The sequence below is a fragment of the uncultured Paracoccus sp. genome (assembly GCF_945915435.1).
Taxonomy (GTDB): Bacteria; Pseudomonadota; Alphaproteobacteria; order Rhodobacterales; family Rhodobacteraceae; genus Paracoccus.
On the sequence record NZ_CAMEFG010000029.1, the window covers coordinates 1 to 44,281 of the forward strand.

Sequence of the window (44,281 nt, forward strand, 5' to 3'; positions counted from 1 at the left end):
GATCGCGGATCTGCTTGACCCCGGCCCGGATTGGCTGGCTAGCCGCGTTGCCCCCTGTCCGCCTTCGGCCTGACGTAGATCTCCAGCCGGTGGCCGACGATTTCGAATCCGTGGTCGCTGGCGATCTTTTCCTGCAAGCGCTCGATCTCGTCGCAGCGGAATTCGATCACCTCGTCGGTTTCGACATTGATGAAATGGTCGTGATGTTCGGAATCGCTGGCCTCGTAGCGGGCGCGGCCATCGGCAAAGCTGTGACGCTCGATCAGGCCGTGGTTTTCCAGCGTGTTGACCGTGCGGTAGACCGTGGCGATGGATATGCCCGGCGCGACCCGGCTGACCCGGCGATGCAACTCTTCGGCATCGGGGTGGTCGGGCGATTCGGACAGGACCTTCAGGATCACCCGGCGCTGGCCGGTCAGGCGCATCCCCTTCCGCTTGCAGAGTTCGGCCAGCTTTTCTTCCAGATTTACCGTCATGCGCGCGATCTTGCCCTTTGTCAGCAGGTGAACCGGCACGATAGCAGGTCGCGGCGCAAGGGTCATCACCCTGGCGGTGAAAGGCGGGCCGGTGACGGACCGGCCCGCCCGCCGCGCTCAGATCCTGCCGACCAGGTCCAGCGAAGGGGTCAGCGTCCGTTCGCCTTCGCGCCATTTGGCCGGGCAGACCTCGCCGGGATGGTCGCGGACATATTGCGCGGCCTCGACCTTGCGCAGAAGGTCGGCGGCGTTGCGTCCGATGCCTTCGGCGGTGATCTCGACCGCCTGAATGATGCCGTCGGGATCGACGATGAAGGTCGCGCGATGGGCCAGCCCTTCGTCCTCGCGCATGGCGTCGAAGTTTCGCGTCAAAAGGCCCACCGGATCGCCGATCATGGCATATCGGATCCTGCCGATGGTGTCCGAGGCGTCATGCCATGCCTTGTGCGTGAAGTGGGTATCGGTCGAGACCGAGAACACCTCGACCCCCAGGTTTTGAAAATCGCCGTGATGGTCGGCCAGATCGCCCAGTTCGGTCGGGCAGACGAAGGTGAAATCGGCGGGGTAGAAAAAGAACACCGCCCATTTCCCCAGCACGTCGGCTTCGGTCACCGTGATGAAACTGCCCTGTTTGAAGGCCTGTGCCCTGAAGGGGCGGATCTGCGTGTTGATGAGTGCCATTTCGCTCTCTTGCTGTTGGCGGGCAAGGCTGGCCGTGGCCCCGGGGCGCGAATGCCCCGGCCTTGCCCGGTTCGAGGGGAATGGGACGCCTTCAGCCCTTGGGGCCTTGGCGTTCCCGGATTTGCGTCACGCCCGCCTTTTCGGCAGGGCGGATCAGCCCGTCCCGCGCCCTGCGGCGCAGAAGATGCAGGGCGCCCTAGCGGCTCATGCCAAGCCGGTCGCGCAGTTCGGCCTGCGTTCTGGGGCGGTTGAGTTGCTCCAGGACGAATTGACGCCGGGCCAGTGCCGCTGGATTGCCCCCGCCTGTCCAGGCAGGGGCAAATCCGGCCGTGCCTGCCTTGGTCATGCGGTCAGTTCATCCATCCTCTTGCCCGCATCGGCGCCCGAGCGCAGGGAAAAGATTTCCTCGATATGGACAAGGACGGCGAATTTCGGCGTCTTCATGCCATTCGCCTCGGCAAAGGCCAGCGCATTGTCGAATGGCGCGCCGTCGCCCACCACCTCGGGCGCGCCCAGAAAGCGATAGCCGTCCAGCTTCTGGCGGTCGATCACGGCAACGGCGATTTTTGACCCGTCCTGCATGTTCCGCAGCGTCTGGCCGCCGGTGTTTTCGTTGAAGATCAGCGTGTTGTCGTCATAGACGCGCAGGCTGCGCTTGGGGCCGATATTGGGGATGCCGCCCTTGGTCACGGTCGCCTGGATCGGTAGCTGCGTGGCCAGCATGTCCTTCATCGCATCGGTCAGGGTCTTCATGTTCGGTCTTTCTCGCTTTCTTGCTGGTTGGTCCGCCCCGTTCCTGTCGCCGGGCGGTTGGCGAAATCAATGGGGCAGGCGGCAATGGCCGCAGGCGTCACCGTCCGCGCGCCGCGCATGTTCGGATGCGTGACGGACCGCCGAGGCGGCCTTGCGGGCGCGGTCGATGAAATGCTGCGGGGGCAGGGCGGGGTCGCCCAGCCGCGTCAGATGCGCGGCCAGTTCCAGCAGCGCATATTTCAGATGCTGCACGCAGGCCGTGCGCAGTTCCAGCCCCGCCGTGGGGCGGCGTGCGGTGGCCGCCAGCCGGTCGAAGGCATGGACCAGCAGGCGGGTGCATTCCGCCTGCTCGCCGTTCCGCGCGGCCAGTTCGGCAAGGTTGTGGCACGAGATGTTCAGGATCGCGGGCAGCGGGACCGAGATGTCATCCGCGTTTCCGGTATCGAACAGCCGGTCGGCCTCTTGCAGCGCACGGGTATACAGCTTGCGCGCAGCATCGGATGCGCCCTCGCCGAAGGCCCGGTTTCCCGCGCTGGTCAGTTCCAGCCACAGATAGTCACGCCGGACCGGGGTCGCGGCGTCGATGGCGAGGTCTTCGGGCGAGGTGCGGGCATTCATGGCTTTCTCCGGGTGGCTGGGGGCAGGGCCGGGTCGTGGCGGCCGTTATCTATTGAGATTGATTCGCAATAAATATGCGCCATCCCGCCTTTTGCGGTCAAGTGATAATGCGAATGAATTGCAGTTGCATCGGCTGGCATGGCTGCTATTCATAATGCGAATCGTTTGCAAGAAGGAGATGCACATGTTCGCGATGTTCAGGCGTTCGCTGCTGGCCGGTGCCGGTGCCGCCGCGCTGGTTTCCGGTCTGGGACTGGCCCCGGCCCTGGCGCAGGACGGCAAGCTGTCGGTCGTCGCCACCACCGGCATGATCGCCGACGCCGTGGCGCAGGTCGGCGGCGACCGGGTCGAGGTTCAGGCGCTGATGGGGCCGGGGGTCGATCCGCATACCTACCGCCAGACCCGTTCCGACATCGCGGCCATGACCGGGGCGGATGCGGTCTTCTGGCACGGGCTTTACCTCGAAGCCCAGCTCGAGGATTTCTTCCGCGACCTTGCCGGCGAAAAGACCGTGATCGCGCTGGCCGAGGGGCTGCCCGGGAACAGGCTGCTGGCGGATGAGGAATATGAGGGCCGCAACGATCCCCACGTCTGGATGGACCCCTCGCTGTGGTCCGGCGTGGTCGAGGCCGCCCGTGATGCGCTGACCGAGATCGACCCCGAGGGGGCCGACACCTTCGCCGCCAATGCCGAGGCGCATCTGGCCGAGATCGCGGCCCTGGGCGAATATTCCGGCGAAGTGCTGGCCACCGTGCCGCAGGACGCCCGCGTGCTGGTCACCGCCCATGACGCCTTCAACTATTTCGGCGCGGCCTATGATTACGAGGTGATGGGCATCCAGGGCATTTCCACCGAATCCGAGGCCGGTCTTGCCCAGATCGAGAATCTGGTCGGCGTGCTGGTGGATCGCGGGATCGGGGCGATCTTCGTCGAATCCTCGGTTTCCGACCGCAACGTCATGGCGCTGGTCGAGGGTGCCGGGGCGCAGGGCCATACCGTGACCATCGGGGGCGAGCTGTTTTCCGACGCGATGGGCGATCCGGGCACCTACGAGGGCACCTATATCGGCATGATCGACCACAACGTGACCACGATCACCCGCGCCCTTGGCGGCGAGGCGCCCGAAAAGGGCATGAACGACCGGCTGGGGGAATAGGCCTGCCATCGGGGCGCGTTTGCCCTTACGACATTCGCAGGTGGCCGCGTTTGCGCCCGGCCACCTGCAACCCGTTCGGGCTTTCGCCCATGACCTGAAGGTGCCGCAGATGTTTTCCGTCACGCCGCTTGCCGTTTCCGTCGCGCTGTGCATGAGCGCGATGATGGGATTCAACGCCGTCGCAGGCCCGCTGATCCGCGCCCTTGGGCTGGCGGACTGGCATGCCGGCGCGGTGGTCAGCGTGGCGGGGCTGCTGTGGATGCTCTCGGCCCGTGCCTGGGGCGGGGCAAGCGACCGGCTGGGGCGCAAGCCCGTGCTGCTGGTCGGCGTGGGCGGTTTCGCGGGCGGATACATGCTGCTGGCGCTGTTCGTGCTGATGGCGCTGCCCTCGCCGCCGCCGGTGCTGCTGTCGCTGTGCCTGCTGATCGTGGCGCGCGGGCTGCTGGGGCTGTTCTATGCGGCGGTGCCGCCGGTCTCGGGCGCGCTGGTGGCCGACAATATCCCGCCCCAAGCGCGGGCGTCCTACATGGCGCGGCTGGGGGCTGCGGCGGGTATCGGCATGGTCGCGGGGCCGTTTATCGCCAGCCTGCTGGCGGGCCGCGGGCTGGCGATGCCGCTTTACGCATTCGCTGCCCTGCCGCTGGTCGCGCTGTTCTTGCTGTGGCGCTTCCTGCCCGCGGGTCCGCCGGTGCAGGCGGGCGGGCCGAGGCGCGCCGTCCGGCTGGCCGATCCCCGGCTGAGGCTGCCGGTCGTGGCCGCCTATGTCTCGATGTTCACGATCAACGCGGCGCAGATCTGCGTCGGCTTCCTGATGATCGACCGGCTGGACCTGTCGCCCCAGGACGGCGCACGCATGGCGGGCTATGCGCTTGGCGGCATCGGCATCTGCCTGATCGCCGTCCAGATGGGGGTCGCGGCGGCCAAACAGGTCGCGCCGCTGACATGGATCCGCGGCGGTGTCGCCATCGCCGTGGCGGCCGCGCTTGGCGTCGCGCTGGCGGGCACGGCGCCGCTGCTGATCGGCGCCTTCTGCCTGCTGGCCGTCGGGCTGGGCGCGGTCGTGCCGTCCTTTCAGGCGCTGGCCGCCAATTCGGTCGGCCCGGATGAGCAAGGCTCGGCCGCGGGCACCGTTGCCGCCGCGCAGGGGTTGGCGATGGTCACCGGCCCGCTGATCGCGACCGGGCTTTACGGGCTTGCCCCGGCGGCCCCCTTCCTTCTGGCGGCGGTGGGGCTGGCCCTGCTGCTTGCCTTCAGCCTCAACACCGGCAAGTCCCCGTCCGGGGCCGAAGAGGTATCCCCATGAAACCCATGCCCGAACTGGTCGCGCAAGATGGCCGCACGCTGGCCGCCGATCACCCCGAAAGCCCGCTGGCCATCGCCGGAATGACCGTCAGCTATGGCGACAAGCCGGTGCTGTTCTCGGTCGATTTCGTGACGCCGCCGGGCGCGATGCTGGCGGTGATCGGGCCGAACGGGGCGGGAAAATCGACGCTGATCAAGGCGGCGCTGGGGATCGTGCCGCGCGTCTCGGGCAAGGTGACGGTGTTCGGCGCGCCGTGGCGGGACGCCCGCCACCGCATCGCCTATGTGCCGCAACGTGCCAGCGTGGACTGGGACTTTCCGGCGACCGTGCTGGATGTCGTGCTGATGGGGCAATATCGTGAGATCGGTTTCCTGCGCTTCGCCGGGGCACGGCACCGCAGCCGTGCGATGGAATGCCTTGAGCGCGTGGGCATGCAGGGTTTCGCCCATCGCCAGATCGGCCAGCTTTCCGGCGGCCAGCAGCAGCGTGTCTTTCTGGCCCGCGCGCTGGCGCAGCAGGCCGACCTCTATGTCATGGACGAGCCTTTCGCCGGCGTCGATGCCGCGACCGAGCGCGCCATCATCGCGGTGCTGAAGGACCTGAACGCGCAGGGCAAGACGATCATCTGCGTCCATCACGACCTGGCGACGGTGCAGGATTATTTCAGCCATGTGCTGATCCTGAACCTGCGCAAGATCGCCGACGGGCCGGTGTCGGCCACCTTCACGCCCGAAAACCTGCAATCGGCCTATGGCGGGCGGCTGGCTGTGGCGCAGATCGACCGCATCGCGGTGGGGTAGGGCGATGAACGGGTTTCTTCAGGCGCTGCTGCTGCAAGCGGGCTACAACACCGCGCTGGTGACGGTGGGCGCGGCGATCCTTGGCGCCAGCGCCGGGGCCATCGGCAGTTTCGTGCTGCTGCGCAAGCGCGCGCTGGTATCGGACGCGATCAGCCATGCCACCCTGCCGGGGCTGGCGCTGGCCTTCATCATCATGGCGGGGCTGAGCGGCGACGGGCGCTGGCTGCCGGGGCTGATGATCGGGGCGGGCATCTCGGCGGGGCTGGGGCTGTTGGTGGTGGACTGGCTGACCGCGCGCACCCGGCTGGCCGAGGATGCCGCCATCGGCGCGGTGCTGTCGGTCTTTTTCGGCGCGGGCGTGGTGCTGATGACGGTGATCCAGACCTTGCAGACCGGGCGGCAGGCGGGGCTTTCGGGCTATCTGCTGGGATCGACCGCGGGGATGCTGCGATCCGAGGCGCAGATCATCGCCATCGCCGCCGCCGTCACGGGGCTGGCGATCTTCCTGCTGCGCCGCCCCTTCACGCTGGTCTGCTTCGATGCCGAATATGCCGCCGTGCGCGGGATCAATGTCCGGGCGACCGACCTTGCGATGATGGGCCTGCTGATGGCGGTGACCGTGATCGGGCTGAAGGTCGCGGGGCTGGTGCTGATCGTGGCGCTGACCATCATCCCGCCGGTGGCCGCGCGGTTCTGGACCGACCGGCCGGGCCGCATGGTGGTCATCGCGGCCATGATCGGCGCGGTGGCGGCCTGGCTGGGGGCCGTGGTGTCCTCGCTGGACCGGGGCTTGCCGACGGGTTCGCTGATCGTGCTGTTTTCATTCGCGCTTTTCGTGGTCTCGATGCTGCTTTCGCCCCGGCGCGGGCTGCTGGCCGGGATCGCCCACCGGCTGCGTTTCCAGGGGCTGGTGCATGAAAGACAGGGCCTGATAGCACTGGCGCGGGCCGAGCCGATCTATGACAGCCAGACCCTGCGCCGCCTGAAGGCGCGCGGCTGGATCCGCCCCGACGGCGTTGCCACGCTGAAGGGCCGCGCCGCCGCCGCCGCCGCGCAACGCGACGAAGCGCGCTGGAGCCTCTATCGCAACCTGCACCCCGAAGCGGCCGCCGGTTCGCCCTCGCAAGGCATCCGCCCGCTGGCCGAGGTGCTGCCGCCCGATCTCATCGCCGATCTGGACCGCAGGCTGGGCGCGGGGTCGGATTTCCATGAGGTGCGGATATGACGAACACCTTCGTGCAGCTTTCGCTGACGCCGATCCTGATCGGGGTGCTGGCCTGCTGCGCCTGCGCGCTGCCGGGCAATTTCCTGGTCCTGCGCCGTCAGAGCCTGATCGGCGACGCCATCAGCCACGTCGCGCTGCCCGGCATCGTGGTGGCTTTCCTGTTGACCGGCACTCTGGCCGCCGGGCCGATGCTGATCGGCGCTGCGGGCGCGGCCATCGTCGCCGTGGGACTGATCGAGCTGATCCGCCGCCTTGGCAATATCGAGCCCGGCGCGGCGATGGGCGTCGTCTTTACCACGCTGTTCGCCGCCGGCGTGCTGTTGCTGGAACAGAGCGATACCAGCAAGGTCCACCTGGACGTGGAACATGCGCTTTACGGCAATCTGGAAAGCCTGATCTGGCTGCGTGGGACATCCTGGGCGGCGCTGACGGACCCGGTGGCGCTGGCCGCGCTGCCGCCGCAGCTTGGGCGGCTGGCGCTGGTGCTGCTGGCGATGGTGGCGTTCACGGTGGTGTTCTGGAAAGAACTGGTGATCGGCACCTTCGATGCCGGTTTCGCAGCCAGTATCGGCGCGCGGCCCGGCCCGACCGGCTTCGGGCTGGTGGTCATGGTCGCGGTGGCGGCGGTGGCGGCCTTCGACGCGGTGGGGTCCATCATCGTGATCGCCATGTTCATCTGCCCGCCCGCCAGCGCGCGGATGATGACTGACCGCATCGGCCCGCAAATCGGCTGGAGCCTTGGCTTCGCCACCCTTGCCGCCGTGCTGGGCTATGTGCTGGCGGGTTACGGGCCGCTGTGGCTGGGCGGGCGCAACTCGGTTTCCGCCGCGGGGATGATCGCGACGGTTTCCGGGGTGGTGCTGGGCCTTGCCGCGCTATGGGGACCCAGACGAAGGGGTGCGCACCGGCTGGCGGCCTGATTACCCCGGCAGGGCGCGCCTGCGCGCAACCGCCTGCCAGGCCAGGTCCAGCGCGATCATTGCCGCAAGCGAGATCCCCGTCAGTGGAAAGACCACCCCGCCGATCCCCAGCAGCACGAAAAGCCCGACGAACACCCGCCGGTCCAAGGGCATCGGCGGCACCCCCAGCCGACCCGCGGGGCGGCGCTTCCACCACATCACCGCGGCCGAGACCGACAGCAGGACCGTGGCAAGGCAGGCCGCCAGCAGCACGATCTGGTTGGCGGTCCCGAAGGTCTGGCCCATATGGGTGTTGATCCCCCATTCCAGCGCCCGCCCCATCGGCCCGTAATCGGCATAGGAGACGTCGATCAGCGGCTGGCCCGTATACTGGTCCAGATGGACGACTCGCTGCCGCGCGAGGTCGGCGGGATAGACCGAGCCGGAAAATACCCCCTCGGGTCCCGCCGGAAGGTTGACCGCATAGCCGCGATGCAGCCCCAGCCCGTCCAGGATCGCGACCACCTCGTCGATGCCGATGGGCCGGGCGTCGGGGATCGGTATCTGTTGGCCATGCGCTTCATGGCCTTGCGCCGGGCCATGCCCCTCGTGTCCCGGCATCGGCGAGCGGGGAATTTGCGCCTGTTCCAGCGTCCAGCTTGTCTTGGCGACATGGTCCAGATATGCGCCCGACATCGGCACGTCGATCCGCACGCCTGACGGATAGCCGAAATTGCTGCCATTGGCCCATTGGTTGACCTTGCCGCCCAGGACCGAGGACCAGGGCAGCCCCGTCACCGCCAGGAATACGATGAAGCCGCCGACGAAGATGCCGGTCACCGCGTGAAGGTCGCGCCAGAACACCCGCCGCGCCGGAGTGGCGCGGACCGAGACCACGCCGCCTCTCTGCCCGCGCGGCCACCACAGCCAGATCCCGGTGGCGACCAGCAGGACCGACCAGCCGGCGGCCATCTCGATGATCATGCGCGGGGACTGGCCCAGGATTTTCAGCGAATGCAGCCGCCGGATCGTCCAGGCCACGGTTCCCTGGTCGGGCAGGCTGCCCAGGACCCTGCCGCTGTATTGATCGACATGGACGGCGATATTGCTGCCGTCCCCGGTCCGCACGGTCACCTCGGCGGACAGGTCGTCCCTGGGCGGATCGGTGTATTTCACCGCCTCGCCCGGCTGTGCCCCAAGCGCGGCGGCAAGGATGGCCGAGGGGGCCAGCGCGCCGTCCCCCACGGTCTCGACCCGCTTCAGGTCGGCATGGATCCAGTTGTCGATTTCATCGTGAAACAGATAGGCCGCGCCGGTCAGCGATAGCGCGATCAGGAAAGGCAGCACCAGCAGCCCGGCATAGAAATGCCAGCGCCACACCGCCCGATAGAGGTCGGATGCCGGGGCGGGCCGCGCCACCCCGTTGGTCGTATCGGTCATTGGATATTTTCCCGTGTCTGATGGTTTCTAGGAAGGAAACGTCAGACGAGGGGTGGTCCCGTTGCGGGTGGCAGGCCCGTGGCGCGGGCCACGATCAGGGCGGTGGCGGCAGGCGGGAAGTCCAGCGCCAGCCTTCGCATCGCGACCGGCAGCGGTTCGACGGGGGCGACAAGATCGACCGGGCTGTGGCCCAGGCCCCAGAAGCATGGACCGGAATCGTGGTCGGGCGATGTCTCGACCGGCTGGAGGGTCCGGGGATCGACGGCGATCTCGGTCATGCCCGCGCCGTCGCAGATCACCAGCATCAGCACGCCGCCTTGCGCGCGGGCGGGCATCACGCCGGGGGCGATCAGGGACAACAGGACAAAGGGCGACAACATCGCCCATAGCGCGAAGGCGCGCAGAAGTCTTGTGGATGTCCGTCCCATGACCGGAACCGTTACCCGGCCCGCCCACCTCGCGTCAACGGTCTTGAACAGGCTGCGGTCCCCGATCCGCGCGGCCCGTATCGGGCGGATGCGAAGGGCCTCCGCCGCTTTCGTCCATGCCCGCCGCATGGCTACTCGGACAGGAAGGATTCCAGCGTGGGGCCGACGGTCTCGGGCACTTCCCAGAACATGTTATGGCCGTGTCCGGCAAAGGTTTCATGCCGCGCGCCGGGCAGGATCGTTTTCAGGTGGTCCTGGGTGGCCGCGTCGAACAACCCGTCCTGATCGCCCCACAGGATCAGCACGGGGGCCTTGATCCGTGCGGCATAGGGCGTCCAGTCGGTCATGGTCAGCCCCTCGAGCACGCCGGTCCAGACCCGTTTGGGGGTTGCCGCGCTTTCCATGCGTTCCCGGTCGATGAAATCGGGCGAAACGGGGGTCGGGTTCCAATACCAGTCCCGCATGAAGGCACCGTCGGGGTCCAGGTCCTGGGGCAGTTGCGGAACATTTTCCCATAGCCAGCCGCCCGATTCCGGCGGCATGCTGGTGGCCGTGCTGATCAGGACAAGCTTGCCGACCTTTTCGGGGTGGCGCGCGGCAAAGACCGCCGCGGTCATCGAGCCAAGCGAATGACCGGCGATATCCGCCCTTGCGATCCCTTTTTCCGCCATGAACCCGGCCAGATCATGGCTGAAATCCATCAGCGTATAGCAGCATTCGGGCGCCGAGGAACTGCCATGCCCGCGCAGGTCCACGGCGTAGATGTGACGATCCGCCAGTTCCGGCGCCAGAAGCGACCAGCTTCGGCTGTTGTCGGTATAGCCGTGGATCAGGATCAGCGGCTCGCCCCCGGTGTTTCCCATTTCTACATAGCCGATGGTCTGGCCCGAAGGCAGCGCGACGGTCCGGCGCGCGCCGTCCCAATCGGCTTGCGACGGCACGGAAATATCGCCGGCACAGGCCGCGCCCGCCATCAGAACCGCGAAAACGCCTGCCCATCCGTTCATTTCCTGGGGAACCTGACCTGAGAGGACATCAGATAGCTTTCCGGTCCGTTCTCCATGTTGCCCGTGGCCAGCTTTCGTTGCTCGCCGCTGGCGCTTATGCCGCAGAATTCGGTCATCCGGTCCACGAAGGCGACCCGGTCCGCCATCGCCTTTTCATAGCTGACGCACAGGACGGGGACCGTCTGTCTGCCGACGAAATCGAACAGGTCGTTCATCTCTTTCAACGCATTCTTCAGACAGGCGGGAAACTCGTGCCCCATCGAGACATTGTTCCTGATCGCCACCGCCACCGGATCGCGGGACATGACGACCAGGCGGGGGTTCCTGAACAGGTGCAGGCAGCGGTCAAGCTGGCGGAACACGCGCGGGCGCTTGAAGGCCCAGATGTCGTGGCTGTCATAGTCCCGGATCACCGTCTCCAGGGGTTCGGCATCCTTTTCGATGGACATGGCGATGCGCTGGTCCTCGAACACGCCGCGCCCGAACCTGTCGCCCAGGAACACGCCAAGACCGTCAAGGACCTTCGCGGGCATCGAGGTGCCCGATCGCGGCGTTCCCAGGATGATGATCGTCGCTTTCCCGGTTGCCGGGGCGGGGTTGAGCGTCGCAACGCCTGTATTGGCAAGTTCTTCAAGCATGGGGCCGGTCTCCGTCAGGATGCCGCGGCAGGTTAGGCAAGTTGCGCGCCAAGGTCCATATGTCTGCCCCGCCGCGCTTCCTTTTCGGGCCGGGGCCGGTCAGGCCGCCGGAACGGTCGCCTGCATCGAGGCGCGCCCGGACACCTCGGCGAACCATTCGGCAAGGCGGGGATGGGCGCTGCGCCAGTCCTTGTCGGGGAAGCGGAAATCGAGATAGCCAAGCGTGCAGGCCGCCGCGATGGACCCGGCATGGAAGCTGGCCGAGATATCGTCGAACCAGCGCCCTTCAAGATCGTCGAGGCCGGAATCGACCTTTTCCATCTGGCCGCGCGACCAGTCGTCCCACCGCTTGTCCTCGGGGCGCAGCACGTTTTCGTAGCGATGCAGCAGGGCGGCCTCCAGGATCGCGTCGCCCAGGGCCTCGATGGTCAGCACGGTAAAGCGGCGCGCGTCCTGCGGGTAAAGCGGTGCGCCCGTCACCCCCTGCGCGTCGATCCAGGCCGAGATCACGCGGCTGTCGAAAACCGGCGTGTCGTCGTCCAGCAGCAGGCACGGCACCTTGCCGGTCGAGTTGTGCCGCACGATATCGGGGTCGCGCTTGACCGGCCATGCGGCCGAGGGCAGCTTTTCGATCCCGACCCCGCGTTCATGCGCGGCCACCATCGCCTTGCGCACGAAGGGCGAGGCAGGAGAGAAGAAGATGCGGATCGTCATGGATTTGTCCTTTTGCTACGGCCGCCCATGCGGCGCTTGACGGGTTTGTTCAGGTTGGGAACGCGCAGGAAATCCTGCGGATAAAGCTGAAGCTGCTGGTGCAGGTGTTCCAGCGCAAAGGTGATATGTTCGCGCATCAGGGCCGCCGCCCGTTCGCCCTGGCCCTGCGACAGGGCGCGGGCGATGCGCCGGTGGTCGTCATGGGACCGCTCGATCACCTTGAAGTCGCGCCACATGATCACCCGGTCGGATGCGGCGGGCACGTTGTGCAGGCTCTGGATGAAGGTGCGGATCCAGGGGTTGCCGGACAGGCGCATCACCGCCGTGTGGAACTCGACGTTCATCCGCCGGTAGTCCCCCAGGTTTTCGGGCTTCAGCTCGCCGGTTTCCAGCAGCCGGTCGCCGTCGTTGACCAGACCGGCCAGATGGCGGGCGTCCTCTTCGGTCATGTTGGCGGCGGCAAGGCGGCAGGCCATCGCCTCCAGTTCCGCGCGCACGGCAAAGGCCCCCGCGACCTCGTCCAGGGAAAACTCGCGCACCGCAAAGCCGCGGTTGCTTTCATAGGTCACAAGCCCCGCCTGCGTCAGCGAGGTCAGAGCGGCCCGCAGGGGCGTGCGCGAGATGCCCAGCATCTCGGCCAGCCGGTCCTGATGCAGCTTGTCGCCGGGCAGAAGCGTTCCGCTCAGAATCGCCTCGCGCAGCTTTTCGACGGCCAGTTCCATGCTGGTATGTGTTTCGGTCAAAAAGCGGCTCCCTCGCAATATTTCCAAGAATGTATCCATATATGCAAGTTTCTGCAAAAACATTTTGCATGTGTCTAAGAAATGTGTTCATTACATTGGTAACGAAATGGAAGGGATGCTCGATATGGGTGAAGTCGTGCTGGTTACAGGCGCCGCCGGAGGGATCGGGAAAGCCGTATGCCAACGTCTGGCGCAGGACGGTTTCAGCGTTCTGGCCGCCGATCTGTCGGCTGATTCGGCGCAGCGGGTGGTGGATGCCCTGCCGGGGCAGGGACATCGGGCGATCGCGCTGGACGTGGCCAGCGAGGAAGGCGTCGCGGCTGCCTTTTCCGAGGCCCAATCGCTGGGCGCACCTGTCGATCACGTGGTGGCCGCGGCGGGCATCCTGCTTTTCGCCGCCAATGGCGAGCGCCCGCCGATCACCGAGATCGCGCTGAAGGACTGGCAGCTTACGCAGGACGTGAACTCGACCGGCACCTTTCTGCTGCTGCGCGAATACCTGCGGCTGGCCACGCGCCGGAAAACGGGCGGGGGGCGCTTCGTGGGCTTTTCCTCGGTCGCGGCGCAACTGGGCGGCTATCGGTCAAGCTCGGCCTATATCGCCTCGAAGGGGGCGGTCATGGCGCTGATCAAGGCGGGCGCGCGCGAGGCGGCGCCACTGGGCGTCACCGTCAACGCGGTCGCGCCGGGGCTGATCGACGCGCCGATGCTGCGCCAGTCGCTGGCGCCTGAAAACGACGCGCGGATCGCGGAGAACATTCCGCTGAACCGCATCGGCACGCCCGAGGATGTCGCCGGCGCCGTCGCGTTCCTGATGGGGCGGGACGCGGGCTATGTCACCGGCGCGGTGATCGACGTCAACGGCGGCTATCGGATGCAATAGCGCCCGGCGCCATTCGACAACTGAAGAAGGGGGGAGGAGATGCGCGCAACGAGATACCTGATCCACGCGCTTGGCATGGTGGCCGGGTTGGCGGTCTGCCTGATGATGCTGCATGTCGTGGCCGACGTGGCGGGCAAGTATCTGCTGCACAGGCCCGTGCCCAGCACCGCCGAGGTCGTGGCGAATTATTACATGATCGCTTGCGTCTTTCTTTCGCTGGCCTATGTCGAGGCGCGGGGAACGGCGATCTCGGTCGATCTGGTCTATGAAAAGGTCGGCCCCGCCGCGCAATGGTGGATGCGCAAGGCCGGACAGGTCGTCAGCCTGCTCTTTTACACGGGTCTGGGCTGGATTTCCTGGGGCGTGGCCGTGCGGGCCTGGCGGATCAACGAAACCATGGACGGGCTGTGGCGCGTCACGGTCTGGCCCGCGAAGTTTCTTCTGCCGCTGGGCATGGCGATCGCCTGCCTGATCCTGCTGGTCAAGATCTTCGGCGGCGATACCGGCGACGCCGAACAAGGCGCCGAACACGACCAGCCGCACGGCCTCTGAGGGATGGACATGGAACGTATCGAGATCGGATTCATCGGCATCGCCGTCATGCTGGGGTTGATCGGCATTCGCGTGCCCATCGGCGCGGCGATGGGCGGCACCGCCTTCGTGGGTATCTGGGCGATGATGGGCTGGAACCCGGCCGTCGGCATCGCAAGGGCCATCCCCTTCAACCTGATCGGGGACTGGAACCTGTCGGCCATCCCCATGTTCCTGCTGATGGGTTTCTTCGCCGTCGAGGCGGGGCTGACCAAGGGCCTGTTCGGCGCCGCGCGCGTGCTGCTGACGTGGCTGCCGGGCGGGCTTGCCTCGTCCACGGTGGTGGCCTCGGGGCTGTTCGCCTCGGCCTCGGGGTCGTCGGTGGCGACGGCGGCGGCCTTCGCCCGCATCGCATCGCCCGAGATGCTGCGCGCCGGATATGACAAGGGGCTTGCGACCGGAAGCGTCGCCGCCGCGGGAACGCTGGGCGCGCTGATCCCGCCTTCGGTGCTGATGATCGTCTTTGGCATCATCCTAAACACCCCCATCAACACGCTTTTCATCGCCGGAATCCTGCCGGGCATCCTGACGGCGGTGATGTTCATCGGGCTGATCACGGTGCGCTGCATGCTCAATCCCGGTCTTGCGCCGCGCGTGAAGGTCGAGGTCACACCCGAGGAAAAGCGCGCCCTGATCGCCGATGCCTGGCCCCTGCCGGTGCTGATCGCGGGCGTCATGGGCGGCATCTTCGCCGGGGTCGTGACCGCGACCGAGGCCGGGGCCGCAGGGGCGTTCCTCGCGCTGTGTCTGGCCCTGCTGCGCGGACGGATGAGCTTCGCAATCTTCAGGAACTCGCTTTTCGCGACTGCCGCCGCGACCGCCGAGATCTTCGTGGTGATCCTTGGCGCGGCGCTCTTCTCGCGCTTCGTGGGGCTGGCCACGATCCCGACCTGGATCATCGGCGCCTTCGACGGTTTCGAGACATGGCAGATCCTGCTGTTCATCTGCATCCTGTTCATCGTAATGGGGGCGTTCCTGGAATCGATCTCGATCATGCTGCTGACGTTGCCGGTCCTGGGTCCGCTGCTGGCCGCCCATGACGTGAACCTGATCTGGTTCGGCATCATCGTCGTGAAGCTGCTTGAAATCGGGCTGGTCACGCCGCCGATGGGCATGAACGTCTTCGTCATCAAATCCGCGCTGGGCAGCCGGGTCCGCCTGGGCGAGATCTTCCGCGGCGCGACATGGTTCATCGTGATCGACCTGGTCACGCTGGCCCTGCTGCTGTTCTTCCCGATCATCACGCTGTGGCTGCCGGGACTGATGCAGAACTAGACCGGCCGCGCATCGCGGCCGCCCCCCGATTCATCTGGTCAAAAAGGGAGAACGACCATGAGGAAATACCTTCTGTCCGCCGTTTCGCTGCTTGCTTTCGCAACGGCGCCGCAGGCCGCGGATTACCTGGCATCGACATGGCTGGAGCCTGGCCATATCCTGACCAAGGACGCCTATGTGCCCTACCTCGAAGACATCGCCGAGGCGACCGGCGGAGAGGTGAGTTTCGAGCTTTACACCTCAAGCTCGTTGCTGCCGCCCACGACGACGCTCAGCGGCGTGGGTGATGGCGTTGCCCAGCTTGGGCTGGTCGCGGCGTCCTATACGCCCTCGGAACTGCCGCTGTCGGGCATGATCAACGACCTGGCCTTTACCGCGACCGATCCGATGGCGACCGCGCTGGCCTTCACCGAGATCGCGATGACCAACCCGCGTTTCCAGGAAGAATACACCCAGCATAACACCGTGGTTCTGGGCGCCTATTCGACCCCCGTTTATCTGTTCGCCTGCATGATGGATATCGTCAGCACCGACGATATCCGCGGCAAGAAGATCCGCACGGCGGGGACGGCCCAGAACGAATGGATCATCTCGCTTGGTGCGGTGCCTGTCTCGGTGCCCAGCCCGGATATCTATTCGGGGCTGGAACGCGGCTCGATCGACTGCACGCTGGGCGATGCGACCAACCTTGAAAACGGCCCCAAATTCGGCGAGGTCACGCGCTCGTTGACGATGCTGGATCAGGGCACCTCCCTGGGTGTGACCTATGTTTTCAACCAGGATTTCTGGACCGATATCGGTCCCGAGGCACGGCGGCAGATCCTGGACGTCACGGCCAGGGCGGTGGCGCTGAAGCAGATCAGCTATGAAGAGGCCGCCAGCGATGCGCTGGACAAGACCCGTGCGCGCGGCACCGCCATCAATGAGCCGGACCAGTCGCTGGTCGATGCGCTTGAGGCGTTCCGCGCCACCGTCGTCGAGACCTTCCCCAAGCGCACCGAGGCCGAACGCAGGGTCTCCGACCCGACGGAAATTGCGCAGGAGTTCCTGGCTCTTCAAGAAAAATGGGGTGGCCTGCTGGCCGATATCGACCGCAACGATCCCGACGCGCTGGCCGAGCTGATCCATGCGGAAATCTACGCCAAGGTGGATGAAAACGCCTACGGGCTTTGATCCGGGACCTGTCCGGGGCGCGGAAAACGCCCCGGACAGGCCGATCCGGCCATCCCCGGCGGGATGGCTTTGCAATCGACAGTGAAGGCAAGACAGAATGTCCACCATGCAATCCGCCATCGTCACCGGCGCCGGGTCCGGCATCGGACGCGCCATCGCGCGCCGCCTTGCCGAAGAAGGCCACGCCGTCGTCGTCGCCGACCGCTCGGCCGAAGGGGCTGGCGAAACCCTGCGCCTGCTGACCGAAGCCGGCCACACGGCCCGCACCGAGGTCCTGGATATCACCGACCCGGCCGCCACCCAGGCGCTGATCGACCGCACCCCGAACCTGCGGGTTCTGGTCAATAACGCGGGCATCTTCGACACCTGCGATTTCGATGCGCTGACCGCCGGCGACTTCCGCAGGATGTATGAGGTCAACCTGGTGGCGATGTTCACCCTGTGCCAGCAGGCGGCCCGCGTGCTGCCCGAAGGGGGGCGGATCGTCAACCTGGCCTCGCGCGCGGCCTTCGGGGCGCGGAACTATGCCCATTACGTCGCGTCCAAGGCCGGGGTGGCGGGCTTTACCAAGGCGCTGGCGCTGGAACTGGCCGAACGGCAGATCACCGTCAACGCCGTAGCCCCCGGCGTCATCGCCACCGACATGCTGCTGGAGCGCGCCGAGGGGCTGGATGGGCTGCGCGCCCAGCAGCCCACCGGCAAGCTGGGCTGCCCCGAAGATATCGCCCATGCCGTCGCATTCTTTGCCGACCCCCGCGCCGCATTCGTCACCGGACAGGTGCTGATCGTCGATGGCGGTCGGTCGGTCGGCGGCACGGCCGCTTTTTGATGGAGATGAACATGACACTCGAACCCAGCAATCTTGAGGGGCGCAGCGCGGTCGTGACCGGGGCGGGGCAGGGCATCGGCGCCGCCATCGCCGAGGCGCTGCTGGCCGCCGGGGCCAATGTCGTCGCGGTGGACCGCGAGGCCGCCGGGATCGCGGCGCTGGCCGAACGGCAGGGCGTGACCGCCGTTCAGGGCGACGTGACCGATACGGGCCTGCCCGACCGGATCGGCGCGGCGCTGGACGGGGCCGGGCTGCGGCTGGATATCCTGGTCAACAACGCCGGGGTGGCGCGCGGCGCCCATGCGCTCGACACCAGCGACGAGGACGTGGCGCGCTATTTCGATATCAACGTGCTGGGCCTGTTCCGCCTGTCGCGCTGGGCGGTGGGGCGGATGATGCGCAGCGGCGGCGGGGCCATCGTCAACACGGCGTCGATCTTCGGACTGATCGGCGCGCAGAATTCCTGCGGCTATTCGGCATCGAAAGCGGCGGTGATCGGGCTGACGCGGCAGATGGCCACGGATTTCGGCCCCAACGGCATCCGGGTGAACGCGGTCGCGCCCGGCCTGATCGAGACGCCGCTGACGGCCGAGCGTATCCGCACCGAAGAGTGGCGCCGCCACCAGATGATCGACGGCGCCCCCCTGCGCCGCGCCGGCCTGCCCCAGGATGTGGCGCGGGCGGTCCGCTTCCTTGCGTCCGACGAGGCGTCCTTCATCACCGGGCAGGTGCTGGCGGTGGACGGCGGCTGGGCGATGGGCCGCTATCCGCGGCAAGAGGCGATCCATGCGCAAGCCTGACAACCCGGACCTGCCGGAAAGCTGCGATCTTCTGATCGTGGGATCAGGCGCGGCGGGGATGGCGGCGGCCATCTCGGCCCGCCACCACGGGTTGAACCCGGTCATCATCGAGAAATCCGACCTCTTCGGCGGCTCGACCGCCGTATCGGGCGGCGCGATCTGGGTGCCCTGCAACCCGATCGCCGCCGCTGCGGGGATCGAGGACAGCCGCGATGCCGCGCGCCGTTACATACAGGGCGAAACCGGCAATCTGTTCAACGCCGAAATGGTGGATGCCTTTCTGGACAAGGGGCCGGAAGCGATCGGTTTCTTCCATGAACGGACCGCGCTGAAAATGTCCTGCCGGGTGGTTTCGCCCGACTATCACTCGGACGCCGATGGCGCGACCGAGGGCGGGCGGGCGCTGGATGCGCTGGATTACGATGGCCGCAAGCTGGGCGCGCAACTTTACCGGATGCGGCCGCCGATCCCGGATTTCACCATCCTGGGCGGGATGCCGCTGGGGCGGCCCGATATCTTTCACTTCCTGCGCATGACCCGCTCGGCCAGATCGGCGCTATACGCGGTGAAGGTGGTCGCGAAATACCTGCGCGACCGCGTGGCCTGGGGCCGCAATACCCGGCTGGTGATGGGCGCCGCCGTGTCGGGGCGCCTGGCCGAGACGGTGTTTGCGCTGAACATCCCCCTTTGCACCGGCCATGAGCTGACCGGCCTGATCCGGGACGAGGCGGGCCGCGTGACCGGCGCCGAGGTCAAGGGACCGAAGGGCCTGCGCCGCGTCACCGCCCGCCGCGGCGTGGTGCTGGCCGCCGGGGGCTATCCCCATGACAGCGCCCGCCGCGCGGCCAGCTTCGACCATGTCCGGCGCGGCCTGCCGCATTATTCGATGTCCCCCACCAGCGGAACCGGGGGGGCGATCGCCGCCGCCGAAGCAATCGGCGCGGGTTTCGTCGATACCAACGCCAATGGTGGATTCTGGACGCCGGTTTCGCTTTTGCCCAACCCCGACGGCTCGGTCCGGCCGTTCCCGCACCTGTTTCTGGACCGCGCCAAGCCGGGGGTGATCGCGGTCGGCCATGACGGGCGGCGCTTCGTCAACGAGGCGTCGAGCTATCACGACTTCGTGCAGGGCCTGATCGCCAAGCTGCTGGCCGAGGGGCAGCGTTCCGCCTGGCTGATCGCCGATCATCGCGCGATCCGCCGCTATGGGCTGGGCGCGGTCCATGCCTTGCCGGCGCCGATAGGCAGGCATCTGGCCAGTGGCTATCTCAAGCGCGGCGCGACGCCTGATGACCTGGCCCGGCAATGTGGAATCGCGCCCGATGCGCTGGCGCACACGCTGGCCGGTTTCAACGATACGGCGGCGCGCGGCGAGGATCCGGCCTTCGGCAAAGGCTCGACCAGCTACCAGCGTTACCTGGGCGACGCCGAAAACCGCCCCAACCCCTGCCTGCGCCCGTTGGAGGGGCCGCTTTACGCCGTCGAGATCTTCCCCGGCGATATCGGCACCTCGATGGGGCTGGACGTGAATGCGGCGGGGCAGGTCAGGGATCGTCAGGGACAGGTCATTCCCGGCCTTTTCGCCTGCGGCAACGACATCAACTCGATCATGTCGGGCGCCTATCCGGGACCGGGCATCACGCTGGGTCCGGCGCTGACCTTCGGCTATGTCATCGGCCAGACGGCGGCGGGCTGACATTCGGCGCCGGGCGGTTTCCCGTCCGGCGCAATGCGATCAGCCCGCGACCGCCGCCCGCGCCTTGGGCGCGAAGCGGTCGGGATGGGCCGCCTGAAAGGCGGGATGAGCCTCGCAGGACCGTGCCACGGCGCTGATCCGGGGCAGATGCGCAAAGCCCACCCCCCAACGGTCGGCGTTGTAAAGCTGCGGGACCAGCGCGCAATCGGCCAGACCGGGGCGGTCGCCATGACAGAACTTGCCCGCAAACCCCGGATGATCCAGCAATTTCTCGAACGCGGCCAGCCCGTGGGCGATATTGTCGCGGTTCCAGTCGGCGCGGGCCTGGGGTCCGGCCAGCGCCTCGACCCGCGACAGGACGGCAAGGTTCGACACCGGATGGATCTCGCAGGCGACGGCCAGCGCCAGCGTCCGGACATGGGCGCGCGCGGCGGGATCGGCGGGGATGAGCGACGGTGCGGGCCGGGTCTCGTCCAGATATTCGACGATCGCCAGCGATTGGGTCAGCACAAGCCCGTCGATCTCCAGCACCGGGACCAGGCCTTGCGGGTTCAGGCCAAGATGCGCGCTGCCGCGCTGCTCGCCGGCCACGAGGTTGACCGGCACCCGCCGGTAAGCGATGCCCTTCAGCGCCAACGCGATGCGCACCCGGTAGGATGCGGTGGATCGCCAGTAATCGTGCAGGATCACCTGCCCCCCCTGCGGCGCGGCGCCCGCAGGGTTCGCTGTTTCGGCCATGTTCATTCCACCGCCGGCAGGATGCGCCCGGCGCAGGGACCGAAGCCGATGCGATAGCCTGCGCCCTGCGCATGGGCGAACAGCCCGATCTCGTCGCCATCCTCGATGAAGGTGCGGGGCTGGCCGTTCACCGTGACCGGCACCTTGCCGCCCTGCGTCATCTCCAGAAGCGCGCCGGTCTGGTCCGGCGACGGCCCCGAGATCGTGCCCGATCCCAGCAGGTCGCCGACCCGCATCGGACAGCCCGATTGCGTATGATGCGCCAGTTGCTGGGCGCTGGAATAGTACATGACGTTGTAATTCGTCCGCCCCATCACCTGGCCGTTCATGGTCCAGCCGATTTCCAGATCGTAGAAGCCGGGCCGGTCCTCGCGCAGATAGGGCAGCAGGGGGTTCACCCGCTCGGCCCCTTCGCAGCGAAACGGCTCCAGCGCGGCCTGCGTCACCACCCAGGCGCCGATGGTGGTGCCAAGCGCCTTGGACTGGAACGGCCCCAGCGGCTGGTATTCCCAGGCCTGGATGTCGCGCGCCGACCAGTCGTTGAGCAGCACATAGCCGAAGATCATCCCCTCGGCATCCTCGACGCCGATCCGCGCGCCCATCGCACTGTCGGCGCCGACGATGGCGCCCAGTTCCAGTTCAAGGTCCAGGCGGCGGCAGGCGGCCCATTCGGGACCGCTCTCGCCCTTGACCTGCCCCATCGGGCGGCGGATCGCCGTGCCCGACACGACGACCGAGGACGCCCGGCCATTATAGCCGATCGGCATATGCGTCCATTGCGGCGGCAGCGCATTTTCCGGGCCGCGAAACAGCACGCCCACGTTGAAGGCATGGTTCTTCGAGGCATAGAAATCGGTGAATTCGGTGACCCGGATCGGCAGGCGCATGTCCGCCCCGGCCATCGCAACCAGCGGCAGGGTCCTGTCGCCGTCCTCGGCCAGAAGCGCGGTCAGCCGGGCGCGGATCCCGTCCCATTTCGCCCGGCCAAGCGCCATGAAATCATTGAGCCGGGGCTGCGCGAAACTCCCCCCCGCGTCCAGCAATCCGCGCGCCTCGCACTCTGCCAGGTCCAGGATCATGTCGCCGATGGCCACGCCGCAGCGCGGCGCATCGCCGGTCGAAAACACCCCATAGGGCAGGTTGTTCAGGGGAAAGGGGCAATCGGGCCGATTGGCGCTTTCCACCCAGGAACGGATCAGGGCCATGTCTGGCTTTCCTTCTTCATCATGCAAATACCCTCGGGGGTCCGGGGGTGAAACCCCCGGCCTTGGGAGGATCACTTCACGCCGGGCGTTCCGTCGAACTTCTTTTCAAGCTGGTTCCAGACCTCGATATATTCCTCTTGCATCGGGGCCTCGCGCGCGGCGAATTCGGTCAGGTGCTGGGGGAAACGGGTCTCGAACATGAAGGACATGGTGTTGTCCAGCTTCTCGGGCTTCAGATCGGCGTTGCTGGCGCCTTCGAAGGCGGCGCGGTCGGGACCGTGGGGCAGCATGCAGTTGTGCAGGCTGATGCCGCCGGGCATGAAGCCTTCGGGCTTGGCGTCATACTGGCCGTAGATATTGCCCATCAGCTCGGACATGATGTTCTTGTGATACCACGGCGGGCGGAAGGAATGCTCGGCCACCATCCAGCGTTCGCGGAACAGCACGAAGTCGATATTGGCCGTGCCCTCCTGCCCCGAAGGGGCGGTCAGCACGGTGAAGATCGACGGGTCGGGGTGATCGAACAGGATCGCGCCCACCGGCGAATAGGTCCGCAGGTCGTATTTGTAGGCGCAATAATTGCCGTGCCAGGCCACCACGTCCAGGGGCGAGTGGTCGATCCAGGTTTCGTGGAACTGGCCGCACCACTTGATGACGACGCGCGAACGGGTCTCGCGATCCTCGAAGGCCGCAACCGGGCATTTGAAGTCGCGCGGGTTGGCAAGGCAGTTCGCGCCGATGGGACCACGGCCGGGCAGGTCGAACTTCTGCCCGTAATTCTCGCAGACGAAACCCCGGCAGGGGCCTTCCAGCACCTCGACGCGGTAGACCAGACCGCGCGGGATGATGGCGATTTCCTTCGGCTCAAGGTCGATGATGCCAAGCTCGGTGCAAAAGCGCAGCTTGCCCTCTTGCGGGACGACCAGCAATTCGCTGTCGGCGGAAAAGAAATATTCGTCCTGCATCGACTGCGTGACCAGGTAGACATGGCTGGCCATGCCGACCTGGATGTTCACGTCGCCCGCCGTGGTGATGCTGCGCATCCCGGTGATCCAGGTCAGATCCTGATCCGGGACCGGGATCGGGTCCCAGCGATACTGGCCCAGCGACATGATGTTCTGCCGGTTCGGATCATGGGGCAGGATGTTCGGCGCGGTCTTCCAATAGGGCACGTCGATGGGCTTGAAACGGCCCGTGTGATGGACCGAGGGGCGGATGCGATAGCACCAGGTCCGTTCGTTCTGCCCGCGCGGCGCGGTGAAGGCGGTGCCTGACAACTGCTCGGCATAAAGGCCGTATGCGCATTTCTGGGGGCTGTTCTGGCCTTGCGGCAGCGCGCCCGGCAGCGCCTCGGTCTCGAAGTCGTTGCCGAAGCCGGGCATGTAGCCCTCATGCGTGCCGGTGGCGCCCGAGGCGCGGATCATCCCGCGCGGCAGGTCGTGCGTGGTCATGACGATTACTCCGATCCACAACTTGTTTCCGTTGAAATGAATATTCATTGCAACGGCAACGATGTCAAGGACCGATGCCGTGGGGCAGGGCGCGCGGCGCTATTCCGCCCGATCCGCGCCGTCGCCGGGACGGGGATGGCTTTGCGCGCCCGGATCCTCGCGGGGGGTGCTGGCGATGGCCTGGTCCAGCGCGGCGATGCCGCGAAACAGCGCCTCGCGGTCGGCCTCGGGCATGGCGGCAAGGATTTCGGTTGCGCGCGCCTCGACCTCGCGGAAGGCGCGGCTGAACAGCTCGCGGCCCTTTTGCGTGATGCGGTAGACGCGCAACCGGCGGTCCGAACCGGGGATCGAGCGCAGGATCAGCCCCTTTGCTTCCAGCCGCGAGGCGGCGCGGCTGACCTGCACCTTGTCCAGCGAGGTCCGCTGCGGAATTTGCAGCGAATTGAGTTCGCCCGCATCCTCAAGCAGGAACAGCAGCCGCCATTCCTCGCGCGAAAGCCCGTAGGTCCGCCCGTAGACGGCCACCAACTGGCGCGAGAATGCCTCGGCGGTGATGGCGATGCGATAGGGAAAGAAGGACTCGATGTTCATGGCTGGCTTCCGGCGCGGCAAAAAGTTTCAACTGTAATGGAATCCGTGATGGCGGATGCCTATGGCAAAGGTCAAGCGAATCCGGGCCTTTCACCGCATTGCCTGTTGCAGAATGGTCCTGCCCCGGACGGTGCAGGGGACGGGACGGCCCGCGCCGATACAGGCGGGAAATGGCCGCTTTCGTGCGCTGAACGGATCGTGATGCGCCCGGCGGGCCGGCCTTGGGTTATTCCTGCGATCCCGCAACGGCATCGAAAGGGAACCATGCAGCGGCTGGAGATACTGGACGGCATGCGGGGATATTTCCTCGTCTTCATGATGCTGAACCACCTGACATTCGCGGGCGGCTATCTGCTGGTGAAGATCAACCACGGAGAGCTGGGATTCGTGCAGGACGCGCAAGGCTTCGTGTTCCTGTCGGGGCTGCTGGTCGGCATGGTCTATGCCCGGCGGATGCTGCGGGACGGCTACGGGGCGGGTGCGCGCAAGATCCGTGCGCGGGCGTGGGAGATCTATCGCTACGCCGCCGGTTCCCTGCTGGCAATCATGGCCCTTGGCCTGATCCTGAAAGGCTCGGCCACCTATTGGGAGCCGTGGCTGTGGAACCTTTCCAGCCACGACCCCGCCTATGCCATCGCGTCGCTGTTGCTGCTGTTCCAGCCGACCTACATGGATATCCTGCCGCAATATATCATCTACATGCTGGTGTCGCCGCCGCTGGTCTGGCTGTGCGTCACCGGGCGCTGGATGTGGGTCGCGGCTTTTTCCGCCGTGCTGTGGGTCGGCGTCCAGCTTGGCCTGCATTACCCGCTGGCCGACGGCGCGCGGCATGTGCTGGACCTGGTCCATGACGGCAGGTTGCTGCGCACGGCCTTCAACGTGCTTGCCTGGCAGGTTGTCTTCATGTCCGGGCTGGTGCTTGGCGCGCTGACGGCGGCTGAACGGATCGACTGGGGCAAGGTCTTCGACCCTCGCAGCACCGCCCTGGCCTGGGCGGCATTTACGCTGGTCCTGTTCTTCATGGCCATCCGCCTGGGCTTTACCTTCGGTCTCATGCCCGAGGAAATGGGCCAGAAGTTCAGAAGCCTCGACAGCAGGGTCGAGTTCAGCTTCGTCTATCTGGCGAACTTCATGGCGACGGGATACCTGGTCGCCTGGATGGTGATGGCGGGGTCGCGCGCGCAAAACGGCATCGTGCGGGCGATTGGCAAGGGAATGCGCTGGATCTTCGACCTGCCCTTCCTGCGGCTGCTCGGGCGGCATTCGCTGCATGTCTATGTCTGGCATGTGATCGTGATCTACCTGCTGAAGGGCTTTGAATATCATCATGGTCCCTTCGACGAATGGACCAAGACCGCCATCGCGCTTCTGGCGATCGCCTCGCTGGCCATCCCCGCCCTTTACCGAGAGCGGACGAGCCTGTGGGGCAAATCCCTTCCGGCGCGCCGGCAAGCCGATGAGGTCCGGCGCCGCTGACGCCCCCTTCGGTTTCCGCCGGGGCTGGCCGTCACGCGAGGGGGATGACGCGCGTTTCCGGGGGACCGCGCCGCACCATTCGCCGATGCGTCTGGCGGGCGGGGGCGCGGCGGCAATGCGGATCGGTTCCGCTCCTGCGATTGGCGGGGCAAGGCATCTTGCCCCCGACCCCTTGCCCCTCGCGCGTTTCTGGGCACAGATACGGGCCGAAGCCGGATGCATCCCCTTTTGTCCCGAAAGTTGCCGCCATGACGACCGCCACCCTTGCCCCCACCCGTCCCAGAACCCACCTTGCCGTGCTGGTGATGCTGGGGCTGACGCATCTGCTCAACGACCTGATGCAATCGCTGATCCCTGCGGCCTACCCGATCCTGCGCGACGCCTATGCGCTGGATTTCGTGCAGATCGGGATGATCACCATGACCTTCCAGATCGCCGGATCGCTGCTTCAGCCGGTGATCGGCATGGTGACGGACCGCTATCCCGCGCCCTATTCGCCGGTGGTGGGAATGATGTTCACCCTTTCGGGGCTGGTCAGCCTGTCGATGACGCAAAGCTATGGCGGCATCCTGGTCTCGGTCGCGCTGATCGGCATCGGCTCGTCCATCTTCCACCCCGAGGCGACGCGCATGGCCCGCTATGCCGCGGGCGGGCGGCAAGGGTTGGCGCAAGGCATCTTTCAGGTCGGCGGGCAGGCAGGCGGCGCGCTCGGCCCGGTCTTTGCCGCGCTGATCATCGTGCCCTGGGGCCAGCCCAGCCTTGCGCTGTTCGCCGTCCTGGCCTTGCTGGCGATGATGTCGCTGACCTGGATCGGCAGCCAGCAGCGCCGGATCAGCGCCGAATTCGCGGCCTTGCGGGCCAAGGGCGCCAAGGGCGGTGCGGCGATCGTCCGCCACGCGCCGACAACCATCGCGGTGGGGCTGGTCGTGCTGACGCTGCTGATGTTTTCCAAGAACGCCTATACCGAAAGCTTCCGGTCCTTTTACACCTTCTACCTGATGGACCGCTTCGGGCTGTCGATCCCCTCGGCGCAGATGATGCTGTTCGTCTTTCTGCTGGCCTCGGCTGCGGGGGCGCTGATCGGCGGGATCGTGGGCGACCGGATCGGGCGGTATCGCGTCATCTGGATCTCGGTGCTGGGACCGCTGCCGCTGACGCTGATCCTGCCCTATGCGGACCTGTTCTGGACCGGCGTTCTGACGGTCGCGATCAACCTCATCATGGCCAGCGCCTTCGCCTCGATCCTGATCTACGCGATGGAGTTGCTGCCGGGCCGCATCGGGCTGATCGGAGGGCTGTTCTACGGGCTGAACTTCGGTCTTGGCGGGATCGCGGCGGCGATTCTGGGCGGGTTGGCCGACAGCTACGACGTCGAAACGGTCTATCGCATCTGTTCCTTCCTGCCGCTGGTCGGGCTGCTGGCGTGGTTCCTGCCGCGGATCGAGGACGGGCGCTAGGCGTCAGTCATGCGGCGGCTGGCCGATTCTGCCCGATATCGGTCAGCCCCGGTTCATTTCTGCGTGTGTCCGCGCAAAAGGGCGGCGTTTTTTCGCGGATTTTTACCGGCTTGTCATCTTGTGCTGTTCGGGTGACTTCAATGCCTGCCGCCGATGTGCTAGCGGGTGAGCGTTGATGATTTCTTGCTGTTTTTCATTTTGATTTCGAAGCGATTGGCGACGGCGGCTGCATGAAGCGGAACAGAACGACACCGATGTCCGGGGCTTTTTCCGCGGCTGGCGGAGAGGGTCCGGGCGAGGGCGCGGAACAGGTTGCGAAGGTTGCGGGCCAGGGGCTTGAGCGGCGGGCGCTGTTGGTGCTGGGTATGCACCGCTCGGGCACCTCGGCGCTGACGGGGCTGCTGTCCGCGCTGGGCTGCGACGGTCCGGCCACGCCGATGCAGGGCAATGCCGGCAACCCCAAGGGCTATTTCGAATCCGTTCCGCTGATGGAATTGCATGACCGGTTGCTTGCCTCGGCCGGATCGGACTGGCGCGACTACCGGCCCTTTCCCGAAAGCTGGATGCATTCGCCCAAGGCGCAGGAATATCGCGGCAAGCTGCGCGAGGCGATCGCATCCGAATACGGCGATTCCGGCTTTTTCGTGGTCAAGGACCCGCGCATCTGCCGCTTCGTGCCGCTGTGGACGGATGTGCTGCTGTCGATGAAGATCCAGCCGGTCGCGATCCTGACCCACCGCAATCCGGTCGAGGTGGCGCAGTCGCTGACCACACGCAACGGCTTTCCGCAGGATTACGGGCTGCTTTTATGGCTGCGCCACGTGCTGGACGCCGAGGCGGCCAGCCGCGGCCTGGCCCGCGCCTTCACCAGTTTCGACCGCCTGACCCAGGACTGGTCTGCCAGTGCGCGCGATCTGGGCCGCGCCCTGGGAATCACCTGGCCGCGCTATTCCGCCTCGAACGCCGCCGAATTGCGCGGTTTCGTCGACAGCGGTCTGCGCCACCACCACCGTCCGCCGCAAGAGGTGCTGGAGGATGATTTGATCGCGGGCTGGGTCCGCGACAGCTATGGGATACTTGAAAGATGGGCGGCGGGCGATGCCGCGCAGGGTGACCGCAAGCGGCTGGACCGCATCCGCCGGGCCTTCGACGAAGGCACGCAGGTCTTTGGCCCGCTGGTCGCGCCCGAAGGATCGGGCGGGCCGGGGCAGGGTGATCTGGTCCGCGAACGCGACGAGGCGCGGGCCGAGTTGCAACAGACAGACGAGGCCCTTGCCGAACGCACGGCGGCGCTTGCCCGGACCGAGGCCGAAAACGACACGCGCCGCCATGAACTGGCCGAGGCCGCCAGCGCCCTCGCGCAGCGCAAGGCCGAACTGGACGACCTGCACCACGAGACCGAGGGCCTGCGCGCCGCCCTGGCCGACGCGCTTGCGCAGCGCGACGGGCTGGCGGGCGAACTGGCTGACGCCGAGGCCCGCATCGCCGCGCTGGCCGCGCGCAAGCAGCGCCAGGATCAGGACATGGCGCGGCTTCAGGGGCTGATCTTCGACTATCAGGACGAAAGCCAGGCGCGGCGCAAGGATCTGTCGCAGGCGCAGGATCGCATTACCGACCTTGAACACCGGCTGCGTCGCCAGGGCGCGGCCACCGCGCGGCTGGAGGATGCCGCAGCGGGCCGCGAGGCCGAGCTGTCCCGCCTGCGCAAGGTGCTGGAGACCGAGCGCGCCGGGGCCGGGAAGAAGCTGGCCGCCGCGCAAGGGCAGCTTGCCCGCGCCCGCGAACAGGTCGCGGCGCGCGACCAGCAGATCCTTGCCCGCGAAAAGGCCGCCCGGCAGGCAGCGGCACGGCAGGAAAGGGAACTTGCCGCCGCCCGCGCCGCGCTGCGCCTGGCGCAGGCGGACAACAAGGCGCTTCTCGCCTCGACCTCGTGGCGCATCACCGCGCCGATGCGGTGGCTCAGGACCAGATTGCGCGGTTAACCAGTCCAGACCGGAAAAGAGCCGGTCATGTTTCAGTCAAAAGGAAAAAACAACAAATCCTAATACCGGAGAAGCATCTGAAATGCTTACCAATACTGTTGGTTCATCCCCCAGGAACCTTGCAAGCGGCCCGAAGTGGCGGGGTTTCGTCGATGGGCTGACCCCCGAAGGCGGGCTGATCGGCTGGGCGCTCATGGCCAGCGATCCCTTTCAGCACCTGTCGCTGGAACTGCTTGTCCACGGCATCCACGTCGCCACCGTCTCGACGGGCCGTCCGCGCGGCGATCTGGACAATGCCATCGGGCTTTCGCGTCCCGCGCGGCTTGGCTACGAATTCGACCTTCGGGATTTCCTGCCCGAGGGCGCCCTTGCGCTGCTGCGCAAGCTGGAAGCCGACGCCTCGCCGATCGTCCTGCACCGGGACGTGGCCATTCGCATCGGGCAGACGGATCTGACCCTGCCGCTGGGATCGCGCGCGCAAACCGCCAGCCTTGACCCCGCCGCCATCGTTCCCGCCCTGCGCCGCGCCGCCGCCCGGCATTTGCGCCATGAGGCGACGACCGCCCCCGACCGCCGCCTGAGCAGGACCGAGCAGGAAATCATCCTTTCGACCAGCCATCTCTTTGCCCCCGGCTGGTATCGCGAGAATTACGGAGAGGTCGAACTGACCGGCCATGATCCCGCGCAGCATTACCTGCGGCTGGGAAGCGAGCTTGGCCGCCAGCCCGGCCCCTGGTTCGACCCGCAGGCCTATCTGGATGCGGTGCCCTCGGCGCGGGAATCGGGGCTGGATGCACTGGTCCATTACGAAATCCACGGCCATCGGGACTGGTGGCCCGGCAAGGGACGTTTCCGCGCGACCGGCCAGCCGCAGGACGGACAGCGCGACCATGCGTTGCTGATCCACCTCTATCACCTGGACACGGTGCCCGACCTGCAACGGCTCGTTGCGAACTTCCCGCCGGAAACCGATGTTTTCGTGACGGTTCCCGACGATTCGCCCGATCACGACCCGGCCCGGATCGCCGAGATGTTTCCCGGCGCGGAAATCATGCCGGTGCCCAATCTCGGTCAGGATGTGGGCGCGTTTCTTGCTGCCGTGCGCGCGTTGAAGCCCCGCGGGTATCGCTTTTTCTGCAAGGCGCATTCCAAGAAGGGCGCCACCCTGCCAGAGGTCTGGCGGCGGCAGATGTTCGACGCAATCGGCGCGACGCCCCAGCGGGTCGCAGGCATCATCGACCTGCTGCGCGGCGATGGGCGGCTCTTGCTGCTTGGCCCGGCGCCCTTCTGGCTGGATGGCCGGGATTTCGACCAGGGCAGCACCGCGCGGATGGACGCCTTTCTGTCGGGCGCGGGTTTCGGTGCGGTGGCCGAGCGGCTGGACTACGGCTTCTTTGCGGGCACCTGCTTCTGGATCGACGCCGAACTGGCGCAGCTTGTCGCCGATATCCTGCCCGCGACCGAATTCGTCGAGACCGAGGTTTCGCGTCACGGCCAGACCGCCCATATCGGCGAGCGGCTGTTCGGCCTTCTGCCCACCGCCCTGGGTGGCCGTGTCGCAACCGTGGACGGGCGCGACTGGCATGCCGATCCGACGGGTCCCGAGATGCTTTTGCCCCCAACCGTGCGCCGGCCCGAGGGCCAGCCCCTGGGGGATTTCCTGCCCCCTCATATCGGCGGGCTGGTGCAGCCGCGCAATATCGGATCCGCAGGGCAAAAGTCCGGCGCAGACTTGCAGGGTGGCCTGTTCAAGGGCGTGGACGATGCCTTGCATCGGGAAATAGACGTGCTGATAAGTTGCTGGATGGGCGGCGCCGAACCGATGCATCAGGGCATGGCGCATCTGCACAAGGCGCTGGCCGATCAGGGCCTGACCAGCGCCTTCGTCCTTGGCGGGCGTGCGCCGATCGTGGCGATGCAGACCCATTGCGCCGCCCCCTGCCTGCTGGAGCCTGCGGGGCTTCATTTGCTTGGCAGCGCCGAGGCGGAAGCAAAGCATGAACTGCCCGCCGACGTGGCGGAATACCTGTTGCGGTCCGAATGCATGTTCCGCCATGCCGCGCTGCCCGAGGGGACCGAGCGCGAGGTTGCGCTGGCCCGTATCCGCAATGTCCATGCGGTGTGGCGCGAGGCGCTGATCCGTCACCGGGTCAAGACCTTCCTGATCTGGGGCAATACCGCGCCGAAAAGCCGGTTGTTCATCCATCTCTGCCAGGAACTGGGCATCGAATACCAGATCATCGAGCGCGGCCATTTCAGCGGCACGATCAGTTGCGATCCCACGGGCCAGTTCGGTTTCGGCGCGCGTCCGATGCTGACCGAACATGGCCGGGCACTGTCCTTGCTGGACGACGGCCAGTTGGACCGGCGCTTCGATGAAATCCTTGCCTGGCATGAACGGGAAAAGGAAAACGTCGCCTATCCCGATTTCCACCAGCGCGAGACGCGCGACATCCATGCCATGCGCCGGGCGCGCCGCTATGGGCGGCCGGTCATCCTGGTGATCGGGGCCAACGACCAGGGTTCGGGCGTGGCCGGACCCGAGGCCGGATCGCTGCGGCTGAACTGGTTCGAAAGCTCGGACCAGGCATTCGCGCGTATCCGCCGGATGGTGGCCAGGAAGTTCCCCGACGCGCTCTTGGTGCTGCGCCCGCATCCCTCGCAAAAGCAGGAGGATTCCGAATTCGTCGTGGTCGCGCGCGAAACCGCGCTGGACGACCTGATCGAAGAGGCCGATATCTGCATCACCATCGTGACCTCGGCCAGCGCGCTTTGCCTGCTCAAGGGCAAGCCGGTGTTGTCGCTGGGGCTGAGCGAATTGAACGGCACCGATGCCGCCGAATGCATCACCGACGAAACCCACCTGCTGGCCGCCCTGCGCCGCCATGTCTGGCAGGGCTTCGACGGCGATCCCTTTCCCGACGGGGCCAACAGGCGCCATATCGTCGATCTGTTCGAGCGGCATCTGATCGGGATGGACGAAACCGTTCCGACACGCCACCGCATGGACGACCTGGCCCGCCTGATGGCCGAACGTATCCGCCGCCGGAAGTCGGGCTTCCTGCTGGATTACGCCGGGCGCGAGGATCAGATCAGCCAGGCCATGTTCGACGATGTGCAGTCGCGTGGCCGGGCCGAGTTCCGGGTCGATCCGATGGCCTTTTCTGGCCGCCAGCGCCCCGGTATCAGCGTCGTCCTGCCGATCTATGGCGATTACGAGGGCACGCGCATCTGCTTTGAACAGTTGCAGCGCCATCAGGCCGAAAACGGCTATCGCGTCATCATGGTCTGGGATCGCGGGCCGGACCCGAGACTGGCCGATGTCTGCCGCGAATATGCGCAGAAGGCGGGTTTCACCTGTCTTGAAAACGCCGAAAACGTCGGTTTCAGCGGCACGGTCAATGCCGGGATGCTGGAAGCCGGGCGGGACGATGTCATCTTGCTCAACAGCGATACGGTTCCGTGCGGCGACTGGGCCTTGCGCTTGCAGGATGCCGCATATGCCCATCCCAAGATCGGCGCGGTGACGCCTTTTTCCAACAATGCGTCGATCTGCAACCTGCCCTTTCCCGAAGGGGCCGAGATGCCGCAGGACGATCCCGTCGCCTGGACCGAGGCGCTGGACCGCCGTGCCCGCAAGGCGCAGCCCTTCACCGTCGAGATGCCCGTCGCGCATGGGTTCTGCGTCTATATCCGCCGCTCGCTGATCGACCGGATCGGGCTTTTCAGCGAGATGAAATATGACCGCGGCTATGGCGAGGACAACGAATTCAGCCTGCGCGCCCGCATGGCGGGTTATTTCTGCGGCGGGGCGACGAATGTGCTGGTCGGCCATGCCGGTTCGACCAGCTTTTCGGGCGATGTCGACGGGGATGCATTGCGCGCGCAGGGGCGCAGTTCCATGCAGCAGGAATTTGCCTGCTATTTCAAGGAAATCAGCGATTTCTACCGCAACGACCCGCTGGCCCGTCACCGCCGCGCGGCGATGGCCGAATGATGTGAAAAACCGGCGGGCCGCGATGCTGCCCGCCGGTTGTCCCTGCGCCAAGGTGGGCGCCACTGCCGCTCAGGCGGCGTTCAGCAGATCGGCGACCCGTTCGACCGAATCCAGCCCGTGGGCGGCAAGGTAGTCCTGCCATGCGGGCATCTCGCTCCACCCCGAGATGAAGACGAAATCCAGCCCGGCGCGACCGGCGGCGATATGGTCATAGCGGCTGTCGCCCAGAAACAGCGCAGGATGCGAGAGCCGCCCCGAACCGAATTCGCGCCCCAGGATCGCGTCCTTGGTGTCGGGGCTGCCGAAGATGCCGCCGTCGAAATAGCTGTCCAGATCGCGCCGGGCAAAGACACGGCGCAGCTCGGCCTGATCGCCGCCCGAAACGATCAGCCAGGGAATGCCGGGCGTGGCGCGGCGCAACTCGGCCAGTCCGGGGGTGACGGCGCAGGCCATCAGCCCGGTCTGCACGGCATCGGCATAGGCGGCCAGCAGGTCCTCCAGCCCGATCTTGCGCAGGTCCGGCCCACCCAGGCCGGGGGCATGTTGCGGCGCGATCTCGTCCAGGAAATGCCGGAACTTGGCATAGCGCGACACGCCGCCCCGGCTGACGTGATAATCGACCAGCGCCTGCGCGGCGGCCTCGCCGAAGGGCAAGGCTGTCTGACGAAAGGCATCCGTCTTGACCCGGTTCGAATCCAGCAACACGCCGTCGCAATCGAAGACCAGCGCGGAATAATCGGTGATCGCCATGATGCGGACGCCTCAGGCCGCGTCGCGTGCGCGCAGCGCCGCCTCGACGCGCGCGACGTCTTCGGGAACATCGACCGCCAGGCTGCCGGGATGGCATTCATACATCACGATTTCCTGTCCCCATTCAAGGAAGCGCAGGATCTCGATGTCCTCGCAGGCCTCCAGTTGGCTCTTGCGGCCGAAACCGGCGAAACGGGCCAGGTCCTCGCGGGTGAAGCCATAGATGCAGACCTGTTTCATATAGCGCGCGGGCGCCTGTTTTTCGTCCTTCCAGCCGGGCAGGGGAAGGCGCGACATATAGATCATGCGTCCGTTTTCGGCGGCGATCACCTTGGGGATGTTGCGGCTGGCGGGGTCTTCGCCCTCGCCGATCCAGCAAAAGCCGTTGACGATCTGGCCGGGGTTTTCGGCCTTCTTGCGGATGCAGGCGGTGATGTCATCGGGTTCGATGATCGGCTCGTCGCCCTGCACGTTGACATAGATGTCGTAATCGATCTGCCTTGCCGCATCCGCCAGCCGGTCGGTGCCGGTCAGCGCCTTGGGGTCGGTCATCAGCGCGTTGAAACCGGCCTCGCGCACGACCGAGGCGATGCGTTCGTCCTCGGTCGCGACATGGACATGCTCGCGCCCGACGGCGCGGGCGGAAAGCTCGGCGACCCAAAGCACCATCGGCTTGCCAAGAAGCGGCACCAGCGGTTTGCCCGGAAAGCGGGTCGAGGCGTAGCGGGCGGGGATAATGACACATGCGCGCATGGTTCAGATTCCGTAGATCGAGCGGGCCTTCAGCCCGGAATAGCGGGTGGGCGTGACCGAGATCCGCTCGGGTCCGTCGTTTTGGGCCAGCAGATGCAGGGTCGATTCGATTTCCTGGTTGCGCGCATCGCCCGCGGGATAACCGTCGAAGCCTGCCATCAGGATGCGCTGCGCCTTGCCGCTGTTCGCGATCGCCAGCGCATAGGACATGACCATCGGGTTTGGCGTGATGCAATGGGTCCGGTCGAACTCGAAACTGTCCTTTTTCACGCTGAGGCCGAAGTCCAGCAACTGCTTGCCGTCCAGTTCCTCGCGCAGATGGCCGGGCAGCATCGAGGCGGGCGTGATCAGCGGCTGGGGCAGGTCGCGATGTTCCTCGGCGTCGGCCAGCAGGCGGACGGGATTGCAGGCGACCCGCAGGTCGATCAGATCGGCCGCGACATCGGTCTGGGTGTTCAGCGCCATGACCAGGGGGCGGGCGCGACGGATATAGGCCTCGATCGCCTTGCGGTGACGCGCCACGCCCGGCCCGGTGCCCAGGATCAGGACCTCGCGGTCCTGCATCAGTTCGGCGGGCGACCAGCTTCCGCGCGGCTCTCCGCAATAGAAGTTGCGGGCGCTTTCCATCGCCGTGGTGCTGAACTTCTGGCCATCGGCCTCGCGCAGGTGGTCGATGACGTTGATGATGTCCTCTTCGTCATAGCGCGGATCGGCCAGCATCTGCTGCACATAGGTCGGGTGGATGCCGTATTTCCCCGAGAGGTAGTAGAACGGGTTGCTGCCCCAGCCGCATTTCGCCTTGATCGGCCCGAAATAGTCCCGGATCAGCCCCAGCAGGGGCACCAGGTTGGCCTTGCTGTTGCGCATGTCGGCGACCTCGATGGCCAGCTCTTCGGTGCGCGCATTGCCCGGCCCGCGTCCCATGCCGGTGACGGTGGCGTCCAGCCATTCGGCCCCGTCGCCCGCGGCGCGCAGGGTGTTGGCCAGCGCAAGGCCCATGTTGTCATGGGTATGCACGCCGATGGGACCTTCCCATTCCTGGCGCATCCACCCGATCACGCGGGTGGCGTCGTCGGGCTGCATGCCGCCCACGCTGTCGGCGAAATACAGGACCTCGACCGGCCAGTCGCGCACGGTGCGGGCCAGCGAGGTGACTTCCGCCTCGGTGCGCTTGGTGATCTGCATCAGGTTGAAGCCGACGCGATAGCCACGATCGGCAAGCCAGCGCGCGGCGGGCAGCACCCTTTCGCATTCGTGGTAATGGCAGGCGAAGCGGACCATATCCACCGGCGACTGCGCGGCGGTTTCGGGGAACAGACGCTCCAGCCCGGCGTCGAAATCGGGGTCGATCAGCACATCCGCGCCATTGACCATGACCGCCACGGTCAGCTCTTGCGGAATGTCCAGCCCCCGCAGGTAGTCGTCGGTCGTGTAGGCGTTCGGCCCGGCAAAACCCGCCGCCGACGGAAAGCGAAAGCCCAGTTCGACGACATCGACCTGCGCGGCCTTCATGGCCTGCAAATAGCGGCCGACGATGAAATCGGGAAAGTCCCAGGCGTTGTAATAACCACCGTCACGAAATGTACAGTCCAGCAAGACAGGAGACATCTTCGACCGCATCCTTTTTTCTGAAAAATTTCGAGAACAGAACTGAACGGTTCATTTCTTTTACTCAAGACGATTCGGGTAACGATCCTGTGGATAAGCGGAAAAATTCCGGCTCTGCCCGTGGATGAGAACGTGCGGATGCAGGTGTTTGCCGGGATGTGGGCAAGGGCGGGCCGAAGCCGGTGGATGAATACTTGACAGAATGAAAAATTTCTTTCACTTTATTTATAGAAAGGAATTTTCAATGCCGTCAGACTTCCTCTCTCGTCTCTCGCAATCCGCCGAAAAGCTGACCGAGACGGATCAGAAGATGGTCAGCGCCCTGCTGGATCGTCGTGAAGAACTGGTCTTTCTGTCCGGTCCCCAACTGGCTGAACGCATCGAGGTTCATGGCGCCGCGCCGACGCGGCTGGCCCAGAAGCTGGGCTACAAGGGTTTCCCCGAATTGCGCGGCGCCCTTCAGAAAGAGATGATGAACGCGCAGGATACCGCGCGGCGGATGCAGCGTTCCGTGCGGTCGGTGGAAGAGGGAAACCACCTGTCCAGGCTGATCGCGTCCGAGGTCGCGGCGCTGCAAAACCTGGATGCGCTGATCGTGCAGCCGGCGATAGATCAGGCGGCGGATGCGATCTTTTCGGCGGGCAAGGTTTATATCTTCGCGCAGGGCCATGCCCAGTCCATCGCGCAATTCCTGTCGCGCAAGCTGGAACGGTTCGGCAAGGCCACCACCCTGCTGACGGGACGCGGGCGGGACGTGGCCGAACGGCTGGTTTCGATGTCGTCCGGGGATGTCGTGGTCGCGCTGGCCTTCAACACGCAACCCCTGGCCTATGAGCCGATGATGCGGCATGTGCGCGCCACGGGTGCGGGGTCGATTCTGATTTCCGATCTTTTCGGCCTGGTGATGGTGCCGGAACCCGATCTTGCGCTTGCGGCGCCGCGTGGGCGTTCGAGCAGTAAATTCCAGACCCCGATCGTGCCATATGCCATCGTCAGCGCGATCCTGCTGACGATGGCGGCACGACACGAGGAGGAGTCGATAGGGGCGCTGGAAAAACTGTCGAGGCTGTTCAAGGACTTCGACAACCCCTGAGGAGGAAAGAGAATGAGACGTTTCCTGACTCGCGCCGTGATGGGCGCGACGTTGATAGCTGCTGCGCCGGTGATGGCGCAGGACCTCGATACGATGACGCCCCAGGAACTTTACGAGATCGCGAAGACCGAAGGCAGCGTCACGGTATTTTCCTTGTCCCGCCGCATGGTCCAGGTCGAAGCCGCCTTCGAGGCGGCCTATCCGGGCATCGACATGATCTCGGTCGATATCAATTCGACCCGCCAGATCGCCCGGATCGATGCCGAGCAAAAGGCGGGCGTCTATGCGGTGGACGTGCTTTATCTGTCCGAGGCGCCGCTGGTGCTGCGCGACCTTGTGCCCTCGGGCATGGTCGAGGGTTATGTCCCGCCGCGCGTGGTGGATCAGGTGCCCGAGGAATTCCGGCAGGGCCTGGTGACGCACCGGCTGTCCACCCGTGCGCTGATGTATAACGAGGCGGCCTATCCCGACGGTTCGCCCATTACCAACCTTTGGCAACTGACGACGCCCGAATGGCGCGGCAAGGTGTTGCTGGAGGACCCCGCCGCGCGGGGCGAGGTCCTGGACCTGCTGACCGAGATCGCCCTGCGCCCCGACGAGATGGGCGCCGCCTACGAAGCTCAGTTCGGCAAGCCGATCGAGGTCGACAGCGCCTTCGATGGCGCGGGCGAGCAGTTCATCGCCGATCTGTTCCAGAATGATCTGGTGATGGTCAACGATACCGCGACCCTGCGCGCGGCGGTCGGAGATATCAATGCCACCAATCCATCCGTCGGCTTCATGACCTATTCGGCGGCGCGTGACAATGAAAGGGAAGGCTGGGCCTTGCAGATCTCGAACGAGACCGTGCCCTCGGCGGGCATCCTGTTCCCGGCGGTGCTGGCGGTGGCCAAGAACGCCCCCAACCCGGCGGCGGCGCGGCTGCTGATCGACTTCATGATGGGCGACGACACGCCCTCGGGCGGGCCGGGGTTCGAACCTTTCTATGTGCAGGGCGATTACGCGGCGCGGCGCACCATCGCCGATCACCCCGATGCCGTCCCGCTGGAGGAACTGAACCTGTGGCGGATGGATCCCGCCGCCACCGGCGCGGCGCGGGCGCGGATTCTCGACCTGATCATCATGCTGCAATAGCGGGTCTCATGTCCGGGCCTGACGCCCGGACACCGCCTTCAATTCAAGGACTTGAGCAATGACTGCGAATGTCATCCAACCGGGTGCGCTGCACCGGGTTCTCCAGTCGCAACGATTCGTGCCGCTGGTCATGGTCTCTATCGCCGCGATCCTGATCATCGTGCCCCTGCTGCGGATCGTCCTGCTTTCGCTGACCCCCGACGGGATCGAGGCATGGCAGGCTGTCGCCGCCAGCCCGCTTTCGACCAACCTGCTCTGGCGGCCCATCGGCAACACGATGTTGCTGGGGGCGGGCGTGGCGGCGGGTTGCCTGCTGCTGGGCGGTTTCCTTGCCTGGCTGGTCGTGCTGACCGATGTGCCGGCGCCGCGCTTTCTGGGCATCCTGTCCACGTTGCCCTTCATGATCCCCAGCTTCGCCGCCGCGCTGGCATGGGGGACGCTGTTTCGCAACGAGCGCCTCGGCGGGCAGCCGGGCTATTTCACCGCCATCGGGATCGACATTCCCGACTGGCTGGCATGGGGCATCCTGCCGGTGCTGATCGTGCTGATCGCGCATTACTATTCGCTGGCCTATACGATGATCGCCGCCGCGTTGAGTTCCGTCAGCGCCGATCTGGTCGAATCCGCCGAGATGGCGGGGGCGAAGCGCGGGCGTATCCTGTTCGGGATCATCCTGCCCATCGTCACCCCGGCGCTGGTTTCCGGAGGGATGCTGACCTTCGCGGGGGCGGTGTCGAACTTCGCCGCGCCCGCGCTCTTGGGTGCGCCGGTCAGGATGCAGACGCTGTCCACCCGCATCTACGGCATGGTCCAGACCGGCAATATCGAGCGCGGCTATGTCCTTGCCCTGCTGCTGATCGTGGCCGCCGCCGCGCTGCTTTACTTCAGCGACAGGCTGGTGTCGGGGCGCAAGGCCTTCGTCACCGTCACCGGCAAGGGGTCGCGCACCAAGCGTTTCGCGCTTGGGCGGTGGCGCTGGCCGCTGTTCTTCATCGCGACCGGGCTTGGGGTGATGACGACGATCATCCCGGTGATCGTGCTGTTTGCGTCCAGCATGGCGGTGTCGTCCTCGGGGCTGTTCAGCAACTGGACGCTGCATTTCTGGATCGGCGCGGCCGACCCGCAGATCGCGCAGGGTCAGGCGGGGCTGTTTCGCAACCCGATGCTGATGGATGCGGTCTGGACGACGCTGCGCCTTGGACTGACGGTGGCGGCGGCGGCGATGCTCTTGGGGCTGGTCATCGCCCATACCATCGTGCGCCACAAGGGCACCTTCCTGGGCAACCTGCTGAGCCAATTGGCTTTCCTGCCGCTGTTCATTCCCAGCATCGCGCTGGCGGCGGCCTATATCGCGATGTATGGCACCTCTCTGGGGCCGATCCCGGCGCTTTACGGCACCTTCACGCTGCTGGTGCTGGCCGCGACCGCGAACCTTCTGCCCTATGCGGTCCAGTCGGGGCGCGCGGTCCTGTCCCAGATCTCGAACGATATCGAGGAAAGCGCGCGGCTGACCGGCGCCGGACCCATCCGCCGCATGGTCGAGATCGTGCTGCCCCTTGCCATTCGCGGGGTCTTTGCCGGCGGGATACTGGTCTTCATCAAGATCGTGCGCGACCTGTCGCTGGTCGTCCTGCTGTTCAGTTCCACCACGCCGGTGCTGAGCATGATGGCCTTCAACTATGCCGGGCTCGGCTTCATGCAATTCGCCAATGCCATCACGCTGGTGATTCTGGTGATCTGCCTGATCGCCTCGGCCTTGGTTCACATTCTGCAAAACAGGATACAGGGATGGAAAACGGCATGAACATGCACAAGACCATGACCCCCGCCATCGATCTTCGCCATCTGACCAAGCGTTTCGGGGGACATGCGGCGGTCGACGACGTCGATATCAGCGTCCCGCCGGGATCGTTCCTGGTCCTCGTCGGTCCGTCGGGCTGCGGCAAGTCCACACTGCTGCGGATGCTGGCCGGGCTGGAACCCCCGACCGAGGGCGAGATCGCCTTCGGTGGCAAGGTCGTCTCCAGCGGCAAGGGGGGCATCGTGACCAACGCGGCCGCCCGCGACACGGGGCTGGTGTTTCAGAGCTATGCGCTCTGGCCGCACAAGACGGTCGAGGGCAATATCGACTGGCCCCTGAAGGTCGCCGGCTGGCCCAAGGAGAAGCGTGCCAAGCGGATCGACGAGGTGCTGAAATTCCTCGATATCGAGCGGCTGCGCCAGCGTTACCCGGCCGAGATTTCGGGCGGGCAGCAGCAGCGCGTCGCCATCGCCCGCACCATCGGCCCGCGCCCCGGTATCCTGCTGCTGGACGAGCCGCTGTCGAATCTGGACGCCAAGCTGCGCGTGGACATGCGCAGCGAATTGATGCGGATTCACCGTGCGACCAGGGCGACCTCGGTCTATGTCACCCACGATCAGGTCGAGGCGATGACCATGGCCACCCATGTCGCCGTGCTGAAGGACGGGCGCGTCGAACAGTTCGGCCCGCCCGACGAATTGCTGCTGCGCCCGCAGACCACCTTCGTCGCGACCTTCCTGGGCACGCCCGCGGGCAACCTGATCCCCGTTACCCGGCAGGGGGCGGCGCTGACCTTTCAGGGGGTCGCGCTGGCCGATGCCGCACTGGCGGCGGGGCAGGAGGGCGCGCAGCTTCTCTATCGCGCGCAGGACATCACCGTGGGCGCGCGCGAGGGGCGTCCCCGCGTCACCGCGCGCTATGCGGAATCGGCCCCCATCGCCGGGCAGAGCATGGTCACCTGCCTGATCGGCGAGTTGCGCGTGACCGCCATGGTGGACGGCTTCTTCCGCGCCGAACCGGGGGCCGAGGTCGAACTCAGCTTCCTGCACGAACCCGATGCCGTCTTCGACGCCGAGGGCAAGAGGATTTCGCAATGAGACTGATCCTGATGCGCCACGGCGAAACCATCTGGAACGCCGAGCAGCGCCTGCAAGGCCATGACAACGCCCCGCTTTCCGCGCGGGGCAGGGAACAGGCGCTGGCCTTCCGGCACCTGCTGGCCGAGTTGCGCCCGAAGGCGGTGGTGTCCTCGGACCTCGGCCGCTGCCGCGAGACGGTGGGGCTGATCGGCCATCCCGACGCCCTCGCCGACGCCCGGCTGCGCGAGTTGGGCATGGGCGAGTGGACCGGGCGGCGCAAGCCCGACCTGATCGCCGAACATCCGCGCGAATACTGGGCCTGGCGGGCAGGGGAGCATTACCCGCCGGGCGGCGAAAGCTGGCAGGATTTTCGCGCGCGCGTCGAGGACGGTCTGCGCGACTGGCTGGCCCGAACCGACGGCGATCTGCTGGCCGTCGTCCACAGCGGCGTGATCCGGGCGGCACTCTCGGCCTTCCTCGGCATCCCTCAGGGCCGGATCGTGCCGGTCACGCCCGGCACGGCGACCATGTTGCAGTTCGATACGCCCTTCAGCACCGAGGTGAAGCTGGAAGGCTACAATTTCGGTCTTTTCGCGCCGCAAAGCGCGGAAGCCGTCTCGGACTGAATCACCCATCGAAACCTGAACCCGTAGCGCCCGGTCCTGCCGGGCGCAGGGGCGGCGTGGCGAACAAGGAGGAATGCGATGTCGGTAAGCACGGTCGTCATCGTCGAATTGCTGGGCGGCATCTCGCTTCTGCTCTGGGGCGTGCGGATGGTGCGCACAGGAGTCGTCCGGGGCTGGGGCGACCAGTTGCGGATCTTTCTGGAACGGCAGTTGCGCACCCGGTTGCGCGCCTTCGGCAGCGGCGTGGCCCTGACGGCGGTGCTTGGCAGCTCCACGGCGACGGTGCTGATCGTCACCGGGCTGGTCGCCGGGGCGACGGTGACGCCGCTGACCGGGCTGATCGTGGTGCTGGGCGCCGATGTCGGCTCGGCCCTGATCGCGGCGGCTCTCGCTTCGGGCGCGGGCCATACCGCGCTGCTGGCGCCGCTTGCGCTGTTCGCGGGCTATGCCGTCTTCACCTTTTCGACCGGGTTCCGGCTGCGCGCGCTTGGGCGGGTGCTGATGGGCCTCGGCATGATGCTGTTCGCGTTGCGGCTGGTGGTCGGCGCCGCCGATCCGCTGCGCGAGGCGGGCATGTTCCACGCCGTCATCCAGGCGCTGGCGTCCGAGCCCTTCCTCGCCTTCCTGATCGCGGCCTGCCTGACATGGCTGGCCCACTCCTCCCTGGCGATCCTGCTGATGTTTTCCTCATTCGTGCTGACCGGCAGCCTTGAGGCCGCGCAGGCCGTGCCCTTTGTCCTGGGTCTGAACTTCGGCGCGGGGCTGCCTGCGGTGACAGCCTCGCTGGACCAGCCGCCCGCCGCGCGGCGTGTGCCGCTTGCCAACCTTGCCGCGCGCGGGATCGTCGCCGTCGCCGGGCTGGTCCTGCTGCCGGAACTGCGGGCTCTGACCGGCGCTACGGGACTGCACGGCATGGCCCTGATGGCCGGGGTCCACCTTGGCTTCAACCTGACGGTCGCGCTGATCTTCGTGCCGCTGGCGCCGCTGGTGCTGCGCATCGCCGAACGGCTGGTGCCCGATGCCGAACAGCCCGCCGACGCCATCGGTCCGCCGCGCTATCTCAACATCGAGGCGGTCATCAGCCCGCAGCAGGCGCTGTCGAACGCCTCGGTCGAAACCCTGCGCATGGCCGAGATCGTCGAGCGGATGCTGACGCTTTCGCTGGCCGCGCTGCGCAGCGGGCGGCTGGAGAACCTGCGGCAGGTGAACGAGTCCCACGACCTGCTGCTGACCTATGCGGGGTCGGTCAACAATTATCTGGGCGCCTTGCCCGACGCCTCGCCGGCGGAGGCGCGGCAGGCGTTCGTCATCATGAACTGCGTCAGCAACCTGGCCCATGCGGGCGATGTCATCAAGCGCAACCTGTCGCGGCGGATCACGACCAAGGCCCGCATCGGCGCCGCTTTCGACGCCCGGCAGGACGGCGAGATCGCCCGCCTGACCGGCATCATTCAGGATTCGCTGCGCCTGCTCGCCCCCGCGCTGACAGCCGCCGATATCGAGACCGCTGCCGAGCTTGCCCGCCAGAAGGACCGTTTCCGCGCCGCCGAGGATGAAATCGTCAAGACCTGGCTGTCCCTTTCACGTTCGGGCGCGAATCCGGCGGCGATCTCGGTCACGCTGTTCATCGACATTGTCCACGACCTGCATCGGATCAATTCGCATGTCGCATCCTCTGGCTATCCGGTGGTCTCGGCGGCGGGGCTGCTGCGGACCAGCCGCATCAAGGGATAGGGCAGGGTCTGCCCTTCATGCGCCGGGGTCAGATCTCGCGGCTGCCGCGAAAGCGCATGAACCTGCCGATGGTGGGACCGAACAGGAACACGTCATAGGTTTCGGGCAGCAGATCGGGAAACTCCATGCCGGGCGAACCGGCGGGCATTCCCGGAACGGCCAACCCGCGCGCCTCGGGCCGCTCGGCCAGAAGGCGGTGCAGGGCGGCGGCGGGGACATGGCCCTCGATGACGTAGCCGTCCACTTGGGCGGTATGGCACGAGGCCAGCTCGACCGGCACCCCAAGCCGGCGCTTGAGGCCGCCCATATCGCCGGATTCCGCCACGCGCACGGGGAAACCGGCGGCCTCGATATGGCTGACCCAGTCGTCGCAGCAGCCGCAGGAGGGGTCCTTGGCGACCCTGACCAGGGGCAGGGGGGCTGCATGTGTTCCGGTGATGGCCGGAATCAGCAGGGGCAGACCGATGGCGCCGGCCAGAACCATGCGCCGGTTGATCCTCGGGTTGCGTTGCATGCCGAACCTCGTTTCTGCGATAGCCGTTGCGCGCAATATAGCATGGGCATCGGGAACCCGAAGCCGTGCAGGCGGCGGCAATTTGCCGCTGGTGGTTCGCTGACCCTGCCTGGCCGGGCGTAAGAAAAGGGGCCTTTCGGCCCCTTTTTTCACAGCATCGCGAC

The 44,281-nt window shown here is 66.3% G+C and carries 41 protein-coding genes; 22 read left to right on the forward strand and 19 right to left on the reverse strand.

The genetic code is table 11. The features are described 5' to 3' along the window. Nucleotides 1-38: 38 nt before the first annotated feature. From Q0O97_RS10830 to Q0O97_RS10850, 5 genes are all read right to left on the reverse strand, one after another. Nucleotides 39-476: a Fur family transcriptional regulator gene (locus Q0O97_RS10830; RefSeq protein ID WP_294928731.1), complete on the reverse strand. Its 438-nt coding sequence runs from the start codon at nucleotides 474-476 to the stop codon at nucleotides 39-41. Nucleotides 477-593: 117 nt separating this feature from the next. Next, nucleotides 594-1,157 carry an alkyl hydroperoxide reductase subunit C gene (gene ahpC / locus Q0O97_RS10835; RefSeq protein WP_294928734.1) on the reverse strand — a complete coding sequence of 188 codons (564 nt, stop codon included), beginning with the start codon at nucleotides 1,155-1,157 and terminating at the stop codon, nucleotides 594-596. Between the two features lie 196 nt (nucleotides 1,158-1,353). Continuing rightward, a complete protein-coding gene (locus Q0O97_RS10840; protein ID WP_294928736.1) occupies nucleotides 1,354-1,503 on the reverse strand; it encodes a hypothetical protein in 150 nt (49 codons plus the stop codon). After that, on the reverse strand, nucleotides 1,500-1,910 hold the full coding sequence (locus Q0O97_RS10845; protein WP_294928739.1) for a pyridoxamine 5'-phosphate oxidase family protein: 411 nt from the start codon (nucleotides 1,908-1,910) through the stop codon (nucleotides 1,500-1,502). Before Q0O97_RS10845 ends, Q0O97_RS10840 begins: the two co-directional genes overlap by 4 nt. A 66-nt stretch (nucleotides 1,911-1,976) precedes the next feature. Next, nucleotides 1,977-2,528, reverse strand: coding sequence for a hypothetical protein (locus Q0O97_RS10850; RefSeq protein WP_294928742.1), 552 nt, complete (start codon nucleotides 2,526-2,528; stop codon nucleotides 1,977-1,979). 178 nt (nucleotides 2,529-2,706) lie between these two features. On the opposite strand from Q0O97_RS10850, the gene Q0O97_RS10855 reads away from it, so the two are divergent. From Q0O97_RS10855 to Q0O97_RS10875, 5 genes are all read left to right on the forward strand, one after another. Further along, a complete protein-coding gene (locus tag Q0O97_RS10855) occupies nucleotides 2,707-3,684 on the forward strand; it encodes a zinc ABC transporter substrate-binding protein (protein WP_294928745.1) in 978 nt (325 codons plus the stop codon). A gap of 109 nt (nucleotides 3,685-3,793) precedes the next feature. Continuing rightward, complete coding sequence (locus Q0O97_RS10860) at nucleotides 3,794-4,987, forward strand: MFS transporter (RefSeq protein ID WP_294928748.1); 1,194 nt, start codon at nucleotides 3,794-3,796, stop codon at nucleotides 4,985-4,987. 5 nt (nucleotides 4,988-4,992) lie between these two features. Beyond that, entirely contained in the window at nucleotides 4,993-5,787 is a 795-nt protein-coding gene (locus Q0O97_RS10865; protein ID WP_294928841.1) for a metal ABC transporter ATP-binding protein, read from the forward strand. Nucleotides 5,788-5,791: 4 nt separating this feature from the next. Then, the gene (locus Q0O97_RS10870; protein WP_294928751.1) at nucleotides 5,792-7,012 is read left to right on the forward strand and encodes a metal ABC transporter permease; all 1,221 of its coding nucleotides are present in this window, start codon (nucleotides 5,792-5,794) and stop codon (nucleotides 7,010-7,012) included. Then, complete coding sequence (locus tag Q0O97_RS10875; protein ID WP_294928755.1) at nucleotides 7,009-7,932, forward strand: metal ABC transporter permease; 924 nt, start codon at nucleotides 7,009-7,011, stop codon at nucleotides 7,930-7,932. The genes Q0O97_RS10870 and Q0O97_RS10875 overlap by 4 nt, the downstream gene beginning before the upstream one ends. Here the strand turns inward: Q0O97_RS10875 and Q0O97_RS10880 are convergent, their stop codons facing one another. The 6 genes from Q0O97_RS10880 to Q0O97_RS10905 all read right to left on the reverse strand — a co-directional run bounded on the left by Q0O97_RS10880 (nucleotide 7,933) and on the right by Q0O97_RS10905 (nucleotide 12,881). After that, nucleotides 7,933-9,351, reverse strand: coding sequence for a PepSY domain-containing protein (locus Q0O97_RS10880; RefSeq protein WP_294928758.1), 1,419 nt, complete (start codon nucleotides 9,349-9,351; stop codon nucleotides 7,933-7,935). 41 nt (nucleotides 9,352-9,392) lie between these two features. After that, on the reverse strand, nucleotides 9,393-9,779 hold the full coding sequence (locus tag Q0O97_RS10885) for a hypothetical protein (RefSeq protein ID WP_294928761.1): 387 nt from the start codon (nucleotides 9,777-9,779) through the stop codon (nucleotides 9,393-9,395). Nucleotides 9,780-9,910: 131 nt separating this feature from the next. After that, a complete protein-coding gene (locus Q0O97_RS10890; RefSeq protein WP_294928764.1) occupies nucleotides 9,911-10,786 on the reverse strand; it encodes an alpha/beta hydrolase in 876 nt (291 codons plus the stop codon). Continuing rightward, a complete protein-coding gene (locus Q0O97_RS10895; RefSeq protein WP_294928767.1) occupies nucleotides 10,783-11,424 on the reverse strand; it encodes a sulfotransferase in 642 nt (213 codons plus the stop codon). The genes Q0O97_RS10890 and Q0O97_RS10895 overlap by 4 nt, the downstream gene beginning before the upstream one ends. Before the next feature lie 99 nt (nucleotides 11,425-11,523). Next, nucleotides 11,524-12,138 (reverse strand): glutathione S-transferase family protein, encoded by a 615-nt coding sequence (locus tag Q0O97_RS10900; protein ID WP_294928770.1) that lies wholly within the window; start codon nucleotides 12,136-12,138, stop codon nucleotides 11,524-11,526. Next, complete coding sequence (locus Q0O97_RS10905) at nucleotides 12,135-12,881, reverse strand: GntR family transcriptional regulator (RefSeq protein WP_294928773.1); 747 nt, start codon at nucleotides 12,879-12,881, stop codon at nucleotides 12,135-12,137. Before Q0O97_RS10905 ends, Q0O97_RS10900 begins: the two co-directional genes overlap by 4 nt. 124 nt (nucleotides 12,882-13,005) lie before the next feature. On the opposite strand from Q0O97_RS10905, the gene Q0O97_RS10910 reads away from it, so the two are divergent. The 7 genes from Q0O97_RS10910 to Q0O97_RS10940 all read left to right on the forward strand — a co-directional run bounded on the left by Q0O97_RS10910 (nucleotide 13,006) and on the right by Q0O97_RS10940 (nucleotide 20,128). Further along, entirely contained in the window at nucleotides 13,006-13,764 is a 759-nt protein-coding gene (locus Q0O97_RS10910) for an SDR family NAD(P)-dependent oxidoreductase (RefSeq protein ID WP_294928776.1), read from the forward strand. 39 nt (nucleotides 13,765-13,803) lie between these two features. Then, nucleotides 13,804-14,316, forward strand: a complete 513-nt coding sequence (locus Q0O97_RS10915; RefSeq protein WP_294928779.1) for a TRAP transporter small permease — start codon at nucleotides 13,804-13,806, stop codon at nucleotides 14,314-14,316. A 9-nt stretch (nucleotides 14,317-14,325) separates the two neighbouring features. Beyond that, nucleotides 14,326-15,630: a TRAP transporter large permease subunit gene (locus Q0O97_RS10920; RefSeq protein ID WP_294928782.1), complete on the forward strand. Its 1,305-nt coding sequence runs from the start codon at nucleotides 14,326-14,328 to the stop codon at nucleotides 15,628-15,630. Between the two features lie 57 nt (nucleotides 15,631-15,687). Next, on the forward strand, nucleotides 15,688-16,803 hold the full coding sequence (locus Q0O97_RS10925) for a C4-dicarboxylate TRAP transporter substrate-binding protein (RefSeq protein WP_294928785.1): 1,116 nt from the start codon (nucleotides 15,688-15,690) through the stop codon (nucleotides 16,801-16,803). Nucleotides 16,804-16,900: 97 nt separating this feature from the next. Continuing rightward, a complete protein-coding gene (locus tag Q0O97_RS10930) occupies nucleotides 16,901-17,632 on the forward strand; it encodes an SDR family NAD(P)-dependent oxidoreductase (protein ID WP_294928788.1) in 732 nt (243 codons plus the stop codon). 11 nt (nucleotides 17,633-17,643) lie between these two features. After that, on the forward strand, nucleotides 17,644-18,432 hold the full coding sequence (locus Q0O97_RS10935) for an SDR family oxidoreductase (protein ID WP_294928791.1): 789 nt from the start codon (nucleotides 17,644-17,646) through the stop codon (nucleotides 18,430-18,432). Beyond that, a complete protein-coding gene (locus Q0O97_RS10940) occupies nucleotides 18,419-20,128 on the forward strand; it encodes an FAD-dependent oxidoreductase (protein ID WP_294928794.1) in 1,710 nt (569 codons plus the stop codon). Before Q0O97_RS10935 ends, Q0O97_RS10940 begins: the two co-directional genes overlap by 14 nt. A gap of 39 nt (nucleotides 20,129-20,167) precedes the next feature. Here Q0O97_RS10940 and maiA read toward each other — a convergent pair whose 3' ends face one another. The 4 genes from maiA to Q0O97_RS10960 all read right to left on the reverse strand — a co-directional run bounded on the left by maiA (nucleotide 20,168) and on the right by Q0O97_RS10960 (nucleotide 24,113). After that, nucleotides 20,168-20,866 (reverse strand): maleylacetoacetate isomerase, encoded by a 699-nt coding sequence (gene maiA / locus Q0O97_RS10945; RefSeq protein ID WP_294928796.1) that lies wholly within the window; start codon nucleotides 20,864-20,866, stop codon nucleotides 20,168-20,170. A gap of 2 nt (nucleotides 20,867-20,868) precedes the next feature. Next, nucleotides 20,869-22,071 (reverse strand): fumarylacetoacetase, encoded by a 1,203-nt coding sequence (fahA, locus tag Q0O97_RS10950; protein WP_294928800.1) that lies wholly within the window; start codon nucleotides 22,069-22,071, stop codon nucleotides 20,869-20,871. A 71-nt stretch (nucleotides 22,072-22,142) separates the two neighbouring features. Further along, entirely contained in the window at nucleotides 22,143-23,522 is a 1,380-nt protein-coding gene (gene hmgA / locus Q0O97_RS10955) for a homogentisate 1,2-dioxygenase (protein WP_294928802.1), read from the reverse strand. A 99-nt stretch (nucleotides 23,523-23,621) separates the two neighbouring features. Further along, nucleotides 23,622-24,113: a MarR family transcriptional regulator gene (locus Q0O97_RS10960; protein WP_294928805.1), complete on the reverse strand. Its 492-nt coding sequence runs from the start codon at nucleotides 24,111-24,113 to the stop codon at nucleotides 23,622-23,624. Nucleotides 24,114-24,377: 264 nt separating this feature from the next. On the opposite strand from Q0O97_RS10960, the gene Q0O97_RS10965 reads away from it, so the two are divergent. The 4 genes from Q0O97_RS10965 (at nucleotide 24,378) to Q0O97_RS10980 (ending at nucleotide 33,025) form a co-directional block, all read left to right on the forward strand. Beyond that, the gene (locus Q0O97_RS10965; protein ID WP_294928808.1) at nucleotides 24,378-25,589 is read left to right on the forward strand and encodes an OpgC domain-containing protein; all 1,212 of its coding nucleotides are present in this window, start codon (nucleotides 24,378-24,380) and stop codon (nucleotides 25,587-25,589) included. A 248-nt stretch (nucleotides 25,590-25,837) separates the two neighbouring features. Then, nucleotides 25,838-27,046 (forward strand): MFS transporter, encoded by a 1,209-nt coding sequence (locus Q0O97_RS10970; protein ID WP_294928811.1) that lies wholly within the window; start codon nucleotides 25,838-25,840, stop codon nucleotides 27,044-27,046. A gap of 230 nt (nucleotides 27,047-27,276) precedes the next feature. Continuing rightward, complete coding sequence (locus Q0O97_RS10975; protein ID WP_294928815.1) at nucleotides 27,277-29,028, forward strand: hypothetical protein; 1,752 nt, start codon at nucleotides 27,277-27,279, stop codon at nucleotides 29,026-29,028. An 82-nt stretch (nucleotides 29,029-29,110) separates the two neighbouring features. Beyond that, on the forward strand, nucleotides 29,111-33,025 hold the full coding sequence (locus Q0O97_RS10980) for a rhamnan synthesis F family protein (RefSeq protein ID WP_294928817.1): 3,915 nt from the start codon (nucleotides 29,111-29,113) through the stop codon (nucleotides 33,023-33,025). A 69-nt stretch (nucleotides 33,026-33,094) separates the two neighbouring features. Here the strand turns inward: Q0O97_RS10980 and Q0O97_RS10985 are convergent, their stop codons facing one another. From Q0O97_RS10985 to Q0O97_RS10995, 3 genes are read right to left on the reverse strand one after another with little or no spacing between them, the layout of a single operon-like run. Then, on the reverse strand, nucleotides 33,095-33,775 hold the full coding sequence (locus Q0O97_RS10985; protein ID WP_294928820.1) for an HAD family hydrolase: 681 nt from the start codon (nucleotides 33,773-33,775) through the stop codon (nucleotides 33,095-33,097). A gap of 12 nt (nucleotides 33,776-33,787) precedes the next feature. Further along, nucleotides 33,788-34,528 (reverse strand): 3-deoxy-manno-octulosonate cytidylyltransferase, encoded by a 741-nt coding sequence (locus tag Q0O97_RS10990; RefSeq protein WP_294928823.1) that lies wholly within the window; start codon nucleotides 34,526-34,528, stop codon nucleotides 33,788-33,790. A 3-nt stretch (nucleotides 34,529-34,531) separates the two neighbouring features. Then, nucleotides 34,532-36,136 carry an aldolase catalytic domain-containing protein gene (locus Q0O97_RS10995; protein ID WP_294928825.1) on the reverse strand — a complete coding sequence of 535 codons (1,605 nt, stop codon included), beginning with the start codon at nucleotides 36,134-36,136 and terminating at the stop codon, nucleotides 34,532-34,534. Between the two features lie 244 nt (nucleotides 36,137-36,380). On the opposite strand from Q0O97_RS10995, the gene Q0O97_RS11000 reads away from it, so the two are divergent. The 6 genes from Q0O97_RS11000 to Q0O97_RS11025 all read left to right on the forward strand — a co-directional run bounded on the left by Q0O97_RS11000 (nucleotide 36,381) and on the right by Q0O97_RS11025 (nucleotide 43,603). After that, nucleotides 36,381-37,229, forward strand: a complete 849-nt coding sequence (locus tag Q0O97_RS11000; protein ID WP_294928827.1) for a MurR/RpiR family transcriptional regulator — start codon at nucleotides 36,381-36,383, stop codon at nucleotides 37,227-37,229. Between the two features lie 12 nt (nucleotides 37,230-37,241). Further along, entirely contained in the window at nucleotides 37,242-38,363 is a 1,122-nt protein-coding gene (locus tag Q0O97_RS11005) for a substrate-binding domain-containing protein (RefSeq protein WP_294928829.1), read from the forward strand. 58 nt (nucleotides 38,364-38,421) lie between these two features. Further along, a complete protein-coding gene (locus Q0O97_RS11010; protein ID WP_294928831.1) occupies nucleotides 38,422-40,167 on the forward strand; it encodes an iron ABC transporter permease in 1,746 nt (581 codons plus the stop codon). Further along, on the forward strand, nucleotides 40,152-41,261 hold the full coding sequence (locus Q0O97_RS11015; protein WP_294928833.1) for an ABC transporter ATP-binding protein: 1,110 nt from the start codon (nucleotides 40,152-40,154) through the stop codon (nucleotides 41,259-41,261). The genes Q0O97_RS11010 and Q0O97_RS11015 overlap by 16 nt, the downstream gene beginning before the upstream one ends. Beyond that, the gene (locus tag Q0O97_RS11020; protein WP_294928835.1) at nucleotides 41,258-41,869 is read left to right on the forward strand and encodes a histidine phosphatase family protein; all 612 of its coding nucleotides are present in this window, start codon (nucleotides 41,258-41,260) and stop codon (nucleotides 41,867-41,869) included. Before Q0O97_RS11015 ends, Q0O97_RS11020 begins: the two co-directional genes overlap by 4 nt. Nucleotides 41,870-41,947: 78 nt before the next feature. Further along, nucleotides 41,948-43,603 carry a Na/Pi cotransporter family protein gene (locus Q0O97_RS11025; RefSeq protein ID WP_294928837.1) on the forward strand — a complete coding sequence of 552 codons (1,656 nt, stop codon included), beginning with the start codon at nucleotides 41,948-41,950 and terminating at the stop codon, nucleotides 43,601-43,603. Nucleotides 43,604-43,631: 28 nt separating this feature from the next. Here the strand turns inward: Q0O97_RS11025 and Q0O97_RS11030 are convergent, their stop codons facing one another. After that, nucleotides 43,632-44,117 carry a DUF411 domain-containing protein gene (locus tag Q0O97_RS11030; protein WP_294928839.1) on the reverse strand — a complete coding sequence of 162 codons (486 nt, stop codon included), beginning with the start codon at nucleotides 44,115-44,117 and terminating at the stop codon, nucleotides 43,632-43,634. Nucleotides 44,118-44,281: the final 164 nt, after the last annotated feature.

Bases quoted from the DNA above. Each gene is read 5' to 3' on its own strand.
- Q0O97_RS10830 (WP_294928731.1), bottom strand. From the start codon at position 476: ATGACGGTAAATCTGGAAGAAAAGCTGGCCGAACTCTGCAAGCGGAAG.
- ahpC (WP_294928734.1), bottom strand. From the start codon at position 1,157: ATGGCACTCATCAACACGCAGATCCGCCCCTTCAGGGCACAGGCCTTC.
- Q0O97_RS10840 (WP_294928736.1), bottom strand. From the start codon at position 1,503: ATGACCAAGGCAGGCACGGCCGGATTTGCCCCTGCCTGGACAGGCGGG.
- Q0O97_RS10845 (WP_294928739.1), bottom strand. From the start codon at position 1,910: ATGAAGACCCTGACCGATGCGATGAAGGACATGCTGGCCACGCAGCTA.
- Q0O97_RS10850 (WP_294928742.1), bottom strand. From the start codon at position 2,528: ATGAATGCCCGCACCTCGCCCGAAGACCTCGCCATCGACGCCGCGACC.
- Q0O97_RS10855 (WP_294928745.1), top strand. From the start codon at position 2,707: ATGCACATGTTCGCGATGTTCAGGCGTTCGCTGCTGGCCGGTGCCGGT.
- Q0O97_RS10860 (WP_294928748.1), top strand. From the start codon at position 3,794: ATGTTTTCCGTCACGCCGCTTGCCGTTTCCGTCGCGCTGTGCATGAGC.
- Q0O97_RS10865 (WP_294928841.1), top strand. From the start codon at position 4,993: ATGCCCGAACTGGTCGCGCAAGATGGCCGCACGCTGGCCGCCGATCAC.
- Q0O97_RS10870 (WP_294928751.1), top strand. From the start codon at position 5,792: ATGAACGGGTTTCTTCAGGCGCTGCTGCTGCAAGCGGGCTACAACACC.
- Q0O97_RS10875 (WP_294928755.1), top strand. From the start codon at position 7,009: ATGACGAACACCTTCGTGCAGCTTTCGCTGACGCCGATCCTGATCGGG.
- Q0O97_RS10880 (WP_294928758.1), bottom strand. From the start codon at position 9,351: ATGACCGATACGACCAACGGGGTGGCGCGGCCCGCCCCGGCATCCGAC.
- Q0O97_RS10885 (WP_294928761.1), bottom strand. From the start codon at position 9,779: ATGGGACGGACATCCACAAGACTTCTGCGCGCCTTCGCGCTATGGGCG.
- Q0O97_RS10890 (WP_294928764.1), bottom strand. From the start codon at position 10,786: ATGAACGGATGGGCAGGCGTTTTCGCGGTTCTGATGGCGGGCGCGGCC.
- Q0O97_RS10895 (WP_294928767.1), bottom strand. From the start codon at position 11,424: ATGCTTGAAGAACTTGCCAATACAGGCGTTGCGACGCTCAACCCCGCC.
- Q0O97_RS10900 (WP_294928770.1), bottom strand. From the start codon at position 12,138: ATGACGATCCGCATCTTCTTCTCTCCTGCCTCGCCCTTCGTGCGCAAG.
- Q0O97_RS10910 (WP_294928776.1), top strand. From the start codon at position 13,006: ATGGGTGAAGTCGTGCTGGTTACAGGCGCCGCCGGAGGGATCGGGAAA.
- Q0O97_RS10915 (WP_294928779.1), top strand. From the start codon at position 13,804: ATGCGCGCAACGAGATACCTGATCCACGCGCTTGGCATGGTGGCCGGG.
- Q0O97_RS10920 (WP_294928782.1), top strand. From the start codon at position 14,326: ATGGAACGTATCGAGATCGGATTCATCGGCATCGCCGTCATGCTGGGG.
- Q0O97_RS10925 (WP_294928785.1), top strand. From the start codon at position 15,688: ATGAGGAAATACCTTCTGTCCGCCGTTTCGCTGCTTGCTTTCGCAACG.
- Q0O97_RS10930 (WP_294928788.1), top strand. From the start codon at position 16,901: ATGTCCACCATGCAATCCGCCATCGTCACCGGCGCCGGGTCCGGCATC.
- Q0O97_RS10935 (WP_294928791.1), top strand. From the start codon at position 17,644: ATGACACTCGAACCCAGCAATCTTGAGGGGCGCAGCGCGGTCGTGACC.
- Q0O97_RS10940 (WP_294928794.1), top strand. From the start codon at position 18,419: ATGCGCAAGCCTGACAACCCGGACCTGCCGGAAAGCTGCGATCTTCTG.
- maiA (WP_294928796.1), bottom strand. From the start codon at position 20,866: ATGGCCGAAACAGCGAACCCTGCGGGCGCCGCGCCGCAGGGGGGGCAG.
- fahA (WP_294928800.1), bottom strand. From the start codon at position 22,071: ATGGCCCTGATCCGTTCCTGGGTGGAAAGCGCCAATCGGCCCGATTGC.
- hmgA (WP_294928802.1), bottom strand. From the start codon at position 23,522: ATGACCACGCACGACCTGCCGCGCGGGATGATCCGCGCCTCGGGCGCC.
- Q0O97_RS10960 (WP_294928805.1), bottom strand. From the start codon at position 24,113: ATGAACATCGAGTCCTTCTTTCCCTATCGCATCGCCATCACCGCCGAG.
- Q0O97_RS10965 (WP_294928808.1), top strand. From the start codon at position 24,378: ATGCAGCGGCTGGAGATACTGGACGGCATGCGGGGATATTTCCTCGTC.
- Q0O97_RS10970 (WP_294928811.1), top strand. From the start codon at position 25,838: ATGACGACCGCCACCCTTGCCCCCACCCGTCCCAGAACCCACCTTGCC.
- Q0O97_RS10975 (WP_294928815.1), top strand. From the start codon at position 27,277: ATGAAGCGGAACAGAACGACACCGATGTCCGGGGCTTTTTCCGCGGCT.
- Q0O97_RS10980 (WP_294928817.1), top strand. From the start codon at position 29,111: ATGCTTACCAATACTGTTGGTTCATCCCCCAGGAACCTTGCAAGCGGC.
- Q0O97_RS10985 (WP_294928820.1), bottom strand. From the start codon at position 33,775: ATGGCGATCACCGATTATTCCGCGCTGGTCTTCGATTGCGACGGCGTG.
- Q0O97_RS10990 (WP_294928823.1), bottom strand. From the start codon at position 34,528: ATGCGCGCATGTGTCATTATCCCCGCCCGCTACGCCTCGACCCGCTTT.
- Q0O97_RS10995 (WP_294928825.1), bottom strand. From the start codon at position 36,136: ATGTCTCCTGTCTTGCTGGACTGTACATTTCGTGACGGTGGTTATTAC.
- Q0O97_RS11000 (WP_294928827.1), top strand. From the start codon at position 36,381: ATGCCGTCAGACTTCCTCTCTCGTCTCTCGCAATCCGCCGAAAAGCTG.
- Q0O97_RS11005 (WP_294928829.1), top strand. From the start codon at position 37,242: ATGAGACGTTTCCTGACTCGCGCCGTGATGGGCGCGACGTTGATAGCT.
- Q0O97_RS11010 (WP_294928831.1), top strand. From the start codon at position 38,422: ATGACTGCGAATGTCATCCAACCGGGTGCGCTGCACCGGGTTCTCCAG.
- Q0O97_RS11015 (WP_294928833.1), top strand. From the start codon at position 40,152: ATGGAAAACGGCATGAACATGCACAAGACCATGACCCCCGCCATCGAT.
- Q0O97_RS11020 (WP_294928835.1), top strand. From the start codon at position 41,258: ATGAGACTGATCCTGATGCGCCACGGCGAAACCATCTGGAACGCCGAG.
- Q0O97_RS11025 (WP_294928837.1), top strand. From the start codon at position 41,948: ATGTCGGTAAGCACGGTCGTCATCGTCGAATTGCTGGGCGGCATCTCG.
- Q0O97_RS11030 (WP_294928839.1), bottom strand. From the start codon at position 44,117: ATGCAACGCAACCCGAGGATCAACCGGCGCATGGTTCTGGCCGGCGCC.